Source organism: Streptomyces sp. DI166, from assembly GCF_900091315.1.
Classification (GTDB): Bacteria; Actinomycetota; Actinomycetes; order Streptomycetales; family Streptomycetaceae; genus Streptomyces; species Streptomyces fuscus.
This window is the reverse complement of record NZ_FLSP01000048.1, coordinates 1-56631: the sequence shown is the minus strand read 5'-3', so window position 1 is coordinate 56631 and position 56631 is coordinate 1. Positions and strand designations below refer to the sequence as shown.

Annotated in this window: 55 protein-coding genes and 1 pseudogene (1 of these 56 only partly in view); 44 read left to right on the top strand and 12 right to left on the bottom strand. The window is 70.8% G+C overall.

Features of this window, described 5'->3' with window-relative positions; genetic code table 11:
- Nucleotides 1-566: the 3' portion of an HU family DNA-binding protein gene (locus tag GA0115233_RS23025; protein WP_093722173.1), read on the top strand. Its footprint begins 67 nt before the window's first position; 566 of the gene's 633 nt are visible here — the last part of the coding sequence; its start codon lies off the left edge, out of view; it ends in the stop codon at nucleotides 564-566.
- A gap of 81 nt (nucleotides 567-647) precedes the next feature.
- On the opposite strand, the gene GA0115233_RS41455 is transcribed toward GA0115233_RS23025, so the two are convergent.
- Nucleotides 648-851, bottom strand: coding sequence for a hypothetical protein (locus tag GA0115233_RS41455; RefSeq protein WP_218063520.1), 204 nt, complete (start codon nucleotides 849-851; stop codon nucleotides 648-650).
- 10 nt (nucleotides 852-861) lie between these two features.
- Entirely contained in the window at nucleotides 862-1566 is a 705-nt protein-coding gene (gene cofC / locus GA0115233_RS23020) for a 2-phospho-L-lactate guanylyltransferase (RefSeq protein WP_218063518.1), read from the bottom strand.
- A gap of 156 nt (nucleotides 1567-1722) precedes the next feature.
- Here cofC and GA0115233_RS23015 point away from each other — a divergent pair, with 156 nt between their 5' ends.
- The 3 genes from GA0115233_RS23015 to GA0115233_RS23005 are packed head-to-tail and all read left to right on the top strand — an operon-like array spanning nucleotide 1723 to nucleotide 4725.
- Entirely contained in the window at nucleotides 1723-2502 is a 780-nt protein-coding gene (locus GA0115233_RS23015) for a lysophospholipid acyltransferase family protein (protein ID WP_093722172.1), read from the top strand.
- Nucleotides 2499-3509 (top strand): NAD(P)H-dependent glycerol-3-phosphate dehydrogenase, encoded by a 1011-nt coding sequence (locus GA0115233_RS23010; RefSeq protein WP_093722171.1) that lies wholly within the window; start codon nucleotides 2499-2501, stop codon nucleotides 3507-3509. The genes GA0115233_RS23015 and GA0115233_RS23010 overlap by 4 nt, the downstream gene beginning before the upstream one ends.
- Before the next feature lie 58 nt (nucleotides 3510-3567).
- Nucleotides 3568-4725: a D-alanine--D-alanine ligase family protein gene (locus tag GA0115233_RS23005; RefSeq protein ID WP_093722170.1), complete on the top strand. Its 1158-nt coding sequence runs from the start codon at nucleotides 3568-3570 to the stop codon at nucleotides 4723-4725.
- A 309-nt stretch (nucleotides 4726-5034) separates the two neighbouring features.
- Here the strand turns inward: GA0115233_RS23005 and GA0115233_RS22995 are convergent, their stop codons facing one another.
- Nucleotides 5035-5268 (bottom strand): Lrp/AsnC family transcriptional regulator, encoded by a 234-nt coding sequence (locus GA0115233_RS22995; protein WP_003997603.1) that lies wholly within the window; start codon nucleotides 5266-5268, stop codon nucleotides 5035-5037.
- Nucleotides 5269-5473: 205 nt separating this feature from the next.
- Between GA0115233_RS22995 and GA0115233_RS22990 the strand changes: the two genes are divergently transcribed.
- On the top strand, nucleotides 5474-6439 hold the full coding sequence (locus GA0115233_RS22990; protein WP_093722169.1) for a thiamine-phosphate kinase: 966 nt from the start codon (nucleotides 5474-5476) through the stop codon (nucleotides 6437-6439).
- Nucleotides 6436-7230, top strand: a complete 795-nt coding sequence (thiD, locus tag GA0115233_RS22985; RefSeq protein ID WP_093722168.1) for a bifunctional hydroxymethylpyrimidine kinase/phosphomethylpyrimidine kinase — start codon at nucleotides 6436-6438, stop codon at nucleotides 7228-7230. Before GA0115233_RS22990 ends, thiD begins: the two co-directional genes overlap by 4 nt.
- Nucleotides 7231-7336: 106 nt before the next feature.
- Here the strand turns inward: thiD and rpmB are convergent, their stop codons facing one another.
- A complete protein-coding gene (rpmB, locus tag GA0115233_RS22980) occupies nucleotides 7337-7522 on the bottom strand; it encodes a 50S ribosomal protein L28 (RefSeq protein ID WP_003993230.1) in 186 nt (61 codons plus the stop codon).
- A gap of 258 nt (nucleotides 7523-7780) precedes the next feature.
- On the opposite strand from rpmB, the gene GA0115233_RS22975 reads away from it, so the two are divergent.
- Nucleotides 7781-9436 (top strand): DAK2 domain-containing protein, encoded by a 1656-nt coding sequence (locus GA0115233_RS22975; RefSeq protein WP_093722167.1) that lies wholly within the window; start codon nucleotides 7781-7783, stop codon nucleotides 9434-9436.
- A 592-nt stretch (nucleotides 9437-10028) separates the two neighbouring features.
- On the opposite strand, the gene GA0115233_RS22970 is transcribed toward GA0115233_RS22975, so the two are convergent.
- Together GA0115233_RS22970 and GA0115233_RS22965 are read right to left on the bottom strand one after the other, a co-directional pair.
- Nucleotides 10029-12965: a hypothetical protein gene (locus tag GA0115233_RS22970; RefSeq protein ID WP_093722166.1), complete on the bottom strand. Its 2937-nt coding sequence runs from the start codon at nucleotides 12963-12965 to the stop codon at nucleotides 10029-10031.
- Nucleotides 12965-14791 carry an HSP90 family protein gene (locus tag GA0115233_RS22965; protein WP_093722180.1) on the bottom strand — a complete coding sequence of 609 codons (1827 nt, stop codon included), beginning with the start codon at nucleotides 14789-14791 and terminating at the stop codon, nucleotides 12965-12967. Before GA0115233_RS22965 ends, GA0115233_RS22970 begins: the two co-directional genes overlap by 1 nt.
- Nucleotides 14792-14977: 186 nt before the next feature.
- Here GA0115233_RS22965 and recG point away from each other — a divergent pair, with 186 nt between their 5' ends.
- The 8 genes from recG (at nucleotide 14978) to mutM (ending at nucleotide 22233) form a co-directional block, all read left to right on the top strand.
- Nucleotides 14978-17185, top strand: a complete 2208-nt coding sequence (gene recG / locus GA0115233_RS22960; protein ID WP_093722165.1) for an ATP-dependent DNA helicase RecG — start codon at nucleotides 14978-14980, stop codon at nucleotides 17183-17185.
- 36 nt (nucleotides 17186-17221) lie between these two features.
- Complete coding sequence (rsmD, locus tag GA0115233_RS22955; RefSeq protein WP_255310311.1) at nucleotides 17222-17878, top strand: 16S rRNA (guanine(966)-N(2))-methyltransferase RsmD; 657 nt, start codon at nucleotides 17222-17224, stop codon at nucleotides 17876-17878.
- Between the two features lie 26 nt (nucleotides 17879-17904).
- Entirely contained in the window at nucleotides 17905-18384 is a 480-nt protein-coding gene (gene coaD, locus GA0115233_RS22950; protein ID WP_093722163.1) for a pantetheine-phosphate adenylyltransferase, read from the top strand.
- Nucleotides 18385-18463: 79 nt separating this feature from the next.
- Complete coding sequence (locus tag GA0115233_RS22945) at nucleotides 18464-19492, top strand: ATP synthase F0 subunit B (RefSeq protein ID WP_093722162.1); 1029 nt, start codon at nucleotides 18464-18466, stop codon at nucleotides 19490-19492.
- A 156-nt stretch (nucleotides 19493-19648) separates the two neighbouring features.
- Nucleotides 19649-20302, top strand: a complete 654-nt coding sequence (locus tag GA0115233_RS22940; protein WP_093722161.1) for a YceD family protein — start codon at nucleotides 19649-19651, stop codon at nucleotides 20300-20302.
- Nucleotides 20303-20304: 2 nt separating this feature from the next.
- On the top strand, nucleotides 20305-20478 hold the full coding sequence (gene rpmF / locus GA0115233_RS22935; RefSeq protein WP_003951102.1) for a 50S ribosomal protein L32: 174 nt from the start codon (nucleotides 20305-20307) through the stop codon (nucleotides 20476-20478).
- A 19-nt stretch (nucleotides 20479-20497) separates the two neighbouring features.
- Entirely contained in the window at nucleotides 20498-21292 is a 795-nt protein-coding gene (gene rnc / locus GA0115233_RS22930) for a ribonuclease III (protein ID WP_093722160.1), read from the top strand.
- Between the two features lie 80 nt (nucleotides 21293-21372).
- On the top strand, nucleotides 21373-22233 hold the full coding sequence (mutM, locus tag GA0115233_RS22925) for a bifunctional DNA-formamidopyrimidine glycosylase/DNA-(apurinic or apyrimidinic site) lyase (protein WP_093722159.1): 861 nt from the start codon (nucleotides 21373-21375) through the stop codon (nucleotides 22231-22233).
- Here the strand turns inward: mutM and GA0115233_RS22920 are convergent.
- On the bottom strand, nucleotides 22206-22607 hold the full coding sequence (locus GA0115233_RS22920; protein ID WP_093722158.1) for a winged helix-turn-helix transcriptional regulator: 402 nt from the start codon (nucleotides 22605-22607) through the stop codon (nucleotides 22206-22208). The two genes, mutM and GA0115233_RS22920, sit on opposite strands and share 28 nt — an antisense overlap.
- 109 nt (nucleotides 22608-22716) lie before the next feature.
- On the opposite strand from GA0115233_RS22920, the gene GA0115233_RS22915 reads away from it, so the two are divergent.
- Nucleotides 22717-23307, top strand: a complete 591-nt coding sequence (locus GA0115233_RS22915; RefSeq protein ID WP_093722157.1) for a flavodoxin family protein — start codon at nucleotides 22717-22719, stop codon at nucleotides 23305-23307.
- A 77-nt stretch (nucleotides 23308-23384) separates the two neighbouring features.
- On the opposite strand, the gene GA0115233_RS22910 is transcribed toward GA0115233_RS22915, so the two are convergent.
- On the bottom strand, nucleotides 23385-24506 hold the full coding sequence (locus GA0115233_RS22910) for a CAP domain-containing protein (protein ID WP_093722156.1): 1122 nt from the start codon (nucleotides 24504-24506) through the stop codon (nucleotides 23385-23387).
- A gap of 161 nt (nucleotides 24507-24667) precedes the next feature.
- Here GA0115233_RS22910 and GA0115233_RS22905 point away from each other — a divergent pair, with 161 nt between their 5' ends.
- The 4 genes from GA0115233_RS22905 (at nucleotide 24668) to GA0115233_RS22890 (ending at nucleotide 30912) form a co-directional block, all read left to right on the top strand.
- Complete coding sequence (locus tag GA0115233_RS22905; protein ID WP_093722155.1) at nucleotides 24668-24949, top strand: acylphosphatase; 282 nt, start codon at nucleotides 24668-24670, stop codon at nucleotides 24947-24949.
- A gap of 378 nt (nucleotides 24950-25327) precedes the next feature.
- Nucleotides 25328-25531, top strand: coding sequence for a hypothetical protein (locus GA0115233_RS22900; RefSeq protein ID WP_058922942.1), 204 nt, complete (start codon nucleotides 25328-25330; stop codon nucleotides 25529-25531).
- Between the two features lie 213 nt (nucleotides 25532-25744).
- On the top strand, nucleotides 25745-29296 hold the full coding sequence (gene smc / locus GA0115233_RS22895) for a chromosome segregation protein SMC (RefSeq protein ID WP_093722154.1): 3552 nt from the start codon (nucleotides 25745-25747) through the stop codon (nucleotides 29294-29296).
- 200 nt (nucleotides 29297-29496) lie between these two features.
- Entirely contained in the window at nucleotides 29497-30912 is a 1416-nt protein-coding gene (locus tag GA0115233_RS22890) for a sugar porter family MFS transporter (protein ID WP_093722153.1), read from the top strand.
- Between the two features lie 116 nt (nucleotides 30913-31028).
- Here GA0115233_RS22890 and GA0115233_RS22885 read toward each other — a convergent pair whose 3' ends face one another.
- On the bottom strand, nucleotides 31029-31997 hold the full coding sequence (locus GA0115233_RS22885; RefSeq protein WP_093722152.1) for an LLM class flavin-dependent oxidoreductase: 969 nt from the start codon (nucleotides 31995-31997) through the stop codon (nucleotides 31029-31031).
- A gap of 105 nt (nucleotides 31998-32102) precedes the next feature.
- On the opposite strand from GA0115233_RS22885, the gene ftsY reads away from it, so the two are divergent.
- Complete coding sequence (ftsY, locus tag GA0115233_RS22880; RefSeq protein WP_093722151.1) at nucleotides 32103-33314, top strand: signal recognition particle-docking protein FtsY; 1212 nt, start codon at nucleotides 32103-32105, stop codon at nucleotides 33312-33314.
- A gap of 81 nt (nucleotides 33315-33395) precedes the next feature.
- On the opposite strand, the gene GA0115233_RS22875 is transcribed toward ftsY, so the two are convergent.
- Nucleotides 33396-34052: a bifunctional DNA primase/polymerase gene (locus GA0115233_RS22875; RefSeq protein ID WP_093722150.1), complete on the bottom strand. Its 657-nt coding sequence runs from the start codon at nucleotides 34050-34052 to the stop codon at nucleotides 33396-33398.
- 457 nt (nucleotides 34053-34509) lie between these two features.
- On the opposite strand from GA0115233_RS22875, the gene GA0115233_RS22870 reads away from it, so the two are divergent.
- The 5 genes from GA0115233_RS22870 to ffh all read left to right on the top strand — a co-directional run bounded on the left by GA0115233_RS22870 (nucleotide 34510) and on the right by ffh (nucleotide 42054).
- Nucleotides 34510-35991, top strand: coding sequence for a transcriptional repressor NsdA (locus GA0115233_RS22870; RefSeq protein ID WP_093722149.1), 1482 nt, complete (start codon nucleotides 34510-34512; stop codon nucleotides 35989-35991).
- A gap of 318 nt (nucleotides 35992-36309) precedes the next feature.
- Nucleotides 36310-37596, top strand: coding sequence for an ammonium transporter (locus GA0115233_RS22865; protein WP_093722148.1), 1287 nt, complete (start codon nucleotides 36310-36312; stop codon nucleotides 37594-37596).
- Nucleotides 37593-37931 carry a P-II family nitrogen regulator gene (locus GA0115233_RS22860; RefSeq protein ID WP_003997576.1) on the top strand — a complete coding sequence of 113 codons (339 nt, stop codon included), beginning with the start codon at nucleotides 37593-37595 and terminating at the stop codon, nucleotides 37929-37931. Before GA0115233_RS22865 ends, GA0115233_RS22860 begins: the two co-directional genes overlap by 4 nt.
- 38 nt (nucleotides 37932-37969) lie before the next feature.
- The gene (locus GA0115233_RS22855; protein WP_093722147.1) at nucleotides 37970-40417 is read left to right on the top strand and encodes a [protein-PII] uridylyltransferase; all 2448 of its coding nucleotides are present in this window, start codon (nucleotides 37970-37972) and stop codon (nucleotides 40415-40417) included.
- Between the two features lie 83 nt (nucleotides 40418-40500).
- On the top strand, nucleotides 40501-42054 hold the full coding sequence (ffh, locus tag GA0115233_RS22850; RefSeq protein ID WP_093722146.1) for a signal recognition particle protein: 1554 nt from the start codon (nucleotides 40501-40503) through the stop codon (nucleotides 42052-42054).
- Between the two features lie 69 nt (nucleotides 42055-42123).
- On the opposite strand, the gene GA0115233_RS22845 is transcribed toward ffh, so the two are convergent.
- Entirely contained in the window at nucleotides 42124-42963 is an 840-nt protein-coding gene (locus GA0115233_RS22845) for a class I SAM-dependent methyltransferase (protein ID WP_093722145.1), read from the bottom strand.
- A gap of 198 nt (nucleotides 42964-43161) precedes the next feature.
- Here GA0115233_RS22845 and proS point away from each other — a divergent pair, with 198 nt between their 5' ends.
- From proS to GA0115233_RS22760, 17 genes and pseudogenes are all read left to right on the top strand, one after another.
- Entirely contained in the window at nucleotides 43162-44574 is a 1413-nt protein-coding gene (proS, locus tag GA0115233_RS22840; RefSeq protein WP_093722144.1) for a proline--tRNA ligase, read from the top strand.
- Between the two features lie 259 nt (nucleotides 44575-44833).
- The gene (locus GA0115233_RS22835) at nucleotides 44834-45430 is read left to right on the top strand and encodes a hypothetical protein (protein ID WP_093722143.1); all 597 of its coding nucleotides are present in this window, start codon (nucleotides 44834-44836) and stop codon (nucleotides 45428-45430) included.
- Between the two features lie 312 nt (nucleotides 45431-45742).
- The gene (gene rpsP, locus GA0115233_RS22830) at nucleotides 45743-46162 is read left to right on the top strand and encodes a 30S ribosomal protein S16 (protein WP_093722142.1); all 420 of its coding nucleotides are present in this window, start codon (nucleotides 45743-45745) and stop codon (nucleotides 46160-46162) included.
- Between the two features lie 5 nt (nucleotides 46163-46167).
- On the top strand, nucleotides 46168-46407 hold the full coding sequence (locus GA0115233_RS22825) for an RNA-binding protein (protein ID WP_003973401.1): 240 nt from the start codon (nucleotides 46168-46170) through the stop codon (nucleotides 46405-46407).
- An 88-nt stretch (nucleotides 46408-46495) separates the two neighbouring features.
- The gene (gene rimM, locus GA0115233_RS22820) at nucleotides 46496-47113 is read left to right on the top strand and encodes a ribosome maturation factor RimM (protein ID WP_093722141.1); all 618 of its coding nucleotides are present in this window, start codon (nucleotides 46496-46498) and stop codon (nucleotides 47111-47113) included.
- Nucleotides 47113-47946, top strand: a complete 834-nt coding sequence (gene trmD / locus GA0115233_RS22815) for a tRNA (guanosine(37)-N1)-methyltransferase TrmD (protein WP_093722140.1) — start codon at nucleotides 47113-47115, stop codon at nucleotides 47944-47946. The genes rimM and trmD overlap by 1 nt, the downstream gene beginning before the upstream one ends.
- 131 nt (nucleotides 47947-48077) lie before the next feature.
- The gene (rplS, locus tag GA0115233_RS22810) at nucleotides 48078-48428 is read left to right on the top strand and encodes a 50S ribosomal protein L19 (protein ID WP_093722139.1); all 351 of its coding nucleotides are present in this window, start codon (nucleotides 48078-48080) and stop codon (nucleotides 48426-48428) included.
- Nucleotides 48429-48473: 45 nt separating this feature from the next.
- The gene (gene lepB / locus GA0115233_RS22805) at nucleotides 48474-49190 is read left to right on the top strand and encodes a signal peptidase I (RefSeq protein WP_093722138.1); all 717 of its coding nucleotides are present in this window, start codon (nucleotides 48474-48476) and stop codon (nucleotides 49188-49190) included.
- Nucleotides 49183-50268, top strand: coding sequence for a signal peptidase I (gene lepB, locus GA0115233_RS22800; RefSeq protein ID WP_093722137.1), 1086 nt, complete (start codon nucleotides 49183-49185; stop codon nucleotides 50266-50268). Before lepB (GA0115233_RS22805) ends, lepB (GA0115233_RS22800) begins: the two co-directional genes overlap by 8 nt.
- Nucleotides 50159-51118, top strand: coding sequence for a signal peptidase I (lepB, locus tag GA0115233_RS22795; RefSeq protein WP_093722136.1), 960 nt, complete (start codon nucleotides 50159-50161; stop codon nucleotides 51116-51118). Before lepB (GA0115233_RS22800) ends, lepB (GA0115233_RS22795) begins: the two co-directional genes overlap by 110 nt.
- A gap of 51 nt (nucleotides 51119-51169) precedes the next feature.
- Nucleotides 51170-51940 carry a signal peptidase I gene (lepB, locus tag GA0115233_RS22790; protein ID WP_093722135.1) on the top strand — a complete coding sequence of 257 codons (771 nt, stop codon included), beginning with the start codon at nucleotides 51170-51172 and terminating at the stop codon, nucleotides 51938-51940.
- A gap of 4 nt (nucleotides 51941-51944) precedes the next feature.
- Nucleotides 51945-52436, top strand: a complete 492-nt coding sequence (locus tag GA0115233_RS22785; protein ID WP_093722179.1) for an NUDIX hydrolase — start codon at nucleotides 51945-51947, stop codon at nucleotides 52434-52436.
- 56 nt (nucleotides 52437-52492) lie between these two features.
- Nucleotides 52493-52801 (top strand): DUF2469 domain-containing protein, encoded by a 309-nt coding sequence (locus GA0115233_RS22780; protein WP_003993268.1) that lies wholly within the window; start codon nucleotides 52493-52495, stop codon nucleotides 52799-52801.
- A 124-nt stretch (nucleotides 52802-52925) separates the two neighbouring features.
- Entirely contained in the window at nucleotides 52926-53288 is a 363-nt protein-coding gene (locus GA0115233_RS22775; protein WP_176711906.1) for a YraN family protein, read from the top strand.
- Nucleotides 53288-54400 (top strand): annotated as a pseudogene (locus GA0115233_RS22770) (YifB family Mg chelatase-like AAA ATPase); the annotation flags it as partial. The gene GA0115233_RS22775 and the pseudogene GA0115233_RS22770, both read left to right, overlap by 1 nt.
- Nucleotides 54401-54643: 243 nt before the next feature.
- Nucleotides 54644-55402, top strand: a complete 759-nt coding sequence (locus GA0115233_RS41145) for a hypothetical protein (protein WP_176711905.1) — start codon at nucleotides 54644-54646, stop codon at nucleotides 55400-55402.
- Nucleotides 55399-55818, top strand: coding sequence for a PIN domain-containing protein (locus GA0115233_RS22760; protein ID WP_093722133.1), 420 nt, complete (start codon nucleotides 55399-55401; stop codon nucleotides 55816-55818). The genes GA0115233_RS41145 and GA0115233_RS22760 overlap by 4 nt, the downstream gene beginning before the upstream one ends.
- Before the next feature lie 75 nt (nucleotides 55819-55893).
- On the opposite strand, the gene GA0115233_RS40680 is transcribed toward GA0115233_RS22760, so the two are convergent.
- Complete coding sequence (locus tag GA0115233_RS40680; RefSeq protein WP_141689557.1) at nucleotides 55894-56229, bottom strand: hypothetical protein; 336 nt, start codon at nucleotides 56227-56229, stop codon at nucleotides 55894-55896.
- Nucleotides 56230-56271: 42 nt separating this feature from the next.
- Here GA0115233_RS40680 and GA0115233_RS22755 point away from each other — a divergent pair.
- On the top strand, nucleotides 56272-56631 hold a 360-nt coding region (locus GA0115233_RS22755; RefSeq protein ID WP_369691378.1), incomplete at its 3' end, for an HNH endonuclease.

Sequence of the window (56631 nt, the reverse complement as noted above, 5' to 3'; positions counted from 1 at the left end):
CTGTCGACCACGTACTGGACGCCATCGTCCGCGCGGTCGTCGCTGGTGAGCGGGTCTCCGTCACCGGCTTCGGTTCGTTCGAGAAGGTCGACCGCCCCGCCCGTTACGCCCGCAACCCCCAGACGGGCGAGCGGGTTCGGGTCAAGAAGACCTCCGTTCCGCGCTTCCGGGCGGGCCAGGGCTTCAAGGACCTGGTGAGCGGCTCGAAGAAGCTCCCGCGCGGCGGCGAGGTGGCCGTCAAGAAGGCCCCCAAGGGCAGCCTGAGCGGCGGCGCTTCCGCGACGGTCAAGAAGGCCGCGGCCAAGAAGACCACCGCCAAGAAGGCGACGGCGAAGAAGACCACCGCGAAGAAGACCACGGCGGCGGCGAAGAAGACCACGGCGAAGAAGACGACGGCCAAGAAGACCACGGCCGCCGCCAAGAAGACCGCGGCGAAGACCACCACCGCCAAGAAGACGACGGCGAAGAAGGCCCCCGCGAAGAAGGCGACCGCCAAGAAGGCCCCGGCCAAGAAGTCGACCGCGCGCAAGACCACGGCCAAGAAGACCACCGCCCGCAAGAGGTAGAGGCGCAGAGGTACTCACGCGCCGGGCCGGACTCCCCTGGGAGCCCGGCCCGCGGCGCGTTCAGGGGCCGGTACGGTCCCCTCAGAAGGTCTGGAGCGTCACCAGGGTGATGCGGGGCCGGTCCTTGGGGCCCTCCACCTCGACGCGCACCCGCTGCCCGGGGCGCAGCAGCCTGAGCCCGCCGGCGTCGAACGCCGCGGTGTCGAACGGCACGGGGGTGCCGTCGTCCAGGAGCACCTGTCCGCTGCGGGTCTCGGCGTCGTACGTGTATGCGGTGGCCTGCATGACGGTCAGCCTACGCCGACCCGGTCGCGGGTGAATCCGCTGCCGCTCGATCCCGGCCGCGCGCGGCGGGCTCCACGCTCGCCCCCGCGTTGATCAACCGCGCCGCCGCCCTGGCCGTCCACGGCCCCACGCCCAACGTAAGCGCCGCCCGCAGATCGTCGCCGGTGTCCACGTCCTGGCGTACCGAATCCACATCGGCGAGCGGGAGTTCCGCGGCCCCCGAGGCGCGGTGGCGGGCACGGGAATCGGGGCCGAACCCAGGATCCAATTCCCGGCCCGGCGCGGCCGTCAGCAGTGTGGTGCCGATCGCCGCCGCGTCCGGCAGAAAAGCGCGCGGGAATTGCGCGGCCGAGTCCAGCACCCGGGTCAATTCCGGCGGGCGCAGTGCGGGCAGATCCGCGTTCAGGGCAGCGACGGCGCATTCCGGACGGGAGGCGCGGACCACGGCCGCCGCGTGCGCCAGGGCCGCGTTCAGGCCGGCGCCCGGGATGTCCGGCACGATCCGGGCGCCGAGGGCGGCCAGCTCACGGCCTGCCAGCACGTCGTCCGTGACGACTGCCACATCCCGTACCACGGCGCTGGCCAGCGCGGCTGCCACGGTGTCCTGGGCGAAGGCCAGGGCGAGCGCCGGGCGCAGGGCGTCGGCCGCGGTGTCCGAGAGCCTGCTCTTGGCCCGCGCCAGAGGCTTCAGGGGTATGACCAGGGTCCACTGCACGAACGTTCGCACCTCTCTTGTCGCGGCCATTGTCACCCGGCTCTCACCCTTGGCCATCTGGCGGTCCGGTGCGTGGGGCGTACGGTGTTCTCGACAGACGGTCGGCCTGGGGTGACACTTGTGCGGCCCCCCAAGGCCCTAGAGGAAGGTGTCCGCGTGCCCCGCCGCAAAATCGGCTTCTGGTATCGCTTGGCAGCGGTGATCGCCAAACCACCGCTGGTGGTACTGATCAAGCGGGACTGGCGCGGAATGGAGCACATTCCGGCCCAGGGCGGATTTATCACCGTGGTGAACCACAATTCGCACGTCGATCCCTTCGCCTACGCGCACTTTCAGTACAACACCGGCAGAGTTCCGCGATTCCTCGCGAAGAGCGGACTTTTCAAGAAGGGATTCGTCGGCGCCTTCATGCGCGGCACCGGCCAGATCCCCGTCTACCGCGAGACCACGGACGCGCTCAGCGCCTTCCGGGCCGCCATCGACGCCGTGAACCGGGGTGAATGCGTCGCCTTCTACCCCGAGGGCACCATCACCCGGGACCCGGACCAGTGGCCCATGACCGGCAAGACCGGCGCCGCGCGCGTGGCCCTGCAGACCAAGTGCCCGGTCATCCCGGTCGCCCAGTGGGGCGCCAACGAACTGCTGCCGCCGTACGCGAAGAAGCCCGATCTCCTTCCCCGCAAGACCTCCCGCGTCCTCGCGGGCCCGCCGGTGGACCTGGAGCGCTTCTACGACAAGGAGATGACTCCGGAGCTGCTGAAGGAGGCCACCGAGGTCATCATGGCCGCCATCACCCGGCAGCTGGAGGAGCTGCGCGGCGAGAAGGCGCCGGCGACGCCCTACGACCCGCGCAAGGAGCGGATCGAGCAGCGACGCCGCAGCCAGGCGCAGAACGGACGGCAGGCAGAGACCGGGCACGAGGAGAAGAGCAAGTGAGCAAGCCCGTCAAGGCGGCCGTCTTCGGCACCGGATCGTGGGGCACCGCCTTCGGCATGGTGCTCGCCGACGCCGGGTGCGAGGTCACCCTGTGGGGGCGGCGCCCGGAACTGGCCGACGCGGTCAACTCCACGCGCACCAACCCCGACTACCTGCCCGGCGTGGAGCTCCCGGAGAACCTGCGGGCCACCACCGACGCCGCCGAGGCGGCGCGTGGCGCCGACTTCACCGTGCTCGCGGTGCCCTCGCAGACGCTGCGCGGCAACCTCGCCGAGTGGACCCCCCTGCTCGCCCCGGACACGGTCCTGGTCTCCCTGATGAAGGGCGTCGAACTGGGCTCCGCGATGCGGATGAGCGAGGTCATCGAGGACGTCGCCAAGGTGGGCCGGGACCGGGTCGCCGTCGTCACCGGACCCAACCTGGCCCGGGAGATCGCCGCGCGGATGCCGGCCGCCGCCGTGGTCGCCTGCACCGACGCCGCCGTCGCCCAGCGGCTCCAGGCCGCCTGCCACACGCCGTACTTCAGGCCGTACACCGAGACCGACGTCATCGGCTGCGAACTGGGCGGGGCGGTGAAGAACGTCATCGGACTCGCCGTCGGCATCGCGGACGGCATGGGGCTCGGCGACAACGCCAAGGGCTCGCTCATCACCCGCGGCCTCGCCGAGACCGCGCGGCTCGGGGTGGCGCTCGGCGCCGACCCGATGACCTTCGCCGGACTCGCCGGGCTCGGCGACCTGGTGGCCACCTGCTCCTCGCCGCTGTCGCGCAACCACACCTTCGGCACCAACCTCGGCAAGGGCATGACCCTGCAGGAGACCATCGCGGTCACCAAGCAGACCGCCGAGGGCGTCAAGTCCTGTGAGTCCGTGCTGGATCTGGCCCGCAGGCACGGCGTCGACATGCCGATCACCGAGACGGTCGTCGCCATCGTGCACGAGGGCAAGCCCCCGGTGGTCGCCGTCAAGGAGCTGATGTCGCGCAGCGCGAAGCCGGAACGACGGTGAGCGACGCAGCTTCGCGGCGCTGTATCAGGCCTCTACCAACGGGTACTCTCAACGCGATATGAGCACCGAGAACAGCCCCCAGAGCCCCCAGCAGCCGCCTCGCAAGCCGCGTGTGGCCGTCGTGTTCGGCGGCCGCAGCTCCGAGCACGGGATCTCCGTGGTCACGGCCGGCGCCGTCCTCAAGGCCATCGACCGGACCAAGTACGACGTTCTGCCGATCGGTATCACGCAGGACGGCCGCTGGGCGCTCACCGCCGACGAACCGGAGCGCATGGCGATCGCCGACCGCCGTACGCCCAACGTGGCGGAACTCGCCGAGTCCAGCGAGGGCACGGTGGTGCTCCCTGTCGACGCGGGCACCCGCGAAGTCGTCTACAGCGAGCCGGGTTCGGTGCCCAAGGCGCTCGGTGACGTCGACGTCGTCTTCCCGGTCCTGCACGGCCCGTACGGCGAGGACGGCACCCTCCAGGGGCTGCTGGAGCTGTCCGGTGTGCCGTACGTGGGCGCGGGGGTGCTCGCCTCGGCCGTGGGCCAGGACAAGGAGTACATGAAGCGGGTGTTCACCTCCTTCGGGCTCAAGGTGGGCCCGTACGTGGTGATCCGGCCCCGCGAGTGGCAGCGGGACGAGGCGGCCGCCCGCAAGAAGGTCATCGACTTCGCCGGTGAGCACGGCTGGCCGCTGTTCGTGAAGCCCGCCCGCGCGGGGTCCTCGATCGGCATCACCAAGGTCGACGACCTGTCCGGCCTGGACGAGGCGATCGCCGAGGCCCAGCGCCACGACCCCAAGATCCTCATCGAGGCGGCCCTGCACGGCCGGGAGATCGAGTGCGGGGTGCTGGAGTTCGAGGACGGCCCGCGCGCGTCGGTGCCCGCCGAGATCCCGCCGCCCGAGGCGCACGCGTACTACGACTTCGAGGCCAAGTACATCGACTCCACCCCCGGCATCGTCCCGGCTCCGCTGAGCGAGGCGGAGACCGCCGAGGTGCAGAAGCTCGCCGTGGACGCCTTCGAGGCGGCCTCCTGCGAGGGCCTGGTGCGCGCGGACTTCTTCCTCACCGAGGACGGCGAGTTCGTGATCAATGAGATCAACACCATGCCCGGCTTCACGCCCATCTCGATGTACCCGCAGATGTGGCAGGCCAGCGGCATCGCCTACGGCGAGCTGGTGGACCGCCTCATCCAGGCGGCCCTGCGCCGCTCCACGGGCCTGCGCTGAACGCACCGCACGCCGACTGTCAGGAGGCCATTCCCTTCGGGGATGGCCTCCTTTCGGTGCCGGGGCCGGTTTCACACCGCAGCGCAGTATGATCTCCGGGCTTCCCCAGCCCGCGGTCAGCGTCCTTCGCAGGCAGGAGCTTGTCCAGGTTCTGGCACAGCTGGTGGTCTCGGCCCCCGGGGAGGGAACCGCCGTCGATCCGCCGTCGTCTGCTGAGGAGCAGCCCGCGACGGCGATCGACAGGACGAACGCGGGAGGACCGATGAGCCGGTGACGCGAAGAGATCACCGGCCAAGGGCGGACGGGGGGCTAAAGATGGACGACCGGGCAGGTCAGGGTGCGAGTGATGCCGTCCACTTGCTGGACCTTGGCGACCACCATGCGACCCAGGTCGTCGACGGTGTCGGCCTGGGCGCGGACGATTACGTCATAGGGTCCCGTCACGTCCTCGGCCTGGATCACTCCAGGGATCTTGCTGATCGTCTCGGCGACGGTCGACGCTTTGCCGACCTCCGTCTGGATCAGGATGTACGCCTGTACCACGGAACCTCCAGGGCGGCCACGAGGATCATGTGGGGAAAAGGAACGCCACGGTATCGCGTTGTCGCTCGTCACGGGGAGACCCGCGGGGGCCGTGGTCCCGCGCCGGGGTGCAGGCACGCCATTGGTTGACGGCCACCTCGACCGTATCGAGGACAGTAGAGACACGCGACCGGGAACGGACAGGGACAGAAGGGGCACAAGGGCAATGAAGGGCACTGTTGGTGAGCTAGGGGAGTTCGGGCTCATCAGGGAGCTCACCTCCCGTCTCACCACCACCCCGGCGGTCCGGGTCGGCCCCGGCGACGACGCCGCGGTGGTCGCCGCGCCCGACCGCAGGGTCGTGGCGAGCACCGACATCCTCGTCGAGGGGCGGCACTTCCGCCGGGACTGGTCCACGGCGTACGACGTGGGCCGCAAGGCCGCCGCGCAGAACCTCGCCGACATCGCGGCCATGGGCGCCGTACCGACCGCCCTGCTGCTCGGGCTGGTCGTCCCCGCCGAGCTTCCGGTGACCTGGCCGAGCGAGCTGATGGACGGCCTGCGCGACGAGTGCCAGGTGGCCGGCGCCGCCGTGGTCGGCGGTGACGTCGTACGCGGCGACTCGATCACGGTGTCGATCACCGCACTCGGCGATCTGCGCAACCAGGAGCCCGTCACCCGGGCCGGCGCCCAGCCCGGCGACCTCGTCGCCGTGACCGGCTGGCTGGGCTGGTCCGCGGCCGGGTACGCGGTGCTCTCCCGCGGCTTCCGCTCGCCGCGCGCCTTCGTCGAGGCGCACCGGCGCCCGGAGCCGCCGTACCACGCGGGACCTGCGGCGGCCGGGCTCGGGGCGACGGCCATGTGCGACGTCAGCGACGGGCTGATCGCCGACCTCGGGCACATCGCCGAGGCCAGCAAGGTCCGTATCGACATCCGCTCCGGGGCGATCGACATCCCCTCCCAGATGAACGACATCGGGCAGGCCGTCGGCGTCGACCCCATGCAGTGGGTGCTGACCGGGGGAGAGGACCACGCGATCGTGGCGACCTTCCCGCCGGACGTGAAGCTGCCCGCCCGCTGGAAGGTCATCGGCGAGGTCCTCCACCCCTCCGCGCTGCCCCAGGTGACGGTCGACGGGGCGCCCTGGACCAGCAAGGGCGGCTGGGACCACTTCGGGGACATCGAGTCATGAGCGCGCCGCCGAGGGTGCTCACGGTCGCGGGCTCCGACTCCGGTGGCGGAGCCGGGATCCAGGCCGACCTGAAGACGATGCTGGCGCTCGGTGTGCACGGCATGAGCGTGATCACCGCGGTCACCGCGCAGAACTCGCTCGGCGTGCAGGGCGCTTGGCCGCTGCCGGTGGAGGCGGTGCGCGCCCAGTACCGCAGCGTCGTCGACGACATAGGCGTGCGGGCGGTGAAGACCGGCATGCTGGCGTCCGCCGAACTCGTGGAGGCGGTCGCCGAGTTGATCGCCGGTACCGACGCCCCGGCGGTCGTCGACCCGGTCGGGGTGTCCAAGCACGGGGACTCGCTGCTGGCGGCCTCCGCGCTGGACTCGGTGCGCACCAAGCTGCTCCCGGTGGCCACGGTCGCCACCCCGAACCTCGACGAGGTGGCCCAGCTCACCGGCGTGCGCGTCACGTCCGAGGACGATCTGCGCCGGGCCGCGGCGGCCGTGCTGGAGTACGGGCCGCGCTGGGTCGTGATCAAGGGCGGCCATCTCGCGGGCGACGCCGTCGATCTGCTCACCGACGGCTCCGAGGAGCACTGGCTGCGCGCACCGCGCCACGACAACCGGCACACCCACGGCACGGGCTGCACGCTCGCCTCCGCCATCGCCTCGGAACTGGCGAAGGGACGGGCCGTGCCGGAGGCGGTGACGGCGGCCAAGGAGTACGTCACCGGGGCCATCGCGGCCGGGTTCGCGCTCGGCGGCGGGATCGGGCCGGTGGACCACGCCTGGGCGCTCAGAAGGCGCTGAGGGTTCCTCGCTCCCGGGGCTTTTCGGGCAGGCAAAAAGCCGGTCCACCGTGAGGTGGACCGGCTCAGTGCAGCGAACCAGCTGTGGCCGCGCGCTTAGCTGTGCGTCAGCGCGAGACCTTGCCGGCCTTGATGCACGAGGTGCAAGCGTTCACGCGCTTCGGCGTCCCGCCGACCACGGTACGGACGCGCTGGATGTTCGGGTTCCAGCGACGGGACGTACGGCGGTGCGAGTGCGAGATGTTGTTGCCGAAGCCCGGCCCCTTGCCGCAGACGTCGCAGTTGGCAGCCACGGGTCACTCCAAAGACTTCAGATGCACTTACGGTTGATCCCGGCAGGCCGGGATCTAGATCGCAGGATCAATGATCTGAGTGGCGTTGCCAGGGGGAATGGCCCGATCTGGATCGGGCAACCGGAGCAGCATACAACGACTGCGCCAGTAGAACGAAACTACCATGGCTGCTCAGGGCCCCGCTCCCGGCCCTCTTCCGGTGCCCCCGGTCCCTGGGTCTACGCTGCGTCCCACGTCCGGCAGCTCAAGGAGGCGCAGGTGGCCCAGGTGCCGCAGACATTCCTCGATGCTCTCGCGGTACGCACCTGGTGCGGCCTCGCGCTGGAGGCACTGGGGCGGGCGCGGGAGGAGATCGACGCGATCAACGTCTACCCCGTGGCCGACGGGGACACCGGCACCAACCTGTATCTGACGGTGGAGTCGGCGGCGGCCGCCGTCGACGCGGTGTTCCTCGGGCACGAGGCGGGCTCCCGGGGCACCGCGCCCTCCCTCGCCGACGCCGTGCGCGCGATGGCCCACGGCGCGCTCATAGGGGCGCGCGGGAACTCCGGGACGATTCTGGCGCAGCTGCTGCGCGGCATGGCCCAGGTGCTGTCCGCCGACGGTGACCGGCCGCACGCCGAGGCCGGTGCGCTCCGGCTGGCGCTGCGGCGGGCCGCCGACTCCGCCCGCCAGGCCGTGGCCCACCCGGTCGAGGGCACGGTCCTGACCGTCGCCTCGGCGGCGGCGGACGCGGCCGACGGGGCGGAGGGCGACTGCGGGGCGGTCGCCCGGGCCGCCTACGAAGGGGCCCGCGCCGCACTCGCCGCTACCCCGCACCAGCTCGCGGTGCTGGAGCGCGCGGGGGTCGTGGACGCCGGGGGGCGGGGGCTGGTGACGGTGCTGGCCGCGCTGGTGGAGACGTTCACGGGGGAGAAGCCGGTGGTCACGGCGGCTCACGCGCGCGTGCCGGTCGAGGCGCCCGCGGAGTGCGCGCCCGTCAGCGAGGGCGGGCCCGCCTTCGAGGTGATCTACCTCCTGGAGGCCTCGGACGAGGCCGTGGCGCGCCTGCGGGAGCGCCTCGACGGACTCGGGGACTCGCTGGTCGTGGTCGGCGGGGACGGCCTGTGGAACGTCCATGTGCACGTCGACGACGCCGGTGCCGCCGTGGAGGCGGGCGTGGAGGCGGGACGGCCGTACCGGATCCGCATCACCCACTTCGGCGCCGGGGACGTGCACACCACCGGGGCGGAACGACCGCCCAGGGAGCGGGTGCAGCGGGCGGTCGTGGCCGTCGTGCCGGGGCCGGGCCTGGCCGGGCTCTACACCGAGGCCGGTGCCACCACCGTGCTCGCCCGGCCCGGGGAGCCGCCCGCGAGTGGGGAGCTGGTGGAGGCCGTACGGCGCGCCCACGCGCGGGAGATCGTGCTGCTGCCCAACGACGCGGACCTGCGCCACACCGCTGCCGCGGCGGCGGAGCAGGCCCGCGCGGAGGGCATCCGTGTCGCCCTGATCCCGACCCGCTCCGCCGTCCAGGGCATCGCCGCGCTCGCCGTGCACGAGCCGGACCGCCGCTTCGACGAGGACGTGGTCTCCATGACCTCGGCGGCCGGCGCCACCCGCTACGCCGAGGTCGCCGTCGCCGAACGCCAGTCCTGGACCATGGCCGGCATCTGCCAGGCCGGCGACGTCCTCGGCCTCATCGACGGCGACGTGGCCGTCATCGGCACGGACGTCACGTCGGCCGCGGAAACCGTCCTCGACCGCATGCTCGCGGCAGGAGGCGAACTGGTCACCCTGGTCCTCGGCGACGAGGCCCCCGAAGGCATCGCCGACCACCTCCAGGCCCGGGTGAGGGAGTCGTACCTGGCGGTGGACACGGTGGTGTACCGGGGCGGCCGCCAGGGGGCGTTGCTGCTCATCGGGGTGGAGTAGGGGCGCGGCCCCCGCACGGGGCGCGTCTCTGCCTCCGGCGGCGGCAAGGGGCCGGGTGCCGCTGTTCGCGTGCCCGTGTGCGGAGGTGGTGAGGGTCCTGGGCTCGGGTCCCGGGGGTGTCCGGCGCTGCACGCGCGCGCCGTGTTTCTGTCTGCGGTGGTGGCAGGAGGCCGGATTGCCACTCCTCGTGCGCGGAGCCGGTCCGGGTCCAGGGGCCGGATCCTGGGGTTGTCCCGTGCCGCACGCACGTGTGCTGTGTGGTCCGGGGGCTTCTTCGCCAGTTTCGGCGTCGTCCCGCGCCGCGCGCGTGCGCGTGTGCCGCGTGGTCGGTTGGGGCCGGGGCCTGCCTGCCGCCCAGCCGTGTGGGGTGACCTGTGGGGCAAGCTCCTGTTCTTCTCTCGGGGATGTCCCGTGCCCCGCGCGTGGGTCGTATGGTCCGGGGCTCGCGCCCCGCGCGTGTGCCGTGTGGTCCGGGGTCCTCTTCGCCAGGCGCAGCGCCATCCCGCGCCGCGTGCGTGCGTGCCGTGTCTTCGGCCGGGGGCCTGAGGACCGTCGCCCGGCGTGCGGGTCGGCCCGTGGGGCCGGCCCCCGCTCAGGTCTCCTCGTCCTCCTTCACCACGTCCAGGAGCTGTTCCGCCTCCGCCCTGCGGTCCTGGGCCGCGCCCTCGGTTTCGGGGGTGTCCGCGTAGGCCGACAGGACCGCTCGGGCGCGGGCCGCCGCTTCCGTGGGGCGGCCCAGGTCGGCGGCGAGCCAGCCTGCCGCCAGTTCCGCGGAGGTGCGGGCGTCGCGGCCCTCCTCGCCGAGTTCGGCGAAGACGGTGACCGCCTCGGACATCCGGGCCAGGGCCGCGTCCAGGGCGGAGCGGATCGATTCGTCGCCGTCGTCCTCGGCGGCGGAGCGGGCGAGGAGGTCACCGAACTGGCGGTGGGTGTGGCCCAGCTCGGCGGTGAGCCGGGCGCGCGTCTCCTCGTCGGGCGCCGCCTCCAGGGCCGCCGTGCACTCCCGTACCGCCGTCGACATCAGCTCCCGCGCCGGGTCCGCGCCGTCCTCGGCGCGCAGCGCGAGCCACGCGCGGGCGCGCAGGGAACGTACGAGCCCATGGACGTTGCCCAGCCGGCGCCACAGATCGCCCGCCCGCGCGTAGGCCTGGTCCGCCTCGTCGTGCAGCCCCGCCTGCCCGAGCGACTCCGCGGCGAGATGCGCGAGCGTGGCGTGGTCGTGCTGCTCGGGCCAGTGCCGGGCGATCTCCGCCGCCTGTAGCCGCCGCTCGGCCGCCTCCCGGTGCTCGCCCAGCTCGCTGAGACAGTCCCCGAGCCACCACTGCGTCTGGACGACCGCCCCGTCCCCGTGCGTCTCCGCGCTCAGGTCGGGCAGCGCCGACTCCAGCACCTCCGCGGCCTCCGCCCAGCGCCCCTGCCGCAGCAGGAACCCGCCGAGCTGGTGCCGCGCCCAGGCGCCCAGAGTCGGCCCCTCACCCGCCTCGTCGGCCCAGTGCGCCGCCTCCAGGGCGTGCTCGGCGGCCTCCTCGGACAGACCCCGGCCGCCCAGCACCTCGGCGAGCTGGAGATGCAGCTGCGCCAGGCCCGGCGGCTCCAGGTACGGCCCGCCGTGCTCCAGGGCCGCCCGCAGCGCGCGCTCCGCCTCCGCCGTGTCGCCCAGATGGTGGGCGAGCCCCGCCAGCCGCGCCTCGTACTCCACCGCGAACCACGGCAGCCCGGCCCCGACGAACGCCGCCGACGCCCGCGCGAACAGCCGCGCCGCCCCCGCCACGTCCCCCGACAGCGCCGCCAGCTCGGCGAGCATCGCCTGCGCCTCCGCGGACCGCGCGGCGAGCCGCACGTCGTCCCCGGTCCGTCCGTCCACCAGCGCCAGCACCTCACGGGCCGCCGCCTCCGCCGCCGACACGACCCCCGGGTCCACCGGCTCGTCCGCCTCGTGGACGTGCCGCATCAGCACCCGGGCCCGCCCCGTCAGCACCGCCGCCGTCTGCCGCAGCCCCGTGCCGTCCTCGGCGTACAGCGCGAGCACCTCGTCGTAGGGGCCGTTGACCCCGGCGAGCGCCTCCTCCAGGTGCCCGGTGAGCGCCCGTACGTACGCCGCACGCGTGCGTGCCGCCAGCGCCTCGCCCGGGTCGCCCGCCTCGGCGTACAGCCGCGCCGCCCGCTCGAACAGGTCCACGCCCTCGGGGCCCAGCTCCATCGCCCGGTGGTCGGCGATCTCCGCACGGTCCCGGGCGTCCAGCTCCATGCCCTCGGCCGCCCGCGCCACCGCCGCCCACGCCGCGACGGCGTCCGGCTGCAACGTGTCCGACAGCCGCCGGGCCTCGGCCAGCAAGGTCCGCAAGTCCGCCTCCACGGGCTCATCCTGCGCCGGAACCTCCGGCACCGGAACCGCCACGGGGGCCACGGCGGCCCGTGCCGACCGCACCCCGAGCGGCAACCGCTCCACCAGCGGCTCCTGCGCCATACGCGCGCGTGCCGACTCACTGACGTACGCGGTGCCGTTGCGCGCGTCGAACCGCGCGGCCAGCTCCAGCACCTCCGCACGCGCGTGTGCCGCCAGTTCGCGCGCCGTCCAGGTCCGCCCCGCGGGACCCGGCACCCGCTGCTCCCCGAACCCGAGCAGCGTCAGCCGCTCCATGAGCAGTGTCACCACCGACAGGAAGTCCAGCCGGCTGCGCGGATGCCCGCTGTCGGTGAAGTACGCGGGACGCTCCGCCAACAACTCAAGTCCACGCGCCTCGTTTCCGGTCAGGGCACAGAACTCGACATGATCCGCGTACGCCCCGCGCATGCTCTCCATCGGCCGCACCAGCCGGAACCCGCGCAAGTGGTGGGCGCGCGCCTCGTCCACCCGGCCCAGCCGCAGCAGCGGCAGCAGCGAGGAGGCGAGCACGGTGTGCGGCTCGTGCGCGCAGGCGAACTCGCCCTCCAGGACCGGCTCCCACAGTTCGAGCGCCGCCTCGTCCCGGCCCCGCTCCGCCTGCCACCAGCCCTGCCTGCGCAGCTCGCAGGCGTGGCAGTCGGCCATGGAGTCCCGGTCGGCGGCCAGCCACGCCGCGTACGCCCGCTCCGCCCGCTCCAGGTCCCCGATGTGCGCGGCCACGCTGAACTCACTGGAACGCACGGCGCGTTCGGAGTGACCGGCCAGCCGGTAGCGGTGCTCCATCTCGCCGAGCCACTTCTCTATGGACGCCAGCGGGATGTGCGGCTGGTCGAGCATGCCGGACGTCATCCACTTGAACACCCAGTGCAGGGAATGCGTCTCCTGCGCGTCGAAGTCCTCGGGCCGCTCGTCCCACATGCGCAGCAGCCGCGCGAACGGGACGAACATCTTGTCCTTCTCGGAGCTGTAGTTGTAGACCGACAGCTGATGCCCGAGCGCCTCGATCACGGCCAGCGGGATCCCCAGCTTCTCGGCCTCGGCGAGCAGTTGCTCCGCCCGCGCGTTGCGCGCCGGTCCCTCCGGCTGCTCGGCGTTCTCCGCCAGGGCCCGGCGCAGCGCGTCGAAGTCCGTGATCCCGCTCATCAGCGACCCTCCTCGCCGTTCGTGGCCCACTCCAGCAGACCCATGAAGGCCCGGTTCAGCAGCGCCGAGTCCGCGGGCCTGAGCGGCCGCTGCGCCATCAGCAGGGCCTGTCCGTACAGGGACTCCGTGGCGGTGCCGATCAGTTCCGGGTCGCCCAGCGAACTGATCCGCCGGATCAGCGGGTTGAGGTGGTTGAGCACCAGACGCGCGCGGGGCGCGCTGCCGCGCAGCGAGCCGAGAATGCCCGCCCACAGGTCGTCGGCCTGCTCCTCGGCCTCCGCGCGGGCCTGCTCGTGCCGGGCCGCCCGGTCGTCCAGGTGCAGCGCGGGCACGGACAGCGGGTGGAAGGCGCGCAGGACGACATCGCAGCCCAGCGGGTCCAGCTTCGCCCGTGCCGCCGCCAGGAACCCGGCCAGCGCCAGCTCCTCGGCCGGATCGACCGCGTCCAGGTGCGCGGTCACGGTGTCCGCGTCCAGCTCCGCGACCGCGGTTCCGGGACGCACCGACGGAAGCGCCTCGATCAGTTCGCTGTCGTAGGTGTAACCGCCGTTGATCACGCCGACGCCCTGCGCGGACGCGATCGGCGCCACCTGCCGGTACTCCTCCACGGTCCGCGTGAAGTGCACCACCGGGTGCCGCTGCGCGAACTCCTCAAGCGACAGGCGCCCGTCGCTGGTCTCGAACGGCAGCCACGGCAGCATCGTGCGCAGCATCTCCCGGTCGTGCCGCGCCAGCGACTTCACGCCCAGGTGGTGCACGGACAGGAACGCCGCCAGCCGTTCCGGATCACCGGCCGCGAGCCCGGTCAGCCAGGAGCGAATCCTTTCCCCGAGCGCCTCCCGTACGGCCGCCAGCGTCTCGTCCTCGTACAGCGACTCGCGCGAGGCCGTGGGCCGCAGGCTGTCCGTGTCCAGCACGCAGCGCACGAAGAACGCCCAGTCCGGCAGCAGCTGTTCGGCACGCTCGGTCAGCAACATGCCCTTCAGATGCACCCGGTGCCCCGCGCGCTGGGCCGGACTGACCGCCGACGGCAGCACGTACGCCACGCCGCGCACACCCGCCAGCGGAACGTTCAGCTCGATCGAGTCCAGCGGCGTGAACCCGAACAGCTCATGGCAGTGCCGGGCCAGCGCCACCCGCCGGCCGGCGGGGGAGGGGTAGGCGCGCTCCCAGGGCGCCGGCAGATCGGTGACCGCCTCCTCGCCCACGCGCACGTCGTACGGCAGCAGCGAACCGAAGTCCCGGGCCAGCGCCAGCACCCGCTCCGGCTCCAGCCACTCCCCGGCACCGGCCCGCGCCACCAGATGCACGGTCGTACCGGGCTCCGGATGCTCGGCGTCCGGCAGCGTCCGCACGGTGTACGAACCGTCGTCCGTCGCCGTCCACTCCACCGGCGGCGCCTCGGGCGTCCGCGCGCTGCGGCTGACCACCCGGATCCGCTCGGCGACCACGAAACAGGCCAACAGGCCGATCCCGAACTGGCCGAGAAACTCCGTACGCGCCGCCTGAATGCCCTCCGCCCGCTTGGAACTGCGCCCGATGGTCGCCAGCAGACTGTGCACGTCGGACTCGGTCAGCCCGATGCCCGAGTCCTCCACCCGCAGCCCGCCGTCCCGCGCGTACAGCCGTACCCGCGCGGGGGCGTCGGGCTGTTCGGCCCGCCGCGCGGTGATGGCGTCCACCGCGTTCTGCAGCAACTCGCGCAGGTAGACCTTCGGACTGGAGTAGAGGTGGTGGGAGAGCAGGTCCACCAGGCCGCGCAGATCGACCTGGAACGTATGAGGGGACTGGGGTGCCTGGGATGCCTGTGAGGTCTGGGAGTCCATCGTCGCTGCGCCGGTGGGGGTGCGGGTCGGCGCGGGGTCGGGCGGTCCGGTGAGGCGGTGACCGCGAAGGATGGCCGTAGGACGCGTCATCCTAGAGCGCAACCTGGTCTCTGACCAGGGCTTTCCTAGGACTTTACGGTGCCGCGGGGCAGGCACTCGGTGCCGTTGTCAGTGGCGTGGTGTGCAATGGATCTCGTGCCCGCACCGCAAGAACCGCTCCAGCAGCCACTGAAGTCGCAGCTCGGCCCCGCCACCGCGAAGGTCATGGCCGAGCACCTCGGACTGCACACCGTCGGCGACCTCCTGCACCACTATCCGCGCAGATACGAGGAGCGCGGCCAGCTCACCCACCTCGCCGACCTGCCCATGGACGAGCACGTCACGGTGGTCGCCCAGGTCGCCGATGCCCGGCTGCACAGCTTCGCCTCCGCCAAGGCCCCGCGCGGCAAGGGCCAGCGGCTGGAGGTCACCATCACCGACGGCAGCGGCCGGCTCCAACTCGTCTTCTTCGGCAACGGCGTTCACAAGCCCCACAAGGAACTCCTGCCGGGCACACGCGCGATGTTCGCGGGCAAGGTCTCCGTCTTCAACCGCCGCCTCCAGCTCGCCCACCCCGCCTACGAACTGCTGCGCGGCGACGGCGAGGAGACCGTGGAGACCTGGGCGGGCGCCCTGATTCCCATTTACCCCGCGACCGCCAAACTGGAGTCTTGGAAGATCGGCAAGGCGCTTCAGACGGTGCTCCCGATGGCCCAGGACGCGGTCGACCCGCTCCCCGAGAGCCTGCGGGCGGGCCGCGGCCTGCTCCCACTGCCCGAGGCGCTGGAGAAGATCCACCGCCCGCACACCAAGGCCGACATCGCCGACGCCCGCGCCCGACTGAAGTGGGACGAGGCGTTCGTCCTCCAGGTCGCCCTCGCCCGCCGCCGCCACGCCGACACCCAACTCGCCGCGGTGGCCCGCAAGCCCAAACCGGACGGTCTCCTCGCCGCCTTCGACGCCCGCCTGCCCTTCACCCTCACCGACGGCCAGCGCCGCGTCTCCGAGGAAATCTTCACCGACCTGGCCACCGAGCACCCGATGCACCGGCTGCTGCAAGGCGAGGTCGGCTCGGGCAAGACCATGGTCGCCCTGCGCGCCATGCTCGCCGTCGTCGACGCGGGCGGCCAGGCCGCCATGCTCGCCCCCACCGAAGTCCTCGCCCAGCAGCATCACCGCTCGATCGTGGAGATGATGGGCGAACTGGCCGAGGGCGGCATGCTGGGCGGCGCCGAGCACGCCACCAAGGTCGTCCTGCTGACCGGCTCCATGGGGGCCGCGGCCCGGCGCCAGGCGCTGCTCGACCTGGTCACCGGCGAGGCCGGCATCGTCATCGGCACGCACGCGCTGATCGAGGACAAGGTGCAGTTCCACGACCTCGGCCTGGTCGTGGTCGACGAACAGCACCGCTTCGGCGTGGAGCAGCGCGACGCCCTGCGCGGCAAGGGCAAACAGCCCCCGCACCTGCTGGTCATGACGGCCACCCCCATCCCGCGCACGGTCGCGATGACCGTCTTCGGCGACCTGGAGACCTCCGTCCTCGACCAGCTCCCGGCCGGCCGTTCCCCGATCGCCAGCCATGTCGTCCCGGCCGCCGACAAACCCCACTTCCTCACCCGCGCGTGGGAGCGCGTGCGCGAGGAGGTTGAGAACGGCCACCAGGCGTACGTCGTCTGCCCCCGCATCGGCGACGAGGAACCGGACCCGAAGAAGAAGTCCGCCGAGGACGAGGCGGAGAAGCGCCCGCCGCTCGCCGTCCTCGATGTCGCCGACCAGCTCACCAAGGGCCCGCTCGGCGGCCTGCGCGTGGAGGTGCTGCACGGCCGTATGCACCCCGACGACAAGGACGCCGTCATGCGCAGGTTCGCCGCCGGGGAGACCGACGTCCTGGTCGCGACCACCGTCATCGAGGTCGGCGTCAACGTCCCCAACGCCACCGTCATGGTGATCATGGACGCCGACCGCTTCGGCGTCTCCCAGCTGCACCAGCTGCGCGGCCGGGTCGGCCGCGGCTCCGCGCCCGGACTGTGCCTGCTGGTCACCGAGATGCCCGAGGCGAGCGCCGCCCGCCAGCGCCTGAACGCCGTCGCCGCCACCCTCGACGGTTTCGAACTCTCGCGTATCGACCTCGAACAGCGCCGCGAGGGCGACGTCCTCGGCCAGGCCCAGTCCGGCGCCCGCACCAGCCTGCGGATGCTGGCGGTCATCGAGGACGAGGAGATCATCGCCCAGGCCCGCGAGGAGGCCACGGCGGTGGTCGCGGCCGACCCGGAGCTGACCGGGCTCCCGGGCCTGCGCACCGCCCTGGACGCGCTCCTGGACGAGGAGAGGGAGCAGTACCTGGAAAAGGGCTGACCGGCACTGCCCGAGGGGCGCGGGGCTGTATGGACCATGCGGCTACCGCCGGGCGGGCGCGACCGGCCACACTTGATACCCACAGCCGCCCACCACCAAGGACCGAAGATGACCCGCGTGATCGCCGGCACCGCCGGCGGCCGTCGCCTCTCAGTGCCGCCAGGCAACGGCACCCGCCCGACCTCCGACCGCGCACGCGAAGGTCTGATGTCCACCTGGCAGTCCCTCCTCGGCGGCCCCCTCGACGGCGAACGGGTCCTCGACCTGTACGCGGGATCGGGCGCCGTCGGCCTGGAGGCCCTCTCCCGGGGCGCGAGCCACGCCCTCCTCGTCGAGGCGGACGCTCGGGCCGCCCGCGTCGTGCGGGAGAACGTCAAGAGCCTCGGCCTCCCCGGCGCCGAGGTGCGCGCGGGCAAGGCCGAGCAGATCATCAAGGCGCCCGCGCCGGGCCCGTACGACATCGTCTTCCTTGATCCGCCGTACGCCGTCACGGACGACGATCTTCGGGAGATTCTCCTCACACTCCGCACGCAGGGCTGGCTCACTGAGCAAGCGCTCGTCACCGTGGAGCGCAGCACCAGAGGCGGGGAATTCCACTGGCCGGACGGCTTCGAGGCCATCCGGGCCCGTCGCTACGGCGAGGGAACGTTTTGGTACGGTCGCGCCGCCTCTACGTGCGAAGACGCACGATGACCGGACCGGAGAGCGAGGGAACTCAAGTGCGCCGCTGCGTTTGTCCCGGGTCGTTCGACCCGATCACCAACGGACACCTCGACATCATCTCCCGCGCCTCCAGGCTGTACGACGAGGTCTACGTCGCGGTGATGATCAACAAGGCCAAGAAGGGCCTGTTCGAGGTCGAGGAGCGCCTCGACCTGATCCGCGCGGTCACCGCCGAGTACGCCAACGTGCGCGTCGAGGCCTTCCACGGGCTCCTCGTCGACTTCTGCAAGCAGCGCGACATCCCCGCCATCGTCAAGGGCCTGCGCGCGGTCAGCGACTTCGACTACGAGCTGCAGATGGCCCAGATGAACAACGGCCTCTCGGGCGTCGAGACCCTCTTCGTGCCCACCAACCCCACCTACAGCTTCCTGTCCTCCTCGCTCGTCAAGGAGGTCGCGACCTGGGGCGGCGATGTCTCCCACCTCGTCCCGCCGCTCGTGCTGGACGCCCTGAACGAGCGGCTGCGCCAGGACTGACGGGGCTACAGCGGGGACAGAGGGGGCTACAGTCGTCCCGTCCGTCTCCGAAACAGCTGTAGAGAGTGGCGAGCACACGATGGACGTGCAGAAGAAGCTCGACGAGATCGTCGCGGCGGTCTCCAGTGCCCGGTCGATGCCGATGTCGGCCTCGTGCGTGGTCAACCGCGCCGAGCTGCTCTCGATGCTCGAAGAGGTCCGCCAGGCCCTGCCCGGCTCCCTCGCGCAGGCACAGGAGCTGATCGGCGACCGCGAGCAGATGGTCGAGCAGGCCCGTCAGGAGGCCGAGCGGATCATCCAGGGCGCGCACGCCGAGCGCGGCTCGCTGATCTCCGACACCGAGGTCGCCCGCCGCTCCCAGGCCGAGGCCGACCGGATCCTCGCCGAGGCCCGCAAGGAGGCCGAGGAGATCCGCGCGGAGGCCGACGACTACGTCGACTCCAAGCTCGCCAACTTCGAGGTGGTCCTCACCAAGACCCTCGGCTCCGTCGGCCGCGGCCGCGAGAAGCTGCTGGGCACCGGCCCCGGCCTCGACGAGCAGGGCTACGAGGACGAGGACGCCCCCGAGCGCAGCCACGACCCGGAGACCCTGCGCCGCAGCGCCGACGAATACGTCGACGTCAAGCTCGGCGCCTTCGAGGCGGTGCTCGCCAAGACCCTGGAGGCGGTCGGCCGCGGCCGGCAGAAGCTGCACGGCCGGATCGCCACCGACGACCTCGGCGCCCTCGCCGAGGACGGCACCACCGTCCAGCACTCCAGCGACGCCGACTATCTCGCCGACCTGGCCGCCCTCGCCGAACAGGACGCCGCGGCCCAGCCGGTCCAGCCGCAGCAGCCCGAGCAGCCCGCGTACGCCCCGCAGCAGCCCTCGTACGACACCTACGGCGGCTACCAGCAGCCCGCCTACGCCCAGCAGGACCCCTACGGCTACCAGCAGGCCGACCCCTACGCCTACCAGGGCTACGACGCCCAGCAGACGGCGTACGAGCCGCAGCAGCAGGTCCCGCAGCAGCAGCCCGGGTACGCCCTGGACGAGACCAGCCTCTTCGACACCAGCATGATCAGCGCGGAGCAGCTGCGCGCCTACGAGCAGGGGCGCGGTCAGTAGCCGCGTCAGGCGTCGCGGCCAGTAGGGGATCCACCGGATTGGGCTGTGAGCGAATGGTCCAGTATCCTGGCTCTTCGGTCGCGCGTACGTCCGCGATCAGCGCTGCCCGGGGACACCGGGGGCAGCGTCCCTGAGCTGAGAAGATCGAAAGCAGGAATGGCTCTGAACGCCCGCCTCGACCACCGCAACCCCCTCGTGTTCGACACACACGAGCTGGGTCGGCGTCCTGGCGCGCTCCAGCGCCTGAACCGCACGATCGACGCGCCCAAGGACCTCGGTCTGAAGGACGTCATCGAAGTGCCGGAAGGCGCTCCGGTGGAGCTCGAACTCCGCCTTGAGTCGGTCATGGAAGGGGTGCTTGTCACAGGCACCGCCCGTGCACAGGCCGAGGGGGAGTGCGTAAGGTGTCTGGAGCCGCTTCAGCTGGATGTCGAAGCGGACTTCCAGGAGATGTTCTCGTACCCCGAAGCCGACGAGCGGGGCCGCGCCAAGTCGCGGTCCGACGAAGACGCCGCCGACGACGAGGACGACGAGGACAGGCTCTTTGTCGAGGACGGCCTGTTCGACCTCGAACCCGTGCTGCGGGACGCGGTGGTGCTCGCACTGCCGATGCAGCCGGTGTGCCAGGAAGACTGCCCGGGACTGTGCGCCGAGTGCGGCGTGCGCCTCGCGGACGACCCGGACCACCACCATGACGCCGTCGACATCCGTTGGGCGGCACTGCAGGGACTCGCCGGTTCACTCGAAGACGGCGAGAAGGACGAGATGAGCGGCGCCGAACCGGGCGTCGACGAGAAGCAGGAGAAGTAGCCGTGGCTGTTCCGAAGCGGAAGATGTCGCGCAGCAACACGCGCCACCGCCGGTCGCAGTGGAAGGCTGCGGTCCCCACCCTGGTTGCGTGCGAGCGCTGCCACGAGCCCAAGCAGCAGCACATCGCGTGCCCGTCTTGCGGCACCTACAACAAGCGCCAGGTCCTCGAGGTCTGAGCGGCTGGTGAGAGGCACTGTGTCCACGCCGAAGAAGAACTCTGCGGAGAACACGGCCTCGTCCCACACGCTGTTGGAAGGGCGGCTCGGCTACCAGGTCGAGTCCGCCCTTCTGGTGCGTGCGCTGACGCACCGCTCGTACGCGTACGAGAACGGCGGTCTGCCGACCAATGAGCGCCTGGAGTTCCTCGGGGACTCCGTGCTCGGCCTCGTGGTCACGGACACGCTGTACCGCACCCACCCCGACCTGCCCGAGGGCCAACTGGCCAAGCTGCGGGCCGCGGTGGTCAACTCTCGTGCGCTTGCGGAGGTCGGCCGCGGGCTGGACCTGGGTTCCTTCATCCGGCTCGGCCGCGGTGAAGAGGGCACGGGCGGCCGGGACAAGGCGTCCATCCTCGCCGACACCCTGGAAGCGGTGATCGGCGCGGTCTATCTCGACCAGGGCCTGGACTCGGCGGCGGAGCTGGTGCACCGCCTGTTCGATCCCCTGATCGAGAAGTCCTCGAATCTCGGAGCCGGCCTGGACTGGAAGACCAGTCTCCAGGAGCTCACCGCGACCGAGGGGCTCGGTGTCCCCGAGTACCTGGTCACGGAGACCGGCCCCGACCACGAGAAGACCTTCACTGCTGCCGCCCGCGTCGGAGGCGTCTCGTACGGCACCGGCACCGGCCGCAGCAAGAAGGAGGCGGAGCAGCAGGCCGCCGAGTCCGCCTGGCGGTCCATCCGGGCCGCCGCGGACGAGCGCGCCAAGCAGGCGGCCGAAGCGGCGGAGAACGCCGCCGCGGACGCCGACGAGGCGTCCGCCTCCGCCTGAGCGAAACAGGCCCCGCCGAGCGCCCGTTCCCGTCCCGGGGCGGGCGCTCGGCTCGTGAACCGGTGTGTACGGGGGATGCGATGCCCGAGTTGCCCGAGGTCGAGGTCGTCCGGCGCGGACTGGAGCGCTGGGTCGCCCATCGCACCGTCGCCGACGCCGAGGTGCTGCACCCGCGCGCCGTGCGCCGGCACATCGCGGGCGCCGACGACTTCACGCACCGCCTCAAGGGGCACCGGTTCGGCGTGCCGAGCCGCCGCGGCAAGTACTTGTGGCTGCCGCTGGAGGACATGCACCAGTCGGTCCTGGCCCACCTCGGCATGAGCGGCCAGCTCCTGGTACAGCCGCACGAGGCACCGGCCGAGAAGCACCTGCGTATCCGCGTCCGCTTCGCCGACGCCCTCGGCACCGAACTCCGCTTCGTCGACCAACGCACCTTCGGCGGACTGTCGTTGCACGAGAACACCCCCGACGGACTGCCCGACGTCATCGCGCACATCGCCCGCGACCCGCTGGACCCGCTCTTCGACGACGAGGCGTTCCACCAGGCGCTGCGCCGCAAGCGGACCACCGTCAAACGGGCCCTGCTGAACCAGTCGTTGATCAGCGGCGTCGGCAACATCTACGCGGACGAGGCCCTTTGGCGCTCCCGCCTGCACTACGACCGCCCGACGGCGACCTTCACCCGCCCGCGCACCTTCGAACTCCTCGGCCACGTACGGGACGTGATGAACGCGGCCCTCGCGGTCGGCGGCACCAGCTTCGACAGCCTGTACGTCAACGTCAATGGCGAGTCGGGCTACTTCGACCGGTCCCTGGACGCGTACGGCCGTGAAGGGCTGCCCTGCAAGAGATGCGGCACGCCGATGCGGCGGCGCCCCTGGATGAACCGGTCGAGCTACTTCTGCCCGAAGTGTCAGAGGCCGCCGCGGGCCGCGTCGTAGCGCTCGCGGGCTTCCAGCACGTCGTCCATCCGGCCCTCCACGAAGTGGATGAGGCCGAGCAGCCGGGTGGCCACCTCGCGGCCCAGCGGCGTCAGTTCGTAGTCCACCCGCGGCGGGTTGGTCGGCTGCGCCTCGCGCAGCACCAGCCCGTCGCGCTCCAGCGCGTGCAGTGTCTGGGACAGCATCTTCTCGCTCACGCCGTCCACGCGCCGGCGCAGCTCGTTGAAGCGCAGCGATCCGTCGCTCAGCGCGCCGAGGGTGAGCGCGCCCCAGCGGCCGGTGACGTGCTCCAGCGTGCCGCGCGAGGGGCAGGCCTTCGCGAACACGTTGTACGGCAGCTCCTGCTCCGCCGTGCGCTCCTGTGCGGTGTCCATACCAAAAAGCGTACTCGACCACAGCGCTAACCCGTAGGTTGCACTAACTTCTGGTTAGTGCTTTCATTTCCACACCATCATTGACCTGCCGACTCCAGGAGTACGCCCCGTGACCACCCCCGTCGTCTCCATCGCCTACCACTCCGGCTACGGCCACACCGCCGTCCTCGCCGAGGCCGTCCGCGCCGGTGCCGCCCAGGCCGGTGCCGAGGTGAAGCTGATCAACGTCGCCGAGATCACCGACGAGGAGTGGGCCGTGCTCGACGGCTCCGACGCCATCGTCTTCGGCTCGCCCACCTACATGGGCACCGCCTCCGGCCCCTTCCACGTCTTCGCCGAGGCCAGCTCCAAGCGCTGGTTCGGCCAGGACTGGAAGGACAAGCTGGCGGCCGGCTTCACCAACTCCGGCTCCAAGAGCGGCGACAAGCTGCACACGCTGCAGTTCTTCCAGATCCTCGCCGCGCAGCACGGCATGCACTGGATCAACCTCGGCCTGCACCCCGGCTGGAACAACAGCGAGGGCTCCGAGCACGACCTCAACCGCCTCGGCGTCTTCGCCGGCGCGGCGGCCCAGACCAACGTCGACCAGGGCCCCGACGCCGTCCACAAGGCCGACATCGCCACCGCGGAACACCTCGGCCGCCGCGTCGCGGAGGCGGCCCGCGCCTTCGTAACGGGCCGGACGTCGGTGGCGGCGTAAGCCCTACGCAGGGCACACGCACAAGGGCTCCCCGTCCGACAGCCGGACGGGGAGCCCTTGTGCGTGGTTATGTGTCTCTAGTACCCGAAGTTCTGCGTCCACCAAGGCCCGCCGGGGGCCATGTGGACGCCCACGCCCAGGGTCTTGAAGTCGCAGTTCAGGATGTTGGCCTTGTGGCCGGGGCTGTTCATCCAGGCTTCCATGACCGCGGCGGCGTCGGCCTGGCCGCGGGCTATGTTCTCGCCGCCCAGGGTGGTGATGCCGGCCTCGGCCGCGCGGTCCCAGGGGCTCTCGCCGTCGGGGTTGGTGTGGTCGAAGAAGCCGCGGGCCGCCATGTCCTCGCTGAAGGCGGAGGCCAGGTCGGACAGGGCGCTGTTGGCGGCCACGGGGCTGCAGCCGACCTTCGCGCGCTCCTCGTTGACCAGCTGGAGCACCTCGGCCGCGGCGGCTGCCTCCTCCGAGAGGGTCACCGGTGCGCTGGGCTTCTTCTCCGGTGCCTTGGTCTCGGGCTTGGAGGGGGTCGTCTTCGGCTTCTTGCTCGGCGTGGTCTTCGGCTTCTTCTTCTCCGGGGCCTTGGTCGGCGCGGCCGAGGAGGTCGACGGCGACGGGGACGCGGCGGGCGAGGCGTCCCGCTCCTGGTCCCGGCTGGCCGGGGTGCTGTCGTCGCGGCTCTCCGCGCTGCCGGAGGTGCCGCCCTGCTCGCTCGGCGAGCTGGTCGGCGAGTCGGCGGTGCGCACCTTGTCGCTGCTGCCGCCGCCCCCGAGCGTGTAGGTGTCCCCGCCGGGCAGCACGCCCGTGGCGACCGCGACGGTACCGATGGCCACCGCCGCCGAGACCCCGAGCAGCCCGGTACGCACCGGAGTCGCGGCCTTCTTCTTCTTGCGGTGCCCCCGCGCCCGCCCGTCACCGTCGGCGGGGTAGAGACCCTCGCTCGCGAAGACGGTGGTCTCCGGTTCCCACGTGTAGTCCTCGGCGCCTCCGAAGCCCTGACCGCCCTCGGAGGAGAAGAGGTAGGCCTCCGTCTGCGCGTAGGCACCGGCGTACGCGTCCTGGTGCAGATAGGGGGCTATGCCCACCGTCTCGTCCGAGTACGGGGCCAGCGGGTCGTGGCTCCACTGGGCGGAACCGTCGGTATGACTGACCCCCGTGGCGCGGCCTGTGGCGGCGCGGCCGGCGGCGGAGCGTCGGTGGCGTCCCATGTCCTGGCCTTCCCTCGTCCGTGCGGTCGACTCGTCCTCTGGCGATCAACCAACTCACTCGATCGAGTGAGTTTCATATGAGATTCATTGGGTGGGGACGGTACCGCATGGCGCCGGATGCGGAAGTGCCCAGTGGGACTTTGGGCGGTTAGGTTGCATCCATGAGCGAGGATGTTCGGCTGGTTGCCTGGGTGCGCGGACGTGTCCAAGGTGTGGGTTTCCGCTGGTTCACACGCGCCAAGGCGCTGGAGATCGGCGGCCTGAGTGGTTTTGCTCTCAATCTGGACGACGGACGCGTCCAAGTGGTCGCCGAGGGGCCCCGCTCCGGTTGCGAAAGTCTGCTGGAGTGGCTCCAGGGTGACGACACGCCCGGGCGCGTGGACGGTGTCACAGAGATATGGGACACACCCCGCGGCGGCTACGACGGCTTCGCCATCCGGTGATCCGGGGGCGCCGGCCGGCCCAGCCGCGCCCGCGGACCATGCCGGTGGAACCTGCCCGAAACAGAAAGGTCCAGGTGGTTGCCGAGAAACGCTTGCGCTGGCATGCTCCGCACGCAAGGATGATCGCCACGCCCTCAGGGCCCCGCAGGAGTCGCAGCGCCGCCGAACAGGCCGCGCGCCCCCGGTGCGCCCGTCAATACGGGGCGTGATCGTGTTGACCGTCAAACTTTTTGGTGAGACGCTGAAAGCCCCGCGCACCTTAGCTGTTTGGCATGTAAGAACGGCAGCAAGAACTCAAGAGTGCCAAGCACCGTGGGTGCGAATCCCTCACGACCCACACCGCTTCGGTCGGTCACTCATTGTGGAGGACCATCCATCATGGCAAAGGCGCTTCTCGGTTACGTCGGCGGCTCTGACCCGCGACTCCTCGCCGAGATGCGACGGCTCCAGCAGCGCGTACAGGACCTGGAATCCGAGCTCGTACGGATCCAGGCGGAGAACGACGCGCTGACGGCTGCCGCTTCTCACGACAGGATCATGGAGAGCATCGACGCACACCAGGCGGAGCCTGCGCTCACCTGATCGCTGCACTGCTCCACGACAGCACACACGGCGGTCGGGCTGCCCGTATCAACCGCTAAGTTGTCAGAAACTGCAAGGGACGCCTCGGCGTCCCTTCTTTCTTTCCCCCACGCATCCTTTCAGTCTCTTCAACGTTTGGTGTGCCCTGCATGTTCAAGGGTGAAACCGCGCGTTCATGGAGTGAGACATCCCCGCCAGGTAGAGTCCAGCGGCGTGCACCTCAAGGCCCTGACTCTCCGCGGGTTCAAGTCGTTCGCCTCGGCGACCACACTCCGGTTCGAACCGGGCATTACGTGTGTCGTCGGACCGAACGGTTCGGGCAAGTCCAACGTCGTTGACGCGCTCAGCTGGGTCATGGGCGAGCAGGGCGCCAAGTCCCTGCGCGGCGGCAAGATGGAGGACGTCATCTTCGCCGGCACCACCGGCCGCCCGCCGCTCGGCCGCGCCGAGGTGTCGCTGACCATCGACAACTCCGACGGGGCGCTGCCCATCGAGTACTCCGAGGTCACCATCACGCGGATCATGTTCCGCAACGGCGGCAGCGAGTACCAGATCAACGGTGACACGTGCCGCCTGCTCGACATCCAGGAGCTGCTCTCCGACTCCGGTATCGGCCGCGAGATGCACGTCATCGTCGGCCAGGGCCAGCTCGACTCCGTGCTGCACGCCGACCCCATGGGCCGCCGCGCCTTCATCGAGGAGGCCGCCGGCGTCCTCAAGCACAGGAAGCGCAAGGAAAAGGCGCTGCGCAAGCTCGACGCGATGCAGGCCAACCTCGCCCGCGTGCAGGACCTCACCGACGAACTGCGCCGCCAGCTCAAGCCGCTCGGCCGCCAGGCCGCCGTCGCCCGCCGCGCCGCCGTCATCCAGGCCGACCTGCGCGACGCCCGTCTGCGCCTGCTCGCCGACGACCTCGTACGGCTGCGCGAGGCCCTGCAGGCGGAGGTCGCCGACGAGGCCGCGCTGAAGGAGCGCAAGGAAGCCGCCGAACAGGAGCTGAAGAAGGCCCTCCAGCGCGAGGCGCTTCTGGAGGACGAGGTAAGGCAGCTCACCCCGCGCCTCCAGCGCGCCCAGCAGACCTGGTACGAGCTGTCCCAGCTCGCCGAGCGGGTCCGCGGCACCATTTCCCTCGCCGACGCCCGCGTCAAGAGCGCCACCTCCGCCCCGCCCGAGGAGCGGCGCGGTCGCGACCCCGAGGACATGGAGCGCGAGGCCGCCCGCATCCGCGAGCAGGAGGCCGAACTGGAGGCGGCCCTGGAGGCGGCCCAGCGCGCCCTGGAGGAGACCGTCGCCCACCGCGCCGAACTGGAGCGCGAACTCGCCCTGGAGGAGCGGCGCCTGAAGGACGCCGCCCGCGCCATCGCCGACCGCCGTGAGGGCCTGGCCCGGCTGAACGGACAGGTCAACGCCGCCCGTTCGCGCGCCGCCGCCGCCCAGGCCGAGATCGACCGGCTTGCCGCCGCCCGCGACGAGGCCCAGGAACGGGCGGTCGCCGCCCAGGAGGAGTACGAGGCACTCAAGGCCGAGGTCGACGGCCTCGACGCGGACGACTCGGAACTCGCCGCACAGCACGAGGCCGCCAAGACCGCCCTCGCCGAGGCGGAGACGGCCCTCGCGTCGGCCCGTGAGGCGGCCACCGCGGTGGAGCGGGCCCGCGCCGCCACCCAGGCCCGCCACGAGGCCCTCGCCCTCGGCCTGCGCCGCAAGGACGGCACCGGGGCGCTGCTGGGCGCCCGCGACCGCCTGACCGGCCTGCTCGGCCCGGCCGCGGAACTGCTCACCATCACCCCGGGCTACGAGGTCCCGCTGGCCTGCGCCCTCGGCGCCGCGGCCGACGCCCTCGCGGCCACGACACCGTCCGCTGCGGCCGACGCGATCCGCCTGCTGCGCAAACAGGACGCGGGCCGCGCCTCCCTGCTGCTCACCGGGGCACCGGAACCGGCGGGGGACCCCACCGACGCGCCTGCCCCCCGCGCCGCCGACTTCGTGCGCGGCCCCGCCGAACTGATGCCGGCCGTACGGCGCCTGCTCGCCGGAATCGTCGTCGTCGGCACCCTGGAGGACGCCGAGGACCTGGTCTACGCCCACCCCCACCTCACCGCGGTCACCGCCGAAGGGGACCTCCTGGGCGCCCACTTCGCGCAAGGAGGCTCCGCCGGGGCGCCCAGCCTGCTGGAGGTGCAGGCCTCCGTGGACGAGGCCGCCGCCGAGCTGGAGGAGCTGGCGGTCCGCTGCGAGGAGCTGGCCGAGGCGCAGCGCGCCGCCCAGGAGCGCCGCAAGGAATGCGCCGCCCGCGTCGAGGAGCTGGCGGAGCGGCGTCGCGCCGCCGACCGGGAGAAGTCGGCCGTGGCCCAGCAGCTCGGCCGGCTCGCCGGGCAGGCACGGGGCGCGGCCGGAGAGGCGGAGCGTTCCGTGGCCGCCGCCGCGCGGGCGCAGGAGGCGCTGGACAAAGCGCTCGAAGAGGTGGAGATCCTCGCCGAACGGCTCGCGGTGGCCGAGGAGATGCCCGTCGAAGAGGAGCCCGACACCTCCGTGCGGGACCGGCTGAACGCCGATGGCGCCAACGCCCGGCAGACCGAGATGGAGGCCCGCCTCCAGGTCCGTACGCACGAGGAACGCGTCAAGGGGCTGGCCGGACGCGCCGACTCCCTGGACCGGGCCGCCCGCGCGGAACGCGAGGCACGCGCGCGTGCCGAGCAGCGGCGGGCGCGGCTGCGGCACGAGGCCGCGGTCGCCGAAGCTGTCGCCTCGGGCGCCCGGCAACTTCTCGCGCACGTCGAGGTCTCCCTCGCGCGGGCCGCCGAGGAGCGCACCGCCGCCGAGGCGGCCAAGGCCAGGCGGGAGCAGGAGCTGGCCGCGGCCCGCACCACCGGCCGGGACCTGAAGGCCGAGCTGGACAAGCTCACCGACTCCGTGCACCGCGGCGAGGTGCTGGGTGCCGAGAAGCGGCTGCGGATCGAGCAGCTGGAGACCAAGGCACTGGAGGAGCTGGGCGTCGAACCGGCCGGGCTGGTCGAGGAGTACGGCCCCCACCAGCTCGTACCGCCCTCCCCGCCCGCCGAGGGCGAGGAGCTGCCCGAGGACCCCGAGCACCCGCGCAACAAGCCCCGGCCGTTCGTGCGCGCCGAGCAGGAGAAGCGGCTGAGGGCCGCCGAGCGGGCCTACCAGCAGCTCGGCAAGGTCAACCCGCTGGCGCTGGAGGAGTTCGCCGCGCTGGAGGAGCGCCACCAGTTCCTCAGCGAGCAGCTTGAGGACCTGAAGAAGACCCGCGCCGATCTGCTCCAGGTCGTCAAGGAGGTCGACGAGCGGGTCGAGCAGGTCTTCACCGAGGCCTACCGGGACACCGCCCGGGAGTTCGAGGGCGTCTTCAGCAGGCTGTTCCCCGGCGGTGAGGGCCGCCTGGTGCTGACCGACCCCGACAACATGCTGACCACCGGCGTGGACGTGGAGGCGCGTCCGCCGGGCAAGAAGGTCAAGCGGCTGAGCCTGCTCTCCGGCGGCGAGCGGTCACTGACCGCCGTCGCCATGCTGGTGTCGATCTTCAAGGCCCGGCCCAGCCCGTTCTACGTCATGGACGAGGTCGAGGCGGCCCTCGACGACACCAACCTCCAGCGGCTGATCCGCATCATGCAGGAGCTCCAGGAGGCCTCCCAGCTGATCGTGATCACCCATCAGAAGCGCACCATGGAGGTCGCCGACGCACTGTACGGCGTCTCCATGCAGGGCGACGGTGTGTCCAAGGTCATCTCACAGCGTCTTCGCTGATTCCCCCTACATTCAAGTCCTGAACACAAGCGGACTTCGCCTGCCCTGTATCTCACACCGGACTCCCTATTGACTTCGGAACTTGAAGGCATAGGGTCTGCAACGTTGCTTTTACCTTCAGGTGGTGGCGCGCAGTCGTCCGGCCACAGGAAGGGCTACCCCCCATCCGGCGATGCTGCCGGTGGCCCGAGGAGTACTACGTGACCAGCACTGCGCAGGCAGCCCAGTCAGGCGCCAAGGCGACACACCCCGAACATCTCGGGCACGTCGTCTTCATCACGGCCGCTGCCGCCCTCGGCGGATTCCTGTTCGGCTACGACAGCTCCGTCATCAACGGCGCCAACGGCGGCATCCAGGACCGGTTCGACCTCAGCTCCGGTGCCACCGGCACGGTCGCCGCCTGCGCCCTGCTCGGCAGCGCGGTCGGCGCGGCCGTCGCCGGCCGGATCGCGGACCGCATCGGACGTATCCGGGTCATGCAGATCGCGGCGGTGCTGTTCGCCGTCTCGGCCGTCGGCTCCGGGCTTCCGTTCAGCGCCTGGGACCTGGCCGCCTGGCGCGTCCTGGGCGGCATAGCCATCGGTATGGCCTCCGTCATCGGCCCCGCCTACATCGCCGAGGTCGCCCCGCCCGCCTACCGCGGCCGGCTCGCCTCCTTCCAGCAGGCCGCCATCGTCATCGGCATCGCCGTCTCCCAGCTGGTCAACTGGGCCATCCTGAACATGGCCGACGGCGACGAGCGCGGCACGGTCGCGGGGCTTGAGTCCTGGCAGTGGATGCTCGGCGTGATGATCGTCCCGGCCCTGGTCTACGGCCTGCTGTCGTTCGCCATCCCCGAGTCGCCGCGCTTCCTGATCAGCGTCGGCCGGGTCGACGAGGCCAAGAAGGTGCTCGCCGACGTCGAGGGCGACATCGACCTCGACGCCCGTGTCGCCGAGATCGACAACGCCGTGCGCGGTGACCACAAGTCGACCTTCCGGGACCTGCTGGGCGGCCGGTTCGGTCTGCTGCCGATCGTCTGGATCGGTATCGGGCTCTCCGTCTTCCAGCAGCTGGTCGGCATCAACGTCATCTTCTACTACTCGAACCTGCTCTGGCAGTCCGTCGGCGTCGACCCGTCGAGCTCGTTCTTCTACTCGTTCGAGACCTCGATCATCAACATCATCGGCACCGTGATCGCGATGATCTTCGTCGACCGGATCGGCCGCAAGCCGCTCGCCCTGATCGGCTCCGTCGGCATGGGCGTCTCGCTCGCGGTCGCCGCCTGGGCCTTCTCCTACCAGAGCGGCAACGACCCGCTGCCCACCCTCCAGGGCGCCACGGCGCTGATCGCCGCCAACGCCTTCGTCCTCTTCTTCGCCCTGTCCTGGGGCGTGGTGGTCTGGGTCATGCTCGGCGAGGTCTTCCCGAACAAGATCCGCGCCGCCGCCCTCGGTGTCGCTGCCTCGGCCCAGTGGATCGCCAACTGGGTCATCACGATCACGTTCCCGGACCTGGCGGAGTGGAACCTGTCGCTCACCTACGTCATGTACGCGGTGTTCGCCTTCCTCTCCATCCCCTTCATCCTCAAGTTCGTGCCCGAGACCAAGGGCAAGAAGCTGGAGGACATGGGCTGAGTCCCGCACGGCTCCCCACGAGCCCGAGGGGACTCCCCACAAGCCCGAGGAGAAGGGCCAAGTCCCCGCTGCCCCTCTCCTCGTCCCTTTGGGGACGCGTACTGCCCCGGTTCAGGTCAGGTGAGCCGGGGCAGTACGTCTTCGCAGAACAGCCTGAGGCTGCGCCACCCCTCATTCTCGGGCATGCCGCCGGCGAGCGGATGCAGGACCAGGTTGTCCAGGCCCAGCGCCACGCATTCGTCCGGCGTCACGATCCGGTACACGCCCTCCGCGCGCAGCTCCTCCACCGTGGTCGCCGCCGACCGGACGGCCGAGCGGATGTCCCCGGACTGCCAGGAGGCGTACGTGCGCGCCTCGTGCAGGAAGTGCCCGCCGTACTCGGCCCACGCCCGGTCCGGGTCCTCGGTGACGTGCAGCAGCGGCGTCTCGGCGGCCGGCATCATCGTCCAGCCCTCGGTGCCGTACTCGGTCAGCCGTTCCTTGTAGTACGCCTCCAGCTGAGGCAGGTGCGCGCTCGGGAAGAACGGCAGGCCGAGCCGGGCGGCCCGGCGTGCGGCGGCCTTGGAGGAGCCGCCGACCAGCAGCAGCGGGTGCGGCTCGGTGAACGGGCGCGGAGTGATACGTACCGTACGGCCCCGGTACTCGAACGGCTCACCGGTCCACGCCTTCAGCAGGGTCTCCAGCAGCTCGTCCTGGAGCCTGCCGCGCCGCTTCCAGTCCACGTCGAACAGGGCGTACTCCTCGGGGCGGTACCCGATCCCGGCCACCGTCACCAGACGGCCGCCGCTGATCAGGTCCAGTACGGCGACCTCCTCGGCCAGCCGCAGCGGGTCGTGCAGCGGGCCGATCACCGCCGACACCGTGACCGCGATCCGCTCGGTGGCGCCGAAGACCGCCGCCGCGAAGGCGAACGGGGACGGCAGCCAGTTGTTGTCGACGCCGTGGTGCTCCTCCGTCTGGACCGTGGTCACGCCGTGCTCGTCGGCGTACGCGGCCATCTCCAGGGCGGCCCTGTAGCGCGCGGACAGCTCGGCGGGGGTCGCGCCGGGCGCGACGAGGTTGAAGCGGACGACCGTGACGGGCATGGGGGTCCCCCTTCACCGGGCGGGTGTGGGGGAGGACGTTAGCTGACGGTGTGTCAGACATCCAGAGCGGTGTCGTCGTACTCCATGGCTGATACTGGACCCGTTATGGACATCGTCATCCTTGCTGTAGTCATCGCCGTGGTCGTGCTCGGCGCGCTCGGCGGGCTCGTCGTCGGCAGCCGGCGCAAGAAGCAGCTGCCCCCGCCGCCCCCCGCAGCCCCCGACATCACCGCCCCTCCGGCCGAGCCGCACGTCGGCGACGAGGCCGAGACGCCGCGCGACGAGCCGCGCCGGACGATAGAGGAGGTGGACCTACCCGACGGCTCGACCGGGGTCGCCGTCGAGGAACCACCGGTCGTCGAGGAGCTCCCGCCGACCGAGATCGAGGTCCCCGAGCCCACCGCGGGCCGCCTGGTGCGGCTGCGCGCCCGGCTCTCCCGCTCCCAGAACGCACTCGGCAAGGGTCTGCTCACGCTGCTCTCGCGCGAGCACCTGGACGAGGACACCTGGGAGGAGATCGAGGACACCCTGCTCACCGCCGACGTCGGTGTGCAGCCCACCCAGGAGCTGGTCGACGGCCTGCGCGAGCGGGTGAAGGTGCTCGGCACCCGCACCCCCGTGGAGCTGCGCGGCCTGCTGCGAGAGGAGCTGCTCAAGCTGGTCGGCACCGACATGGACCGCACCGTGCGGACCGAGCCGGAGGACCGCAAGCCCGGCATCGTGATGGTCGTCGGGGTCAACGGCACCGGCAAGACCACCACCACCGGCAAGCTCGCCCGGGTGCTGGTCGCCGACGGCAACAGCGTCGTCCTCGGTGCCGCCGACACCTTCCGTGCCGCCGCCGCCGACCAGCTCCAGACCTGGGGCGAGCGGGTCGGCGCCCACACCGTGCGCGGCCCCGAGGGCGGCGACCCGGCCTCCGTCGCGTTCGACGCGGTCAAGGAGGGCAAGGAGCTGGGCTCCGACGTCGTCCTCATCGACACCGCCGGGCGGCTGCACACCAAGACCGGCCTCATGGACGAGCTGGGCAAGGTCAAGCGGGTCGTGGAGAAGCACGCGCCGCTGGACGAGGTGCTGCTCGTGCTGGACGCCACGACCGGACAGAACGGTCTGGTGCAGGCGCGGGTCTTCGCCGAGGTCGTGGACATCACCGGCATCGTGCTGACCAAGCTGGACGGCACCGCCAAGGGCGGCATCGTGATCGCCGTCCAGCGCGAGCTGGGCGTGCCGGTCAAGCTGGTCGGCCTGGGCGAGGGCGCGGACGACCTGGCCCCGTTCGAGCCGGAGGCGTTCGTTGACGCCCTTATCGGGGAGTGACACCCGCATACCCATCCGTGCGAAGCGCCCGCCTCCCGGTCCGACCGGGGGGCGGGCGCTTCGTCGTACGTACGGGAAACGCTATGCGCGCGAGCGGTGCGCCACGTACGCCAGCGTGCCGAGCAGCAGGCGGGCCGCCGGGGGTTTCGTAGCCGAGTCCAGGTCGGGGGAGCGCAGCCAGCGCACCGGGCCGAGGCCGCCGCGGTCGGACGGCGGGGCGGTGATGTGGTCGCCGGGGCCCAGGCCCCGCAGGCTCAGGGAGGCCGGGTCGTCCCAGCCCATGCGGTAGAGCAGCTCGGGGAGTTCGGCGGCGGCGCCGGGGGCGACGAAGAAGTGCGCGTGGCCGTCGGGGGTGGCGGTGACCGGGCCGACCGGCAGGCCCATCCGCTCCAGCCGGGCCAGCGCGCGGCGCCCGGCCGGTTCGGCGACCTCGATCACGTCGAACGCGCCGCCGACCGGCAGCATCACCGCGGCGCCCGGGAACTCCGCCCAGGCGCGGGTCACTTCGTCGAGGGTGGCGCCCGCCGGGACCACGGGGGCGAAGTCCAGGGGGTGGGCGCCCGGGGTGCGGCAGTCCGCGCGGCCGCAGGAGCAGGAGCCCGCCGCCGCACGCGCGCCCGGCACCACGTCCCAGCCCCACAGACCGGTGAACTCGGCGACGGCGGTGCACTCCGACGAACGGCCGCGTCGGCGCGTGCCGGAGCGGATGTCGCGGATGCCGGCGATCGTGAAGCCCATGCCCCCTCCAACGGGCCCGGCGCGCCGGTGGTTACGACGCGGATGCGGAACGTGACCCTCTGTGTTCACCCTGCGCTCTTCCGGGCCCGCCTCCACGCATTCCAGGCGGCGCTCGGAAGCATCCCGGGTCGTGCGCCCGACGGTGCGCGCCCCTGGGTGCATCGCTCCGCCCACTCCCGGTCTGTCTATGTCAAGTGAATCGTGCGGAGCCGTCCGTGAGTTCATTCGAAGGGGTGGCGAATGGTGGCGTTTCCGCGAACGCCATGGCTGGACGGGTGATCGTAGGATTACTTTGAGTGCACGACTCCCGGGGGCACATGCACTCGTGGGTATGCCGGAGGCAACTCGGCTTTCCGTTCGAAGGGTGAGAACTCCCGGACGGGCGGCCGTATTTACCGGCATTCTGATAGGGCTTGGCGCACTCGGTGACAAGTGGTCCAAGGGATGGGGGCTTCCAGTGAGCGGCACCAGCGGAAGCGGCACGAACGCTACGAACGCTGACAAACGCCCGAACGAACTGCTCACGTCCTGGTTCGTGCGCAGCGGCTGGTCGAAGGGCGAACTCGCCCGCCAAGTCAACCGCCGGGCCCGTCAGTTGGGTGCCAACCACATCTCCACCGACACCTCGCGGGTCCGCCGCTGGCTGGACGGCGAGAACCCGCGCGAGCCGATCCCGCGGATCCTGTCCGAGCTGTTCTCCGAGCGGTTCGGCTGTGTCGTCTCCGTCGAGGACCTCGGCCTGCGCGCCGCCCGTCAGTCACCCTCGGTGTCCGGCGTGGACCTTCCCTGGACGGGCCCGCAGACCGTGGCCCTGCTCAGCGAGTTCTCGCGCAGCGACCTGATGCTGGCGCGGCGCGGCTTCCTCGGGACCTCGCTGGGCCTGTCCGCGGGCCCGTCCCTCATCGAACCCATGCAGCGCTGGCTGGTCCCGGCCCCGTCCGCCCCCCGCAGCGAACCCGAGCCCCCCGCCCCGCTCCGCCGCGGCCGGCTCTCCAAGCCCGAGCTGGACCTGCTGGAGTCCACCACGGTGATGTTCCGCCAGTGGGACGCCCAGTGCGGCGGCGGCCTGCGCCGCAAGGCGGTCGTCGGCCAGCTCCACGAGGTCACCGACCTGCTCCAGGAACCCCACCCCGAGACCACCTCCCGCAAACTCTTCAAGGTCGCCGCCGAACTCGCCGAACTGGCCGGCTGGATGTCCTACGACGTCGGCCTCCAGCCCACCGCCCAGAAGTGCTTCGTCCTGGCGCTGCACGCCGCCAAGGAGGCCGGCGACCGCCCCCTCGGCTCCTACGTGCTGTCCAGCATGAGCCGCCAGATGATTCACCTCGGCCGCCCCGACGACGCCCTGGAACTGATCCACCTCGCCCAGTACGGCAGCCGCGACTGCGCGAGCCCGCGCACCCAGGCCATGCTGTATGCGATGGAGGCCCGCGCCTACGCCAACATGGGCCAGCCCGGCAAGTGCAAGCGCGCGGTGCGCATGGCCGAGGACACCTTCACCGAGGCCGGGGAGTGGGACGAGCCCGACCCCGACTGGATCCGCTTCTTCTCCGAGGCCGAGCTGTACGCAGAGAACTCCCACTCCTACCGCGACCTCGCCTATGTCGCGGGCCGCAGCCCCAGCTACGCCTCCCTGGCCGAACCGCTGATGACCAAGGCCGTCGACCTCTTCGCCCAGGACGGCGAGCACCAGCGCTCCTACGCCCTCAACCTCATCGGCATGGCCACCGTCCACCTCCTCCAGCGCGAGCCGGAGCGCAGCGCGGCGTACGCCACCGACGCCATGCGGATCGCCAAGAAGGTCCGCTCCGAGCGCGTCAACACCCGTATCCGCAAAACGGTCGACACGGCCGTACGCGATTTCGGTGACGTCCACGAGATCGTCGACCTCACCGACCGGCTCGCCGTGGAGCTCCCGGAGACCGCGGAAGCCGTCTGATCACCCCATGAACCCCGGCCGCGGCCGGCCCTCCCGAACTGCCCGACTCGGCTCCCCCATGCCAGGTCATCGGAAGGCCGCCCGCGGCCGGTCCATACCTTCCTGCGAAGGTTGCGCCACGATAACGATCGAGACCGCCTCAATCCGGCAGTTCATCGACGCGTAACACACACGGTGCCTTCGTCACGGCGGCGAAACAACGAGGGGCTTCTACCGAAACCGCGCTGCGTCAATCTCATGGCGCATAACCGGCCCACCCCTCAATCCGCTCAGGCTTCGCCCGCACGGGGCCGTATCCAAGACGAGGAGATACCGGCATTGAACGGCACAGATACCGGATTCGTATTGATCAGTGCAGCGCTCGTCATGTTGATGACGCCTGGCCTGGCCCTGTTCTACGGCGGCATGGTGCGCTCCAAGAGCGTCCTCAACATGCTGATGATGTCCTTCATCTCGCTGGGCATCGTCAGCATTCTGTGGGTGCTGTACGGATACTCCCTCGCCTTCAGTGGTGACGTCGGTGGCTTCATCGGCAACCTCGACCTGATCGGGCTGAAGGGCATCAACGCCGGCAGCACGATGGACAGCTTCACCGGCAACAAGATCTCCGTCTTCGCCTTCGTCCTCTTCCAGATGCTGTTCGCCGTGATCACCGCGGCCCTGATGAGCGGCGCCCTCGCCGACCGCGTCAAGTTCAGCTCCTGGATGATCTTCATCGCCCTCTGGGTCACCGTGGTCTACTTCCCGGTCGCCCACTGGGTCTGGGGCGGTGGCTGGCTGGCCCAGCTCGACCCGGTCATCATCGACTTCGCCGGTGGTACGGCGGTCCACATCAACGCCGGTATCGGCGCCCTCGCCGCGGTCCTCGTGGTCGGCAAGCGGGTCGGCTTCAAGAAGGACCCGATGCGGCCGCACAACCTGCCGCTCGTCCTGCTCGGCACCGCGATGCTGTGGTTCGGCTGGTTCGGCTTCAACGCCGGCTCCGAGCTGGGCGTCGACGGCACCACCGCGATGATGGCGGTCAACACCCAGATCGCCACCGCCGCCGCCGTCATCGGCTGGCTGGTCTACGAGCGCATCCGCCACGGCGCCTTCACCACCCTCGGTGCCTGCTCCGGTGCCGTCGCCGGTCTCGTCGCCATCACGCCCTCCGGCGGCCACGTCAACGCCTTCGGCGCCATGCTCATCGGTGTCGTCGCCGGCGCGGTCTGCTCCTGGGCCGTCAGCCTCAAGTACAAGCTCGGCTACGACGACTCCCTGGACGTCGTCGGCGTCCACCTCGTCGGCGGCCTCATCGGCACCCTGATGGTCGGCTTCCTCGCCATCAACGGAGTCGGCGGCGGCGCCCAGTTCCTCTCGCAGGCCATCGGTGCCTTCGCGGTCATGGGCTACACCTTCGTGGTCACCTGGATCCTGGCCTTCCTGATCAAGAAGACCATCGGCTTCCGTGCCTCCGAGGACGACGAGATCGCGGGCATCGACCAGGCCGCCCACGCGGAGACTGCATACGACTTCAGCAGCGCGGCCGGATCCCACATCTCCTCCTCCTCCGCCACGCCCGCGCCGAGCGCCCCGGCCGGTGACAACAAGAAGGTTGACGCATGAAGCTCATCACCGCCGTCGTCAAGCCCCACCGGCTCGACGAGATCAAGGAAGCCCTCCAGGCCTTCGGAGTGCACGGCCTGACGGTCACCGAGGCCAGCGGCTACGGCCGGCAGCGCGGCCACACCGAGGTTTACCGGGGTGCCGAGTACACCGTGGACCTGGTCCCGAAGATCCGCATCGAGGTCCTGGCCGAGGACGACGACGCCGAGCAGCTGATCGACGTCATCGTCAAGGCCGCCCGAACCGGCAAGATCGGTGACGGCAAGGTCTGGTCCCTGCCGGTCGAGACGGCCGTCCGGGTCCGCACCGGCGAGCGCGGCCCCGACGCGCTCTGAACGGAAGCAAGCAGAGAAGTAAAGACGGGAGTCGCCGGGTGACGAGTACGGACATGCGGAAAGAAGCAGATGACTCGGGACCCAGCGGCTACGCGGCGGCCCGGCTGCGCCTCCTCACCGAGGGGGCGCGGTCCGGGCCGCCGCGCCGTACCGCCCTCGCGGAGCTGACCGACGAATGGCTCACCGGTCTGTTCGCCGCCGGGGCGGAGGGCATGCGCGGGGTCTCCCTGGTGGCCGTCGGCGGCTACGGCCGGGGCGAGCTGTCCCCGCGCAGCGACCTGGACCTGCTCCTGCTGCACGACGGCGGCGACGCGGACGCCGTCGCCGCCCTGGCCGACCGGATCTGGTACCCGGTCTGGGACCTGGGCCTCGCCCTCGACCACTCGGTACGCACCCCCGCCGAGGCCCGCAAGACGGCGGGGGAGGACCTCAAGGTCCAGCTCGGACTGCTGGACGCCCGCCACATCGCCGGCGACCTCGGCCTGACCGCCTCACTGCGCACCGCCGTCCTGGCCGACTGGCGCAACCAGGCGCCCAGGCGCCTGCCCGAACTGCTGGAACTGGCCACCGAACGCGCCGAGCGCCAGGGCGAACTGCAGTACCTCCTCGAACCCGACCTCAAGGAGGCCCGCGGCGGCCTGCGCGACGCCACCATCCTGCGCGCCGTCGCCGCCTCCTGGCTCGCCGACGCCCCGCGCGAGGGCCTCGACGACGCCCGGCGCCGGCTGCTCGATGTACGCGACGCCCTGCACCTGGCGACGGGACGCGCCACCGACCGGCTGGCGCTCCAGGAGCAGGACCAGGTTGCCGCCGAGATGGGCCTGCTGGACGCCGACACCCTGCTCCGCCAGGTGTACGAGGCGGCCCGCGTCATCTCCTACGCCAGCGACGTCACCTGGCGCGAGGTGCAGCGCGTGCTGCGCTCGCGCGCCGTGCGGCCCCGGCTGCGCGCCATGCTCGGCGGCGGCAAGCAGACCGCGGAGCGCTCACCGCTCGCCGAGGGCGTCGTGGAACAGGACGGCGAGGTGGTGCTCGCCCGCGCCGCACGCCCCGAACGCGACCCCGTGCTCCCCCTGCGCGCCGCGGCCGCCGCCGCCCAGGCCGGACTGCCCCTCTCCCTGCACGCCGTACGGCGCCTCGCGGCCACCACCCGCCCCCTGCCCACACCCTGGCCCGCCGAGGCCCGCGAACAGCTCGTCACCCTGCTCGGCTCCGGCCGCCCCACCGTCGAGGTCTGGGAGGCGCTGGAGGCCGAGGGCCTGATCACCCGCCTGCTGCCGGACTGGGAGCGGGTGCGCTGCCGCCCCCAGCGCAACGCCGTGCACATCTGGACCGTCGACCGGCACCTGATCGAGACGGCCGTGCGCGCCTCCGAGTTCACCCGCCGCGTGCACCGCCCCGACCTGCTCCTGGTCGCCGCGCTCCTGCACGACATCGGCAAGGGCTGGCCCGGCGACCACTCGGTGGCCGGCGAGATCATCGCCCGCGACGTCGCCGCCCGCATCGGCTTCGACCGCGAGGACGCCGCCGTACTCGCCACCCTCGTACGGCACCACCTGCTGCTCGTCGACACCGCCACCCGGCGCGACCTGGAGGACCCGGCCACCGTCCGCTCGGTCGCCGACGCGGTCCGCACCCAGGGCACCCTGGAGCTGCTGCACGCGCTCACCGAGGCAGACGCCCTGGCCACCGGGCCCGCCGCCTGGTCCACCTGGCGCGGTTCCCTCGTCGCCGACCTGGTCAAACGCGTCTCCGCGCTGCTCGCCGGGGACATCCCCGAGGAGCCAGAGGCCGCCGCGCCGACCGCCGAGCAGGAACGGCTCGCCATCGAGTCGGTCGCCACCGGCAGCCCCGTACTGGCCCTGCGCGCCCAGACCGAGCCCCCGGCCGACGACCAGCCCTCCGGCGACCCCGAGCCGCTCGGCGTCGAGCTGCTCATCGCCGTACCCGACCAGCCCGGCGTGCTGCCCGCCGTGGCCGGCGTCCTCGCCATGCACCGCCTGACCGTCCGCACCGCCGAGCTGCGCGCCATGGACCTCCCCGACGGCGTCGAGGGCTCGGTCCTGCTGCTGAACTGGCGGGTTGCCGCCGAGTACGGCTCCCTGCCGCAGGCCGCCCGCCTGCGCGCCGACCTGGTCCGCGCCCTGGAGGGCACCCTGGACATCGCCGGACGCCTCGCGGAACGCGACGCGGCGTATCCGCGGCGCCGGGGTGTGGTGGCCCCGCCCGCCCGCGTCACCGTCCACCCGGCCGCCTCCCGCCTGGCCACGGTGATCGAGGTACGCGCCCAGGACGCCCCCGGCCTGCTGTTCCGCATCGGCCGCGCCCTGGAGGACGCCCGGGTACAGGTCCGCAGCGCCCATGTCAGCACCCTCGGCGCCAACGCGGTGGACGCGTTCTACGTCACCGGCGCCAAGGGCGACCCCCTGCCCCGCGAGGAGGCGGCGGCGGTGGCCCGGAAGCTGGAGGAGACACTGCGTGGCTGAACGGGGATCCCGGCGAGTCCCGTCGCCGGGATACCCTTGAGGGCGATTCCCAGCTGCCACCGACCCCGAGGACCGCGAGCGCCGTGTTCGATACTCTCTCCGATCGCCTCTCAGCGACTTTCAAGAACCTGCGCGGCAAGGGACGGCTCTCCGAGGCGGACATCGACGCCACCGCGCGCGAGATCCGTATCGCCCTCCTCGAAGCGGACGTGGCACTACCCGTCGTCCGCACGTTCATCAAGAACGTCAAGGAGCGTGCGCTCGGTGCCGAGGTCTCCAAGGCGCTGAATCCCGCGCAACAGGTTCTCAAGATCGTCAACGACGAGCTGGTCACCATCCTCGGTGGCGAGACCCGCCGTCTGCGCTTCGCCAAGCAGCCGCCCACCGTGATCATGCTGGCCGGTCTGCAGGGTGCCGGTAAGACGACCCTCGCGGGCAAGCTCGGCCGGTGGCTGAAGGAGCAGGGCCACTCCCCGCTGCTGGTCGCCTGTGACCTCCAGCGGCCCAACGCCGTGAACCAGCTCAGCGTCGTCGCCGAGCGCGCCGGGGTCGCGGTGTACGCGCCGGAGCCGGGCAACGGCGTCGGCGACCCGGTGAAGGTCGCCAAGGACTCCATCGACTTCGCCAAGTCCCGCGTCCACGACATCGTCATCGTCGACACCGCCGGCCGCCTGGGTATCGACCAGGAGATGATGCAGCAGGCCGCGGACATCCGGGACGCGGTCAGCCCCGACGAGATCCTCTTCGTCGTCGACGCCATGATCGGTCAGGACGCCGTCAACACCGCCGAGGCGTTCCGCGACGGCGTCGGCTTCGACGGTGTGGTGCTCTCCAAGCTCGACGGTGACGCCCGCGGTGGTGCCGCCCTGTCGATCCGGCAGATCACCGGCAAGCCGATCATGTTCGCGTCGAACGGCGAGAAGCTGGACGACTTCGACGCGTTCCACCCGGACCGGATGGCCTCCCGCATCCTCGACATGGGTGACCTGCTCACCCTGATCGAGCAGGCGGAGAAGACCTTCAGCCAGGAAGAGGCCGCCAAGATGGCCTCCAAGCTGGCGTCCAAGAAGGGCCAGGACTTCACCCTGGACGACTTCCTGGCCCAGATGGAGCAGGTCAGGAAGATGGGCAGCATCAGCAAGCTGCTCGGGATGCTGCCCGGCATGGGGCAGATCAAGGACCAGATCAACAACCTCGACGAGCGGGATGTCGACCGCACCGCCGCGATCATCAAGTCGATGACCCCGGCCGAGCGCCAGGACCCGACGATCATCAACGGCTCGCGCCGCGCCCGTATCGCCAAGGGTTCCGGTGTCGAGGTCAGCGCCGTGAAGAACCTGGTCGAGCGGTTCTTCGAGGCCCGCAAGATGATGTCCCGCATGGCCCAGGGCGGCGGTATGCCGGGCATGCCGGGGATGCCGGGCATGGGTGGCGGTCCCGGCCGTACGAAGAAGCAGCCGAAGAAGGCCAAGGGCAAGCAGCGCTCGGGCAACCCGATGAAGCGCAAGCAGCAGGAGCAGGAGGAGGCCGCCCGGCGCGCGGCCGCGGCCCAGGGCGGCAACGCCTTCGGGCTGCCGGGCCAGCAGGCCGGTCAGGACTTCGAGCTCCCGGACGAGTTCAAGAAGTTCATGGGCTGAGCTCCGGCCCCGCCCGAGGGCGTCCCTGTTCCGGCAGGGGCGCCCTCGGCGCGTTCGGGGGGCGTCGGGTCAGGGGACGCGGGCGATCAGGTACCGGAACACGTTGGGCATCCACACGGTGCCGTCGGGGCGCTGGTAGGGGTGGAGCGCCTCGGTGAGTTCCTTCTCCACCTGCGCCGGGTCGCTCACGGCGAGGGCCGGGTCGCACAGTCCGGTGGACAGCAGTCCGCGGACCGCGCTGTCGAGGTCGGCATAGCCGAAGGGGCAGGCCACCCGTCCGGAGCCGTCGGGGCGCAGCCCGGCCTCCTGGACGACCCGCTCCAGGTCGTCGCGGCAGGAGGCGCGTACCGGCTCGGCCGGTCCCGTGGTGGCGTGCAGCACGGACGCCGTGGTGCAGCGTTCCGGCGGACCCCAGCCGGCCAGCACCACGGCCGCTCCGCGCTCGGCGAGCGGCTTCGCCCCTTGAAGCAGTTCGCCGAGTCCTTCCGCGTCGCCCGTGCGGCATCCGATCGGTTCGAAGGCGGTCACCAGGGTGTACGCGGGCGTCTCCGCGTCGGCCGCGTCCGTGGGGCTGCCGTGCACCAACCGGGTCGCCTCACGCGCGCGGGCGTCCCAGGCGTCGGGGAGCAGGCGCTGCCGGGCGAGGGCGAACCGCTCGGGGGAGGAGGGTTCGACACCGGTGATCGCGGCGCCTCTCGCGGCGGCCATCACCAGGGCCAGCCCGGAGCCGCAGCCGAGGCCCAACAGCCGGGTGCCGGGGCCCACTTCGAGCCGTTCGTAGACGGCCTCGTAGAGCGGGACGAGCATCCGCTCCTGGATCTCGGACCAGTCACGCGCGCGTGCCCACAGGTCCACACGGGCCGCGGGCCCCGCGTGGGACAGGTGGTGTCGCACGAGCGTAGGTGTCATCGAAAGCGCCCCAATCCGCCGAGAGTTGCTGATGTGCCCGTTTCCTTGGCCCCCGTGACGTGCGCTCGCTCTCCCCCCGTATGTCAGGTAACTCCGCGCTCGACCCGGCGTCCAGGGGTTGTCGGGCCCTGCTTGTGGCCGGGGAGCGTCTGTGGCGAGAATTCACATTCCGGCAACCTGGGCCCGTACGATCGCGCCATGGCAAAAGCACCCGTTCTCACCCCGCGGGCCGACGACTTCCCGCGCTGGTACCAGGATCTGATCAACAAGGCCGAGCTGGCCGACAACGGGCCGGTGCGCGGCACCATGGTGATCCGACCGTACGGGTACGGGCTGTGGGAGCGGATGCAGGCGGAGATGGACGCCCGCATCAAGGAGACGGGCACCCAGAACGCGTACTTCCCGCTGCTCATCCCGCAGTCGTACTTCGTCAGGGAGGCCGACCACGTCGAGGGTTTCGCGCCCGAGCTGGCGGTGGTGACGCACGGCGGCGGCAAGGAGCTGGAGGAGCCGGCGGTGGTCCGCCCCACCTCCGAGATGATCATCAACGACTACTTCGCGAAGTGGGTGCAGAGCTACCGGGATCTGCCGCTGCTGATCAACCAGTGGGCGAACGTGGTGCGTTGGGAGCTGCGGCCCCGGTTGTTCCTGCGGACGACGGAGTTCCTGTGGCAGGAGGGCCATACGGCTCACGCCACTTACGAGGACGCCCGGGACTTCGCGGCGCACATCCATCGCCAGGTGTACGAGGACTTCATGGTGAACGTCCTCGCCATGGACGTCGTGCCCGGCCGCAAGACGGTCAAGGAGCGGTTCGCGGGCGCCATCAACACCCTGACGCTGGAAGGGATGATGGGCGACGGCAAGGCGCTGCAGATGGCGACCAGCCATGAGCTGGGCCAGAACTTCGCCAAGGCGTTCAACACCTCGTACCTGTCGAAGGAGGGCCGCCAGGAACTGGTCTGGCAGACCTCCTGGGGTTCGACCACGCGGATGATCGGCGCCCTGGTGATGACTCACGGGGATGACAACGGTCTGCGGGTCCCGCCGCGGTTGGCGCAGATCCAGGTCGTCGTGCTGGCGATCAAGGGCGACGAGGCGGTTCTGGCCAAGGTCCGCGAGATCGGCGAGCGGCTGAAGGCCGCGGGCATCCGGGTCCAGGTCGACGACCGTACGGACACGCCGTTCGGGCGGCGCGCGGTGGACTGGGAGCTCAAGGGCGTGCCGCTGCGCGTCGAGGTCGGTCCGCGGGACCTGGAGAACGGCACCGCGATGGTGGCGCGCCGCATCCCGGGCGGCAAGGAGCCGGTGGCGGTGGACGCGCTGGCGGAGCTGGTTCCGGGGTTCCTGGAGGAGGACCAGGCGCTGCTGCTGCGGCAGTCCCGGGAGCGTCGCGAGTCGCGTACGGCCGAGGTGTCGACGATCGAGGAGGCGGTGGAGGCGGCGGCCACCGGCTGGGCCCGCATTCCCTGGGCCGACCTCGGCGAAGAGGGCGAGGCGCGGCTCGCCGAGCACGCGGTGACCGTACGGTGTCTGGTCGCCGAGGACGGGTCGGTGCCGGACGACGACAAGGCGCCCGGTAACGTCGCGATCGTCGCGCGCGCTTACTGATACGGGACGGCAGACGCGAGAGCGACCGAAAGGGCTCTTGCGTTCCGGCGTGACACTCGCACCCCGGCGCACGGAGACGGCCTACGCGCCGGTGCGTACGTCAGACTACGCACCGGCTTGGCCTGAGCTGCGAGGGTTATCCGCAGATCAGCGCACCCGCCCTCGTCGGGACGCATCAGTGGCAACTGACGGGTACGTGCAAATTATTTGGGATGGCCCGGAATCGGAACACACGGGCACTCCGGCTCGTTGTCATTACGTGAGCACGACACAGACACCACCTGTTCTCGCCGCAGAGCTGGCACAGGCGTGGGCCGACATTCAGCGGCACCACCCCGAGCTGCCCGATCTTGCCGCGCCAGAGTCCCTGATCGGGGAGTCGTCGTCCGCGTGCGGGCACGAGCTCTCCTTCGAGCGCCTCCTCCACGAGGCGGTGCACGGCATCGCCGCCGCCCGCGGAGTGCGCGACACCTCCCGGGCCGGCCGCTACCACAACCGCAGATTCCTCGCGATCGCCGAGGAGCTGGGCCTGGACCACCCCGACGAGCCGCATCCCAGCAGCGGGTTCTCGCTGGTGACGCTCAACGCCGAGGCCAAGCGCCGCTACCGGCCGACGATCGAGCGCCTCCAGCGGGCCCTGAAGGCGCACACGGCGGCCACCTCCGCGGACACCGCCCGCACCTTCCGCGGACCGGCGGCCCGGCACGGCTCGTCCGGCGGCGGCGTACGCGTCAAGGCGGTCTGCGACTGCGGCCGCAATGTGCGCGTCGTCCCCTCGGTCCTGGCCCAGGCCCCGATCGTGTGCGGCGGCTGCGGCAAGCCGTTCCGGATCCCGGAGGTCGCGGGCGCCGCGTAACCCGTCGTACCGGCAACTCGTGGCTGCCGGTGCGGTGGGCGAGGCCGGGGTGCCGTGCGCGCGGCACCCCGACACGCTGTGCCGCGCACCCGTCGTCGGTCACCTCCACGCCGGGTGCCGCTCAGGCATGCCCGCCGCGCCCCTCGGTCCGAGGCCGCGTCCGGGGTGTGGCACAATGGCTAGCTGTACTCGACAGCCGCACAGGACCCCTCTCTCCTCCGGCTGACGCGTCCATCGGGCACTCGGGTACCGCAACCCCACGCGGCTGACTCGCCGTGCCCAACCACGTCAAATCCAGGAGAATCCACTCCCGTGGCAGTCAAGATCAAGCTGAAGCGTCTGGGCAAGATCCGTTCGCCTCACTACCGCATCGTCGTCGCCGACTCCCGTACCCGTCGTGACGGTCGTGCGATCGAGGAGATCGGCAAGTACCACCCGACCTACAACCCGTCGGTCATCGAGGTGGACGCCGAGCGCGTGGCGTACTGGCTGGGTGTCGGCGCGCAGCCGACCGAGCCCGTCCTCGCCATTCTGAAGAAGACCGGTGACTGGCAGAAGTTCAAGGGCGAGCCCGCCCCGGCTCCGCTGCTCGTCGCCGAGCCGAAGAAGGCGCGCCCGTCGTTCGAGTCCCTCGGGGGCGACGACGAGGGCAAGGGTGAGGCCATCACCCAGAAGAAGAAGGCTGAGAAGAAGGACGAGGCGGCCGCCGAGTCCGAGTCGACCGAGGCCTGAGCAGCATGCTCGAAGAGGCGCTTGAGCACCTCGTGAAGGGCATCGTCGACAACCCTGACGATGTGCAGGTGGCCTCGCGCAACCTGCGCCGCGGACGCGTGCTGGAGGTCCGGGTCCACCCCGACGACCTCGGCAAGGTGATCGGCCGCAACGGCCGTACCGCCCGCGCTCTGCGCACCGTCGTGGGCGCCATCGGCGGCCGCGGTGTCCGTGTCGACCTCGTCGACGTGGACCACGTCCGCTGACGCCGAACGCAACACCGGCTCGGGCCGGGGAGGGCCACTGTGCCGTCCCCGGCCCGCAGTCGTACGTCCGACAGGAGATTCTCGAAAAGTGCAGCTCGTAGTCGCCCGGATCGGCCGCGCCCACGGCATCAAGGGCGAGGTCACCGTCGAGGTACGCACCGACGAGCCGGAACTCAGGCTCGCCCCCGGCGCCGTACTGGCCACCGACCCCGCCTCCGTGGGTCCCCTCACCATCGAGACCGGCCGGGTGCACAGCGGCAGGCTGCTGCTGCGCTTCGAGGGCGTACGCGACCGCACCGCCGCCGAGGCGCTGCGCAACACCCTCCTCATCGCCGACGTCGACCCCGACGAGCTGCCCGAGGAGGAGGACGAGTACTACGACCACCAGCTGATGGACCTCGACGTGGTCACAAAGGACGGCACCGAGGTCGGCCGGATCACCGAGATCTCGCACCTGCCCTCGCAGGACCTGTTCATCGTGGAGCGGCCCGACGGCAGCGAGGTGATGATCCCGTTCGTGCAGGAGATCGTCACCGAGATCGACCTGGCCGAGCAGAAGGCCGTCATCGATCCGCCGCCCGGGCTGATCGACGACCGGGCCGAGGTCGCCTCCACGCGGGAGACCGCCGCCGAGTCCGGCTCCGCGCCCGAGTCCGGTTCCGCGCCCGAGTCCGGTTCCGCGACGCAGTCCGGGGACGAGTCCTGATGCGCCTCGACGTCGTCACGATCTTCCCCGAGTACCTCGAACCGCTGAACGTCTCCCTGGTCGGCAAGGCACGCGCACGTGGCCGCATCGACGTCCAGGTGCACGACCTGCGGGACTGGACCTACGACCGGCACAACACCGTCGACGACACGCCGTACGGCGGCGGGCCCGGCATGGTCATGAAGACCGAGCCCTGGGGCGACGCCCTGGACTCCGTCCTCGCCGACGGCTACGAGACGGGCTCCCACCGGCCCGCGCTGATCGTCCCCACCCCGAGCGGGCGCCGCTTCACCCAGGAACTCGCCGTGGAGCTCTCCGAGCGCCCCTGGCTGATCTTCACCCCGGCCCGCTACGAGGGCATCGACCGGCGGGTCATCGACGAGTACGCCACCCGGATGCCGGTCTACGAGGTCTCCATCGGCGACTACGTCCTGGCCGGCGGCGAGGCGGCCGTCCTGGTCATCACGGAGGCCGTGGCCCGGCTGCTGCCCGGCGTCCTCGGCAACGCCGAGTCCCACCGCGACGACTCCTTCGCCCCCGGCGCCATGGCCAACCTGCTGGAGGGGCCCGTCTACACCAAGCCCCCCGAGTGGCGCGGCCGAGGCATCCCCGAGGTGCTGCTCAGCGGGCACCACGGGAAGATCGCCCGCTGGCGGCGCGACGAGGCCCTCAGGCGCACCACCGCCAACCGCCCCGACCTGATCGAGCGCTGCGACCCGAAGGCCTTCGACAAGAAGGACCGCGAGATGCTCTCCATCCTGGGCTGGGCACCCGATCCCGAAGGCGAACCGTACGGCCGATTTTGGCGTCGGCTCGACCCCGTGGAAGAATAGGTCGCTGTTGTGCGCTGTCCGGCGTGCGCCCCTGCCACAGGGGGACACGACGCCCGCCCCGACACGCACGGCATCCTCTGGAAACCTCCTCCCGCCTATGACCTGTGGCATGGGCGAAGAAAGCAGACGAAATGTCTCACCTGCTCGACTCCGTCGACGCCGCGTCGCTGCGCAGCGACATCCCGGCCTTCCGTCCGGGCGACACCGTCAACGTCCACGTCCGCGTCATCGAGGGCAACCGCTCCCGTGTGCAGCAGTTCAAGGGCGTGGTGATCCGTCGCCAGGGCGCCGGTGTCCGCGAGACCTTCACGGTCCGCAAGGTCTCCTTCTCGGTCGGCGTCGAGCGCACCTTCCCGGTGCACACCCCGATCGTCGAGAAGATCGAGCTCGTCACCAAGGGTGACGTGCGTCGCGCCAAGCTGTACTACCTCCGTGAGCTGCGCGGCAAGGCCGCGAAGATCAAGGAGAAGCGCGAGAGCTGAGCGTTTTCGGTACGTCACGGCGGGGCCGGATAGCATCTGGCCCCGATGGACACCGAAGCACAGCACACGGAGCGCGACCGCTCCTCCGACCCTTCCGCAACCGAGCACGCCTCGGAACCGCGGGGGCCGGAGGGACGGTCGCGTTTCGCGTTGGCGGGGCGCGTCGCGGCCTGGCTGCCCGGCGGGCGGATCACCCTCACCCTGCTGCTCTGTCTGCTCTTCCTGCTGCTCCTGAGCGTGTTCGTGGTCCAGCCGTTCCAGATCCCGAGCGGATCAATGGAACGCGGATTGAGGATCGGGGACCGCGTTCTCGTAAATAAGTTGGCGTACCGTTTCGGTGCCCAGCCCCGGCGCGGCGATGTCGTCGTCTTCGACGGAACGGGGTATTTCGGGGACGGGGACTACATCAAACGCGTTGTCGGTACGGGGGGAGACCATGTGGTCTGCTGTGACACAGAGGGGAGGATCCAGGTGAACGGCCGGTCGGTGGACGAGTCGGCGTTCCTGTACCCCGGGGACGAACCGTCCAGCGTGTCCTTCGACGTCGTCGTGCCCGACGGCACCCTCTTCGTCCTCGGCGACCACCGCGGCGCCTCCAGCGACTCGCGCGACCACCTGGGCTCCCCGGGCGGCGGCATGATCCCCGTCGACGACGTCATCGGCCGCGCCGACTGGATCGTGTGGCCCACCGACCACTGGACGCGCCTGGAGCGCCCGGACGCCTACGCGCGCGTGCCCGAGCCGGACGGTGCGCATGGGTAACCGCGGAAAACCGCGCGGGATGGCCGCCAGCCCCGCCGAGAACCTCCTGCCCACCGGCTCCCGGCGCGCCTTCGCACCGGGTGCCGGCCGTACCCGCGCGGAGCGCCGCAAGCTCCAGCGCAAGGTCAAGCGCCGCCGCAGGCGCAGCGCGGTCAAGGAGATCCCGCTCCTGGTCGGTGTCGCGGTGCTGATCGCGCTGGTGCTGAAGACCTTCCTCGTCCAGGCGTTCGTGATCCCGTCCGGCTCGATGGAGCAGACCATCCAGATCGGCGACCGGGTCCTGGTCGACAAGCTCACCCCGTGGTTCGGCTCCAAGCCGCAGCGCGGGGACGTGGTGGTCTTCAAGGACCCGGGCGGCTGGCTGCAGGACGAGCAGACCACGCCCAAGAAGGACGACCCGGTCGTCATCAAGCAGATCAAGCAGGGTCTCACCTTCATCGGTCTGCTGCCCTCGGAGGACGAGAAGGACCTCATCAAGCGGGTCGTCGGGGTCGGTGGCGACCGCGTCAGGTGCTGCGACGCCCAGGGCCGGGTCACCGTCAACGGCGTCCCCCTCCAGGAGGACTACCTCTTCCCCGGCAACGCCCCCTCGCAGACCCAGTTCGACATCACGGTGCCCGAGGGGCGCCTGTGGGTGATGGGCGACCACCGGGCCGACTCCGCCGACTCCCGCGCCCACCAGGACCAGAACGGCGGCACCGTCTCCGAGGACGAGGTGGTGGGCCGCGCCATGGTCATCGCCTGGCCCTTCGGCCGCTGGGGCACCCTGGACGAACCGAAGACGTATGCATCCGTCACCGACTCGGTGCCCGGGTCGACCGCGGCTCCCGAACTGTCGCATAGGGTTGCCCAGAACGATTCGATCGGAACCGTCCGACTCCCGAGCCCTGCGGAACTCCCGCTCGTTATGGGAGTGGTGGGCCTGCGTCGCCTCTGGGGCAGGCAGCGGCACGGAGTAAGGAGTTGGCGTGGGGGATGTGGCGGTAGGCGCACGATCCGGGCAGGACGGCGAGGACCACGGACGCCCCGTGGAAGCGGCCGCCCCTGGCGCGGACGGCGCCGGGTCCTCCGGGAGTGAATCCGGCCGGACCGACGAGGGCACGGCGGCCGGGGAGCACAGCCGCACGGACGGACAGGGGCCGGGCGACTCGACCCCCACGGCGAAGAAGCCACGCTCCTTCTGGAAGGAGCTGCCCATCCTGATCGGTATCGCGCTGGTGCTGGCGCTGCTGATCAAGACGTTCCTGGTGCAGGCGTTCTCCATCCCGTCCGACTCGATGCAGAACACCCTCCAGCAGGGCGACCGGGTGCTGGTCGACAAGCTCACCCCGTGGTTCGGCTCCGAGCCCGAGCGCGGCGAGGTCGTCGTCTTCCACGACCCGGACAACTGGCTGGCCGGCGAGCCCACGCCGGACCCCAACGCCCTGCAGACCTTCCTCAGCTGGATCGGCCTGATGCCGTCCTCCGAGGAGAAGGACCTGATCAAGCGGGTCATCGGGGTCGGCGGTGACACGATCGAGTGCAAGGGCACCGGCCCGCTGAAGGTCAACGGCAAGGCGCTGAACGAGTCGTCGTACATCTACCCAGGCAACACGCCGTGCAGCAACGACGACCAGGGCGGCCAGTTCAAGGTGAAGGTCCCCGAGGGCTTCATCTGGGTCATGGGCGACCACCGGCAGAACTCCCGGGACTCCCGCTACAACCAGCAGGACGCCCACAAGGGCATGGTCCCGGTCGACGAGGTCGTCGGGCGCGCCGTCGTCGTCGCCTGGCCGATCAACCGCTGGGACAGCCTGCCGGTGCCGGACACCTTCGACCAGAACCTCAGCGCGCAGGCGGCGGTCGCCGCGCCCTCCGCCCTCGGCCTCGTCGGCGCGGTGCCCTTCGTCCTGTGGCGCCGCCGGCGGTCCCGTCAGGGCGAGGAGTGATCCCGGCCATGGGCTGACCCGGGGGCGTACCCCCGGGTAGGGTGCGGACCCATGAGCGGTCAGAGCACCACACGTACGGCCCCGCCGAGCGGCGGGGGCAACGGCCCGGCGGGCAGCAAGGCCGGACAGCGCCTGTCCGGTGTCGCGGTCGCGCTGGGCCTGCTGCTGTTCCTGGGCGGCTTCGCCTGGGCGGCGGTGGTCTACCGGCCGTACACCGTGCCCACCAGCTCCATGACGCCGACCATCGACGCCGGTCAGCGGGTGCTGGCCGAGCGGATCGACGGGGCGGACGTGCGGCGCGGGGACGTCGTGGTCTTCAAGGACCCGAACTGGGCGAACTCGCCCGTGGTCAAGCGGGTGGTGGCCGTGGGCGGCGACACCGTCGCCTGCTGCACGGACGGCAAGCTCACGGTCAACGGCAAGAAGATCGACGAACCGTATCTGCCCGAGGGCAGCCTCGCCGAGATCACCGACTTCCCCACCGTGAACGTGCCCAAGGGGCGGCTGTTCCTGCTCGGTGACGAGCGGCAGGGCTCGCTGGACTCCACCGCGCATCTGACGGACGCCGCGGGCGGCACGGTGTCGCAGAACACGGTCACCGGCCGGGTGGACGCCGTCGTCTGGCCGATGGACGGCATGCTGGAGCGCCCCACCGGGTTCGAGAAGCTGGGCGCGCTCTCCTCGCCGGGCCCCCTGCGCACGATGATGACCCTGATCGTGGTGGGCGCGGTGCTGGTGCTCGGCGGTGGTGCGTACGGCCCGGTGGCGAAGGTGCTGAGCCGCCGCTCCCGCCCCAGGACGGAGTCCGCGGGTGCCCGCTGAGCACATGGACACGGGCGGGCTGCGCAAGGTCGCCCGAGTCGTCCTGCTGGACCCCGAGGACCGGATCCTGCTGCTGCACGGGCACGAGCCGGAGGACGTGACCGACGACTGGTGGTTCACCCCGGGCGGCGGTGTCGAGGGCGACGAGACTCGTGAACAGGCCGCACTGCGGGAACTCGCCGAGGAGACCGGTATCACCGACGTCGAACTCGGCCCGGTGCTCTGGCGGCGCCAGTGCTCCTTCCCGTTCGCCGGGCGGCGCTGGGACCAGGACGAGTGGTACTACCTGGCGCGTACGACGCAGACGGAGATCGCGGCCGCCGGGCTGACCGAGCTGGAGCGGCGCAGTGTCGCCGGAGCGCGCTGGTGGACGTGCCAGGAACTGACCCGGGCACATGAGACGGTGTATCCGACCAGACTCGCCGAGCTGCTGCGCAGGCTGCTCGCGGAAGGTCCCCCGGCCGGGCCCGTGACCCTGGACACCGAAATCGTCTAGGGGCTCGCGGGACTGGCGCACAATGGTGGGATCGCACGCCTGAAGGGGAACATGCCATGAGCGCCGAGGACCTCGAAAAGTACGAGACCGAGATGGAGCTCAAGCTCTACCGGGAGTACCGCGATGTCGTCGGCCTGTTCAAATACGTGATCGAGACCGAGCGGCGCTTCTACCTGACCAACGACTACGAGATGCAGGTGCACTCGGTCCAGGGCGAGGTGTTCTTCGAGGTGTCCATGGCGGACGCCTGGGTCTGGGACATGTACCGGCCGGCCCGCTTCGTCAAGCAGGTGCGCGTGCTCACGTTCAAGGACGTGAACATCGAGGAGCTCAACAAGAGCGATCTGGAGCTTCCGAGCGGGTGATCCGGTTTCGGCGGCCTCGGGCTCCCGGACGGGTGACGGAGTTTTCCACAAGCGGTGAGTGATCCACCAAGATCCTTTTCTTGGCGGAGGTTGCGTGATCGTCGGTGCCGGAGGTGGTGCCGACATGAACGCACGCAGTGCACTCGGCAAGTACGGAGAGAAGCTGGCCGCCAGGCGGCTGGCCGAGGCCGGGATGACGGTCCTGGAGCGCAACTGGCGCTGCGGCCGGACCGGCGAGATCGACATCGTGGCCCGGGACGGGGCCGCGCTGGTCGTCTGCGAGGTCAAGACCCGCAGGGGCGACCGGTTCGAGCACCCGATGGCCGCGGTGACCCCGGAGAAGGCGCGACGCCTGCGCGACCTGGCCGAACGCTGGATCCAGACGCACGGCGGGGCCCCGCCCGGCGATGTCCGCATCGATGTGGTCGGCGTCCTGCTCCCCGAGCGCGGCGCGCCCGTCGTCGAGCATGTGCGGGGGGTGGCGTGATGGGTTTCGCCCGTACGTGCTCGGTCGCCCTCGTCGGTGTGGAGGGCGTGGTCGTCGAGGTCCAGGCCGACCTGGAACCCGGCGTCGCGGCCTTCACCCTGGTGGGGCTGCCGGACAAGAGCCTCACCGAGAGCCGGGACCGGGTCCGGGCCGCCGTGGTGAACTCGGGCGCCGAGTGGCCGCAGCGCAAACTGACCGTGGGGCTCAGTCCGGCCTCGGTGCCCAAGGCCGGCAGCGGTTTCGATCTCGCCGTCGCCTGCGCGGTCCTGGGCGCGGCGGAACGGATCGACCCGCGGGTCCTCGCCGACATCGTGATGATCGGGGAGCTGGGCCTGGACGGCAGGGTGCGGCCCGTCCGCGGCATCCTCCCGGCCGTCCTCGCCGCCGCGGGCGCCGGGTACGAGCAGGTCGTCGTGCCGGAGTGCGCCGCCGCAGAGGCGTCCCTCGTGCCGGGCGTCTCCGTGCTGGGCGTGCGCAGCCTGCGCCAGCTCATCGCCGTACTGGCCGACGAACCCGTCCCCGACGAGGAGCCCGACGAGCCGGGACGTCCCGATCCGCTGCTGGCCGGACTGCGCGTGCCCGGGACCGGCGCGGCCACGGCCATGCACAGCAACGGAGCGGCCCAGCAGGACAGCGGACACGACCTCGCCGACGTCGTGGGCCAGCACTCGGCCCGCACGGCCGTGGAGGTTGCGGCGGCGGGCGGACACCACCTGTTCCTGGAGGGCCCGCCCGGCGCCGGGAAGACCATGCTCGCCGAGCGGCTGCCCGCCATCCTGCCCCGGCTGGCCAGGGAGGAGTCCCTGGAGGTCACCGCGGTGCACTCGGTGGCGGGTCTGCTCCCGCCGGGCAAGCCCCTGATCGACACCCCGCCCTACTGCGCCCCGCACCACTCGGCGACCATGCAGTCCCTGGTCGGCGGCGGCCCCGGCGTCGCCCGCCCGGGTGCCGTGTCGCTCTCCCACCGGGGTGTGCTGTTCCTGGACGAGACCCCCGAGTTCAGCAGTCATGCCCTCGACGCGCTGCGGCAGCCCCTGGAGTCCGGGCACGTGGTGATCGCGCGCAGCGCGGGTGTCGTCCGGTTCCCGGCGCAGTTCCTGATGGTGCTCGCTTATGCGGGTCCGGACATGTTCAACGGAAGGTGAGACGGCTGTCCACTGCGGTGGAGCAGGGGCGAAGGTTTGGTTGAGCCGAAGGAGGCCTCACCGCCGAGGGTGACTCTGTGTGACAGCGACCGGCTGGTCCTCTTGGGCGCTGAGGGCCGACTGCTGAGGCGCTTGGCCAGCTACCTGTGAGAGATGTCTCCCGGTACCGTGGGCATCCATACTCCAGAGTTCAGCGCGAGAGGTAGACGGATGCCGAAGACGACGGTGGACGTCGATCCCGAGCTTCTGGCGGCTGCCAAAGCACGTCTTGGTACGTCCACGATCAAGGACACCATCAACGCAGCCTTGCGGGAGGTCGCAGAACGAGGAGAGCGCGAGGAAGCCATCGATGAGGTGGCTGCCATGGTGAGGGGCGGCGACCTTGATTGGAATGTCCTCGACGAGAAACAGAAGTACAGGGCGACTGCTCCCAGTGTGGGATCAGAGGATGCTTCATATTCCGTCGAGGGTGCCCAGGTGGAGGGCACGGTCGATCTTGTGTATGAGATTGCGAGCGAAGTCGGGAAGCGTGACTTCGGTCTGGTGGAGTTTAAGAGCCTTTCCCGAGCTCCTGAAAGGGCTGGTCCCGTCCCGGCTAAGTTGACGTGGCACACCCCGCCCTCATTGGCGACTGGCTTTGACAGGAATCTAGCGTTTGTCAGGGCGGCGCTGGAGAATCTGCCCTCGTCCGAAGTTCTTTCTGCGGCCCAGAATCTGCAGATCAGCGACCCGGCAATGGGTAGTGGGGCATTTCTGCGGGCTGCCATGGATCTGGCTGCGCATCGCGTGACTGACAAGGATATTCGCGCAATGCGTGAGGCGATCCAGCGCCTACGGATTCATTACTCGCCTCTGGGTGCTCATCCGGATGATGAGGCCAAGGACACCCTTAAATCAGTCGACACCGTGCTTCAAGACCTGGAGGCGCTTGCTGGTGCACTTGACGCAGGTGATGAGGCCGCCGAGTGATCAAGTATGTGATCGACACATCTGCCGTGCACCGCTTCTTTCAGGATCCAGGTCTCTACCCGATGTGGAGATCGGTCATTGCTCGTGGCGAGGTCGGCATCATCCCGCTCATCGAGTTTGAGATTTGCTACTCCGCACAGAAGGCTGGCGATCGCGTCAAGTTGATTGGTTCGCTCGCCAAGCTGTTTGAGTCCCTTACGCCTGGACCGGAGGTGTACGACGCAGCTCGGAGCATGCAGGAGGCCCTGACAGCCAAGGGGGCGCACCGCTGCTGTAGCCCCGTTGACCTCGTACTCGCGGCCACGGCCCATGTGGAAGACCTGGCTGTGCTTCACGTCGATAAGGATTACGAGACCGTTGCCCGCTTTTGGCCTTCGTTCAAGCAGATTCGGCTCGACACAGGGCAACCGCTGTAGCGGCCTGTGTCTGCGGAGGACCTAATCCGTCTGCTCAACGCTGACCTGACTACGCACCTTGCTTGATTGCCGCGACTATGTCCTGGCTGTGAGGAGGAGTGCGATGCCAGCGATGCAGAGGGATAGCGTGCTGCCGAAGGCGATGGCGCCGCGGGTGATTGCTGCGGGGACTGTTGTTCCGTCCCATCGGGTCAGCGCAGCGGCAGCAATGCCTGCGGCCAGAGACAGCGTCAGGGCCACGGTGAGCAGGACGAGGATCGCCATGGATCGGTCGGGGGACACGTGCGGCACCGCCTGGGAGTCGTACTGGTCGGTAAATAAAAGATCAGAGGGTGGGCGTGGCTTCGTCAACGCGCATGGCTCGAAGCCAACCATCGAGCGGCATCGGCACCCGGCGTTGTCGGTGGTCACCGGTACGGTCCCCGGACCAAGCATCAGACGAGGGAGGGGTCCATGGACAAGAAGCCGCGCCGGTACTACAGCAACGCCACGATCGCCGCGCTCATGACGTTAGCCCGCGGCGGGTGCTACTGGCCCAACTGCAACGTCCCCACCATTCGCATGATCAACGGGACACCCAGGCTCAACCTGGAGATCGCTCACATCCGTGCGTTCGAAGAAGGCGGCAAGCGATTCGAGCCGACCATGTCCGTGAGGGAGCGCAACAGCTTCGACAACCTCATCCTGCTCTGCAATCCCCATCACGAGGAGGTCGACGGCCCGAACAGCGACCAGTACCCGGTGGATGTGTTGGAGGACTGGAAGCACGCCCGCGAGACGGACGGCCTGGATGCTCTCGCGGGCCTTGGTGAT

Bases quoted from the DNA above. Each gene is read 5' to 3' on its own strand.
- rplS (WP_093722139.1), top strand. From the start codon at position 48,078: ATGTCTCACCTGCTCGACTCCGTCGACGCCGCGTCGCTGCGCAGCGAC.
- GA0115233_RS22965 (WP_093722180.1), bottom strand. From the start codon at position 14,791: ATGGACTCCCAGACCTCACAGGCATCCCAGGCACCCCAGTCCCCTCAT.
- GA0115233_RS22940 (WP_093722161.1), top strand. From the start codon at position 19,649: ATGGCTCTGAACGCCCGCCTCGACCACCGCAACCCCCTCGTGTTCGAC.
- GA0115233_RS22785 (WP_093722179.1), top strand. From the start codon at position 51,945: ATGGACACGGGCGGGCTGCGCAAGGTCGCCCGAGTCGTCCTGCTGGAC.
- rsmD (WP_255310311.1), top strand. From the start codon at position 17,222: ATGCGGCTACCGCCGGGCGGGCGCGACCGGCCACACTTGATACCCACA.
- GA0115233_RS41145 (WP_176711905.1), top strand. From the start codon at position 54,644: ATGCCGAAGACGACGGTGGACGTCGATCCCGAGCTTCTGGCGGCTGCC.
- ftsY (WP_093722151.1), top strand. From the start codon at position 32,103: ATGGACATCGTCATCCTTGCTGTAGTCATCGCCGTGGTCGTGCTCGGC.
- GA0115233_RS22885 (WP_093722152.1), bottom strand. From the start codon at position 31,997: ATGCCCGTCACGGTCGTCCGCTTCAACCTCGTCGCGCCCGGCGCGACC.
- GA0115233_RS23005 (WP_093722170.1), top strand. From the start codon at position 3,568: ATGAGCACCGAGAACAGCCCCCAGAGCCCCCAGCAGCCGCCTCGCAAG.
- GA0115233_RS22780 (WP_003993268.1), top strand. From the start codon at position 52,493: ATGAGCGCCGAGGACCTCGAAAAGTACGAGACCGAGATGGAGCTCAAG.
- GA0115233_RS22920 (WP_093722158.1), bottom strand. From the start codon at position 22,607: ATGGACACCGCACAGGAGCGCACGGCGGAGCAGGAGCTGCCGTACAAC.
- GA0115233_RS22910 (WP_093722156.1), bottom strand. From the start codon at position 24,506: ATGGGACGCCACCGACGCTCCGCCGCCGGCCGCGCCGCCACAGGCCGC.
- trmD (WP_093722140.1), top strand. From the start codon at position 47,113: ATGCGCCTCGACGTCGTCACGATCTTCCCCGAGTACCTCGAACCGCTG.
- recG (WP_093722165.1), top strand. From the start codon at position 14,978: ATGGATCTCGTGCCCGCACCGCAAGAACCGCTCCAGCAGCCACTGAAG.
- GA0115233_RS41455 (WP_218063520.1), bottom strand. From the start codon at position 851: ATGCAGGCCACCGCATACACGTACGACGCCGAGACCCGCAGCGGACAG.
- thiD (WP_093722168.1), top strand. From the start codon at position 6,436: ATGAGCGCGCCGCCGAGGGTGCTCACGGTCGCGGGCTCCGACTCCGGT.
- lepB (WP_093722135.1), top strand. From the start codon at position 51,170: ATGAGCGGTCAGAGCACCACACGTACGGCCCCGCCGAGCGGCGGGGGC.
- GA0115233_RS22845 (WP_093722145.1), bottom strand. From the start codon at position 42,963: ATGACACCTACGCTCGTGCGACACCACCTGTCCCACGCGGGGCCCGCG.
- GA0115233_RS22990 (WP_093722169.1), top strand. From the start codon at position 5,474: ATGAAGGGCACTGTTGGTGAGCTAGGGGAGTTCGGGCTCATCAGGGAG.
- lepB (WP_093722138.1), top strand. From the start codon at position 48,474: ATGGACACCGAAGCACAGCACACGGAGCGCGACCGCTCCTCCGACCCT.
- proS (WP_093722144.1), top strand. From the start codon at position 43,162: ATGGCAAAAGCACCCGTTCTCACCCCGCGGGCCGACGACTTCCCGCGC.
- lepB (WP_093722137.1), top strand. From the start codon at position 49,183: ATGGGTAACCGCGGAAAACCGCGCGGGATGGCCGCCAGCCCCGCCGAG.
- GA0115233_RS22900 (WP_058922942.1), top strand. From the start codon at position 25,328: ATGGCAAAGGCGCTTCTCGGTTACGTCGGCGGCTCTGACCCGCGACTC.
- GA0115233_RS22825 (WP_003973401.1), top strand. From the start codon at position 46,168: ATGCTCGAAGAGGCGCTTGAGCACCTCGTGAAGGGCATCGTCGACAAC.
- mutM (WP_093722159.1), top strand. From the start codon at position 21,373: ATGCCCGAGTTGCCCGAGGTCGAGGTCGTCCGGCGCGGACTGGAGCGC.
- GA0115233_RS22860 (WP_003997576.1), top strand. From the start codon at position 37,593: ATGAAGCTCATCACCGCCGTCGTCAAGCCCCACCGGCTCGACGAGATC.
- GA0115233_RS22905 (WP_093722155.1), top strand. From the start codon at position 24,668: ATGAGCGAGGATGTTCGGCTGGTTGCCTGGGTGCGCGGACGTGTCCAA.
- GA0115233_RS22875 (WP_093722150.1), bottom strand. From the start codon at position 34,052: ATGGGCTTCACGATCGCCGGCATCCGCGACATCCGCTCCGGCACGCGC.
- GA0115233_RS22775 (WP_176711906.1), top strand. From the start codon at position 52,926: ATGAACGCACGCAGTGCACTCGGCAAGTACGGAGAGAAGCTGGCCGCC.
- GA0115233_RS22970 (WP_093722166.1), bottom strand. From the start codon at position 12,965: ATGAGCGGGATCACGGACTTCGACGCGCTGCGCCGGGCCCTGGCGGAG.
- GA0115233_RS22945 (WP_093722162.1), top strand. From the start codon at position 18,464: ATGGACGTGCAGAAGAAGCTCGACGAGATCGTCGCGGCGGTCTCCAGT.